This window comes from Micromonospora sp. WMMA1949 (genome assembly GCF_027460145.1).
In the GTDB taxonomy this organism is placed as follows: domain Bacteria; phylum Actinomycetota; class Actinomycetes; order Mycobacteriales; family Micromonosporaceae; genus Micromonospora.
In genome coordinates, this window is the sequence record NZ_JAPZBG010000001.1 from 1 (window position 1) to 57,671 (window position 57,671).

Annotated in this window: 44 protein-coding genes and 3 pseudogenes (1 of these 47 running past the window's edge); 30 read left to right on the plus strand and 17 right to left on the minus strand. The window is 67.9% G+C overall.

Features of this window, described 5'->3' with window-relative positions:
• A partial coding sequence (locus tag O7607_RS00005) for a DNRLRE domain-containing protein (RefSeq protein WP_269700130.1) occupies window positions 1–1,521 on the minus strand: 1,521 nt, incomplete at its 3' end.
• Between the two features lie 1,070 nt (window positions 1,522–2,591).
• Window positions 2,592–2,825, minus strand: a complete 234-nt coding sequence (locus O7607_RS30500; protein ID WP_442929433.1) for a transposase — start codon at window positions 2,823–2,825, stop codon at window positions 2,592–2,594.
• A 413-nt stretch (window positions 2,826–3,238) separates the two neighbouring features.
• Between O7607_RS30500 and O7607_RS00010 the strand changes: the two genes are divergently transcribed.
• Genes O7607_RS00010 through O7607_RS00025 form a run of 4 tightly spaced genes read left to right on the plus strand, consistent with a single transcriptional unit; the run spans window position 3,239 to window position 6,626 of the window.
• Window positions 3,239–4,336, plus strand: coding sequence for an N-6 DNA methylase (locus O7607_RS00010; RefSeq protein WP_269700131.1), 1,098 nt, complete (start codon window positions 3,239–3,241; stop codon window positions 4,334–4,336).
• 44 nt (window positions 4,337–4,380) lie between these two features.
• The gene (locus tag O7607_RS00015; RefSeq protein WP_269700133.1) at window positions 4,381–4,512 is read left to right on the plus strand and encodes a hypothetical protein; all 132 of its coding nucleotides are present in this window, start codon (window positions 4,381–4,383) and stop codon (window positions 4,510–4,512) included.
• 6 nt (window positions 4,513–4,518) lie between these two features.
• The gene (locus tag O7607_RS00020) at window positions 4,519–5,682 is read left to right on the plus strand and encodes a hypothetical protein (protein WP_269700134.1); all 1,164 of its coding nucleotides are present in this window, start codon (window positions 4,519–4,521) and stop codon (window positions 5,680–5,682) included.
• Complete coding sequence (locus tag O7607_RS00025) at window positions 5,670–6,626, plus strand: hypothetical protein (protein WP_269700136.1); 957 nt, start codon at window positions 5,670–5,672, stop codon at window positions 6,624–6,626. Before O7607_RS00020 ends, O7607_RS00025 begins: the two co-directional genes overlap by 13 nt.
• A gap of 226 nt (window positions 6,627–6,852) precedes the next feature.
• On the opposite strand, the gene O7607_RS00030 is transcribed toward O7607_RS00025, so the two are convergent.
• The 3 genes from O7607_RS00030 to O7607_RS00035 are packed head-to-tail and all read right to left on the minus strand — an operon-like array spanning window position 6,853 to window position 8,286.
• Window positions 6,853–7,647, minus strand: coding sequence for a pentapeptide repeat-containing protein (locus O7607_RS00030; RefSeq protein WP_269700137.1), 795 nt, complete (start codon window positions 7,645–7,647; stop codon window positions 6,853–6,855).
• A complete protein-coding gene (locus tag O7607_RS30505; protein ID WP_442929434.1) occupies window positions 7,644–7,964 on the minus strand; it encodes a DUF6313 family protein in 321 nt (106 codons plus the stop codon). The genes O7607_RS00030 and O7607_RS30505 overlap by 4 nt, the downstream gene beginning before the upstream one ends.
• Window positions 7,957–8,286, minus strand: a complete 330-nt coding sequence (locus O7607_RS00035) for a DUF6313 family protein (protein WP_332367291.1) — start codon at window positions 8,284–8,286, stop codon at window positions 7,957–7,959. The genes O7607_RS30505 and O7607_RS00035 overlap by 8 nt, the downstream gene beginning before the upstream one ends.
• A 129-nt stretch (window positions 8,287–8,415) precedes the next feature.
• Here O7607_RS00035 and O7607_RS00040 point away from each other — a divergent pair, with 129 nt between their 5' ends.
• Complete coding sequence (locus tag O7607_RS00040) at window positions 8,416–9,927, plus strand: hypothetical protein (RefSeq protein WP_269700140.1); 1,512 nt, start codon at window positions 8,416–8,418, stop codon at window positions 9,925–9,927.
• 230 nt (window positions 9,928–10,157) lie between these two features.
• The gene (locus O7607_RS00045) at window positions 10,158–10,802 is read left to right on the plus strand and encodes a hypothetical protein (RefSeq protein ID WP_269700141.1); all 645 of its coding nucleotides are present in this window, start codon (window positions 10,158–10,160) and stop codon (window positions 10,800–10,802) included.
• A gap of 326 nt (window positions 10,803–11,128) precedes the next feature.
• Here O7607_RS00045 and O7607_RS00050 read toward each other — a convergent pair whose 3' ends face one another.
• On the minus strand, window positions 11,129–12,007 hold the full coding sequence (locus O7607_RS00050) for an IS5 family transposase (protein WP_442929509.1): 879 nt from the start codon (window positions 12,005–12,007) through the stop codon (window positions 11,129–11,131).
• Window positions 12,008–12,256: 249 nt separating this feature from the next.
• Here O7607_RS00050 and O7607_RS00055 point away from each other — a divergent pair, with 249 nt between their 5' ends.
• Together O7607_RS00055 and O7607_RS00060 are read left to right on the plus strand one after the other, a co-directional pair.
• Window positions 12,257–13,720: an NF041680 family putative transposase gene (locus O7607_RS00055; RefSeq protein ID WP_269700144.1), complete on the plus strand. Its 1,464-nt coding sequence runs from the start codon at window positions 12,257–12,259 to the stop codon at window positions 13,718–13,720.
• 1,261 nt (window positions 13,721–14,981) lie between these two features.
• Window positions 14,982–17,249, plus strand: coding sequence for a hypothetical protein (locus O7607_RS00060; RefSeq protein WP_269700146.1), 2,268 nt, complete (start codon window positions 14,982–14,984; stop codon window positions 17,247–17,249).
• 872 nt (window positions 17,250–18,121) lie between these two features.
• Here the strand turns inward: O7607_RS00060 and O7607_RS00065 are convergent.
• On the minus strand, window positions 18,122–19,159 hold the full coding sequence (locus O7607_RS00065; protein ID WP_269700148.1) for a macro domain-containing protein: 1,038 nt from the start codon (window positions 19,157–19,159) through the stop codon (window positions 18,122–18,124).
• Between the two features lie 917 nt (window positions 19,160–20,076).
• On the minus strand, window positions 20,077–20,607 hold the full coding sequence (locus O7607_RS00070) for a hypothetical protein (protein ID WP_269700149.1): 531 nt from the start codon (window positions 20,605–20,607) through the stop codon (window positions 20,077–20,079).
• Between the two features lie 33 nt (window positions 20,608–20,640).
• On the opposite strand from O7607_RS00070, the gene O7607_RS00075 reads away from it, so the two are divergent.
• Together O7607_RS00075 and O7607_RS00080 are read left to right on the plus strand one after the other, a co-directional pair.
• Complete coding sequence (locus tag O7607_RS00075) at window positions 20,641–22,146, plus strand: 5'-methylthioadenosine/S-adenosylhomocysteine nucleosidase (RefSeq protein WP_269700150.1); 1,506 nt, start codon at window positions 20,641–20,643, stop codon at window positions 22,144–22,146.
• 11 nt (window positions 22,147–22,157) lie between these two features.
• Complete coding sequence (locus O7607_RS00080) at window positions 22,158–24,908, plus strand: tetratricopeptide repeat protein (RefSeq protein ID WP_269700151.1); 2,751 nt, start codon at window positions 22,158–22,160, stop codon at window positions 24,906–24,908.
• Between the two features lie 1,313 nt (window positions 24,909–26,221).
• Here O7607_RS00080 and O7607_RS00085 read toward each other — a convergent pair.
• Both O7607_RS00085 and O7607_RS00090 read right to left on the minus strand, forming a co-directional pair.
• A complete protein-coding gene (locus tag O7607_RS00085; protein WP_269700153.1) occupies window positions 26,222–27,115 on the minus strand; it encodes an IS5 family transposase in 894 nt (297 codons plus the stop codon).
• A gap of 516 nt (window positions 27,116–27,631) precedes the next feature.
• Window positions 27,632–27,802: pseudogene (locus O7607_RS00090) on the minus strand (IS5/IS1182 family transposase); the annotation flags it as partial.
• A 283-nt stretch (window positions 27,803–28,085) separates the two neighbouring features.
• Here O7607_RS00090 and O7607_RS00095 point away from each other — a divergent pair.
• From O7607_RS00095 to O7607_RS00105, 3 genes are all read left to right on the plus strand, one after another.
• Window positions 28,086–29,414: a toll/interleukin-1 receptor domain-containing protein gene (locus tag O7607_RS00095; protein WP_269700154.1), complete on the plus strand. Its 1,329-nt coding sequence runs from the start codon at window positions 28,086–28,088 to the stop codon at window positions 29,412–29,414.
• Window positions 29,411–30,472, plus strand: a complete 1,062-nt coding sequence (locus O7607_RS00100) for a hypothetical protein (protein WP_269700155.1) — start codon at window positions 29,411–29,413, stop codon at window positions 30,470–30,472. The genes O7607_RS00095 and O7607_RS00100 overlap by 4 nt, the downstream gene beginning before the upstream one ends.
• 193 nt (window positions 30,473–30,665) lie before the next feature.
• Window positions 30,666–31,001, plus strand: a complete 336-nt coding sequence (locus tag O7607_RS00105; protein WP_269706855.1) for a transposase family protein — start codon at window positions 30,666–30,668, stop codon at window positions 30,999–31,001.
• Between the two features lie 754 nt (window positions 31,002–31,755).
• On the opposite strand, the gene O7607_RS00110 is transcribed toward O7607_RS00105, so the two are convergent.
• Window positions 31,756–32,592, minus strand: coding sequence for a TROVE domain-containing protein (locus O7607_RS00110; RefSeq protein WP_269700157.1), 837 nt, complete (start codon window positions 32,590–32,592; stop codon window positions 31,756–31,758).
• Window positions 32,593–33,437: 845 nt separating this feature from the next.
• Here O7607_RS00110 and O7607_RS00115 point away from each other — a divergent pair.
• From O7607_RS00115 to O7607_RS00135, 5 genes and pseudogenes are all read left to right on the plus strand, one after another.
• A pseudogene (locus O7607_RS00115) lies at window positions 33,438–33,683 on the plus strand (helix-turn-helix domain-containing protein); the annotation flags it as partial.
• A 123-nt stretch (window positions 33,684–33,806) separates the two neighbouring features.
• Window positions 33,807–34,589: a transposase family protein gene (locus O7607_RS00120; RefSeq protein ID WP_269700159.1), complete on the plus strand. Its 783-nt coding sequence runs from the start codon at window positions 33,807–33,809 to the stop codon at window positions 34,587–34,589.
• 36 nt (window positions 34,590–34,625) lie between these two features.
• A complete protein-coding gene (locus tag O7607_RS00125) occupies window positions 34,626–35,543 on the plus strand; it encodes a hypothetical protein (RefSeq protein ID WP_269700161.1) in 918 nt (305 codons plus the stop codon).
• Window positions 35,540–36,214, plus strand: a complete 675-nt coding sequence (locus O7607_RS00130) for a 2'-5' RNA ligase family protein (protein ID WP_269700162.1) — start codon at window positions 35,540–35,542, stop codon at window positions 36,212–36,214. Before O7607_RS00125 ends, O7607_RS00130 begins: the two co-directional genes overlap by 4 nt.
• 54 nt (window positions 36,215–36,268) lie before the next feature.
• Complete coding sequence (locus O7607_RS00135) at window positions 36,269–37,555, plus strand: IS256 family transposase (protein ID WP_269700163.1); 1,287 nt, start codon at window positions 36,269–36,271, stop codon at window positions 37,553–37,555.
• Here the strand turns inward: O7607_RS00135 and O7607_RS00140 are convergent.
• Window positions 37,521–38,012 carry a hypothetical protein gene (locus O7607_RS00140; protein WP_269700165.1) on the minus strand — a complete coding sequence of 164 codons (492 nt, stop codon included), beginning with the start codon at window positions 38,010–38,012 and terminating at the stop codon, window positions 37,521–37,523. The two genes, O7607_RS00135 and O7607_RS00140, sit on opposite strands and share 35 nt — an antisense overlap.
• A 17-nt stretch (window positions 38,013–38,029) precedes the next feature.
• Window positions 38,030–38,617, minus strand: coding sequence for an HD domain-containing protein (locus O7607_RS00145; RefSeq protein ID WP_269700167.1), 588 nt, complete (start codon window positions 38,615–38,617; stop codon window positions 38,030–38,032).
• Between the two features lie 36 nt (window positions 38,618–38,653).
• On the opposite strand from O7607_RS00145, the gene O7607_RS00150 reads away from it, so the two are divergent.
• Window positions 38,654–39,100 carry a hypothetical protein gene (locus O7607_RS00150; protein WP_036347152.1) on the plus strand — a complete coding sequence of 149 codons (447 nt, stop codon included), beginning with the start codon at window positions 38,654–38,656 and terminating at the stop codon, window positions 39,098–39,100.
• Here O7607_RS00150 and O7607_RS00155 read toward each other — a convergent pair.
• The 3 genes and pseudogenes from O7607_RS00155 to O7607_RS30510 all read right to left on the minus strand — a co-directional run.
• Entirely contained in the window at window positions 39,090–39,701 is a 612-nt protein-coding gene (locus O7607_RS00155) for a hypothetical protein (protein WP_269700169.1), read from the minus strand. The genes O7607_RS00150 and O7607_RS00155 overlap by 11 nt on opposite strands.
• Window positions 39,702–39,898: 197 nt before the next feature.
• Window positions 39,899–40,492: an IS5 family transposase gene (locus O7607_RS00160; protein WP_442929436.1), complete on the minus strand. Its 594-nt coding sequence runs from the start codon at window positions 40,490–40,492 to the stop codon at window positions 39,899–39,901.
• Window positions 40,471–40,773: pseudogene (locus O7607_RS30510) on the minus strand (IS5 family transposase); the annotation flags it as partial. The pseudogene O7607_RS30510 and the gene O7607_RS00160, both read right to left, overlap by 22 nt.
• A gap of 327 nt (window positions 40,774–41,100) precedes the next feature.
• Between O7607_RS30510 and O7607_RS00165 the strand changes: the two are divergent.
• From O7607_RS00165 to O7607_RS00205, 9 genes are all read left to right on the plus strand, one after another.
• Window positions 41,101–42,507: an APC family permease gene (locus O7607_RS00165; RefSeq protein WP_269700171.1), complete on the plus strand. Its 1,407-nt coding sequence runs from the start codon at window positions 41,101–41,103 to the stop codon at window positions 42,505–42,507.
• Window positions 42,508–42,512: 5 nt separating this feature from the next.
• Window positions 42,513–43,529, plus strand: coding sequence for an acetamidase/formamidase family protein (locus O7607_RS00170; protein ID WP_269700173.1), 1,017 nt, complete (start codon window positions 42,513–42,515; stop codon window positions 43,527–43,529).
• Window positions 43,526–44,203 carry a GOLPH3/VPS74 family protein gene (locus O7607_RS00175; protein WP_269700174.1) on the plus strand — a complete coding sequence of 226 codons (678 nt, stop codon included), beginning with the start codon at window positions 43,526–43,528 and terminating at the stop codon, window positions 44,201–44,203. Before O7607_RS00170 ends, O7607_RS00175 begins: the two co-directional genes overlap by 4 nt.
• Before the next feature lie 948 nt (window positions 44,204–45,151).
• On the plus strand, window positions 45,152–45,484 hold the full coding sequence (locus tag O7607_RS00180) for a hypothetical protein (protein ID WP_262013847.1): 333 nt from the start codon (window positions 45,152–45,154) through the stop codon (window positions 45,482–45,484).
• A gap of 150 nt (window positions 45,485–45,634) precedes the next feature.
• The gene (locus tag O7607_RS00185; protein ID WP_269700176.1) at window positions 45,635–46,123 is read left to right on the plus strand and encodes a hypothetical protein; all 489 of its coding nucleotides are present in this window, start codon (window positions 45,635–45,637) and stop codon (window positions 46,121–46,123) included.
• A gap of 12 nt (window positions 46,124–46,135) precedes the next feature.
• Entirely contained in the window at window positions 46,136–46,960 is an 825-nt protein-coding gene (locus O7607_RS00190; protein ID WP_269700178.1) for a phosphotransferase, read from the plus strand.
• A gap of 103 nt (window positions 46,961–47,063) precedes the next feature.
• A complete protein-coding gene (gene fxlM, locus O7607_RS00195) occupies window positions 47,064–48,296 on the plus strand; it encodes a methyltransferase, FxLD system (RefSeq protein ID WP_269700179.1) in 1,233 nt (410 codons plus the stop codon).
• 660 nt (window positions 48,297–48,956) lie between these two features.
• Window positions 48,957–49,385: a hypothetical protein gene (locus O7607_RS00200; protein WP_269700181.1), complete on the plus strand. Its 429-nt coding sequence runs from the start codon at window positions 48,957–48,959 to the stop codon at window positions 49,383–49,385.
• A 19-nt stretch (window positions 49,386–49,404) separates the two neighbouring features.
• A complete protein-coding gene (locus O7607_RS00205; protein WP_269700182.1) occupies window positions 49,405–49,548 on the plus strand; it encodes a hypothetical protein in 144 nt (47 codons plus the stop codon).
• A 361-nt stretch (window positions 49,549–49,909) separates the two neighbouring features.
• Here the strand turns inward: O7607_RS00205 and O7607_RS00210 are convergent, their stop codons facing one another.
• The gene (locus O7607_RS00210; protein WP_269700183.1) at window positions 49,910–52,708 is read right to left on the minus strand and encodes an AfsR/SARP family transcriptional regulator; all 2,799 of its coding nucleotides are present in this window, start codon (window positions 52,706–52,708) and stop codon (window positions 49,910–49,912) included.
• A gap of 477 nt (window positions 52,709–53,185) precedes the next feature.
• On the opposite strand from O7607_RS00210, the gene O7607_RS00215 reads away from it, so the two are divergent.
• On the plus strand, window positions 53,186–55,954 hold the full coding sequence (locus O7607_RS00215; RefSeq protein WP_269700184.1) for a toll/interleukin-1 receptor domain-containing protein: 2,769 nt from the start codon (window positions 53,186–53,188) through the stop codon (window positions 55,952–55,954).
• Window positions 55,951–57,671: the 5' portion of a TIR domain-containing protein gene (locus O7607_RS00220; RefSeq protein ID WP_269700185.1), read on the plus strand. Its footprint extends 1,027 nt past the window's final position; 1,721 of the gene's 2,748 nt are visible here — the first part of the coding sequence; its start codon is at window positions 55,951–55,953; its stop codon lies beyond the right edge, outside the window. The genes O7607_RS00215 and O7607_RS00220 overlap by 4 nt, the downstream gene beginning before the upstream one ends.

The following is a 57,671-nucleotide window of genomic DNA, read 5'->3' on the forward strand; positions in this document are numbered from 1 at the left end:
CGGCATCGCGTAGAGCGGCCCGCTACGCAGAAGCGTCCCGCCGGCGCTGAGAATCTTGTACGTCAGCCGATAACCGTTCGTCGGGGTCCAGGTCGTCGAACCCCAGTTCGTCACCCGTGCCGTAATCTTCCCGGCCGACGCGGCAGTGACCGGCGGGTTGAAGCTCGGCGAGGGAAGCGAGTACTTGGCGCCCTGGTCGGAGTAGTTCAGGTCGATGTATGGGCGAGCCGTGGAGTTCGAGAAGTTCGCCGACGCGAACCGCTTCCAGGCATAGCTGTCGGTCTCCGACGCCCGCACCGTCAGCCCGTAGAACGCCTCGGTGCCGTGCAGCCACTTCATCACCCGGTCCGGCGGCAGCGAGAAGCCGGCCCAGTTGCCGCTCGGGCAGTCGTAGTAGCCGTGAGCGAACGACCCGGTAGCGAGCCGGTTCGCCGAGTCGTACGACGGCCCGGCCCACGTCTTGGTCGTCGATCCCGACCATGACTTGGTCACCGCGTACACGTTGACGCTGCGGGCTCTGCAGGAGTAGGACCAGAAGTTCCACAGCTGCAACGTCGCGCCAAGGACATAGCGGTTCGGCCTCGACGCCTTCAGATCGTTGAAGTGCAGGTACGACGCGGCCCGCTCGGTGCCACCGTTGTAGGTGCCCACCAGCAGGTCACCCTCGGCGGAGTTGTTGCGGTTGGCGTGGTCACGCTTCGACACGTACGTGTCGTCGGTCTCCGCGTTGTCGGTGAACGAGGGGTCGACAATGACCGGGAACACCCGCGAAGGATCCCGCAGCCACTGGGCGTCCAGGTCGACCTGCAACAGCCACCCGGTAGCCTGACGCTGCAGCGAGTATCGGACGTTGTCCGTCCGCTCCCCCGTACCACGACGGGGGTGGACGTTCGAATCAACCATGAACCCCGGCGGGATGACACCCCGCACCGCACCACTTGCGTCGGTGAACTCGACTTCACCGGTGGCGTCGTTGAGCGCCGGAGTGACGCCCTTGACGGTCAGCGGGAAGGTCCATGTCGTCGGGGCGTCAGCGGAGTGCAGGACGATCTCTTCCTTGAGGCCCCACTCCATCGGCGTCAGCTTCACGTCGGACGCCGCACGCACACCGGTGAACGTGGCCGTCGACTCCTCAACCGACGACGTGACCGCAGCAGCACCGTCAACCGCGAAGGACACCGCAGCGTCCTCGCCCAACGACAATGTCGCCATCTGCGGATCGTTGCTGCGAGAGGCGATACTCACATCCGCGGCGGATGCCGGCGCGTACCGGCCATCGGCCCGTCGGGACAACCGGTTATCGATCGGCTTCCACGCTCCAGCGCCGTCACGGATGAAGGCCGGACCGTCGTAGACCCGCAGCGTCTTCGTGCCATCAGGATTGACGAACTCGGTCGTGCGCTCCGTACGGGCATCCGACCGCTCGACGGAACGGCCGGCGACGACTCCACCGCTGGCGCCTCCCACCTCCGAGAGCGAAGACGCCTCCTGCCCGGCCTCACCCTGCCCAGGCACCTTCACCGCAGGGAACGTCTGCTCGGCACCGACCGCGCCTGGCACAGGCGGACGCGCTGCGCTGCCTCCGGCTGACCCGGCAAACGACGTCCGCGCGGTTGTCGCCTCATGCGACGGTAATCCCGCTACCCCTGCACGTTGAGAAGGCTTGACCGCGGTGGCGCCCGCCGGCGCCGCAGGCGATGCCGTCACCGGCTGCGGAGGCACCGCCGACAGCAACGACGCCACCATGCTGAACGTCAACAAACCTGCGAGGGAGTACCTGCGCCGAGCCCAGCGGCCCACAGCCGCAACACTCATGGCGGATCCACGAAACGCACCGGCCACCGCAGTCTCCTCAAGGTCAGCAGGGTGCGCTGACAGTAAAGATCACTAACGGACCAGAGCAAGAGGCAGCACAAACTGCAAGGACGACTCAGCCAAGATCGATCAAATCCGACACGACGATCTACACAGCGTCACTCGCGAGCGGACGTTCAACCAGCTCAGCCGATGCATTTCGCAGCGAAAGACATCAATCAGGCGGTTCGCGACAGGACGCACCTGGATGACCGGATACCGGCGATCAGTAGGTGTTGCGAGCGGCAAAGCAGATCCGACTCGGACAGCAGGTACCGCGCGAACGGGTAGCCTTGAGGCCGAGCGGAAGGCGGGCTCGGTCGGCGGGCGAACGTGATCACGGGTGGTACATGACTCGCCCTCAGCCCAACGATGCACGCCATCGCGAGCAGGCGCGGCCACTCGCCGTGCCTCGCTCTGGGCAGCACGAGCCCGGGCCGCCCGGCCCAACACCCGGCGCTCAAAGGAGCGAGGGTCTTGAACCCAAGACAACCTCTTGTCGAGTCCTCTCAGGACTTGTCATTGGTTGCCAAAACCCCTTGTTACCGTCCGTAGCCATCCCACCCTTGTCATTGACTGTCAGAAGTAGGCGCTGAGCTGCGCAGACATGATTAAGCAATGATCGCTACTTGTCACTGGTTGTCAACCACGCGCGGCGGTTTTCGGGGGGTAAACGAGGGGACCGACAGGGCGTCGCCAGTCCAGCGCGTCCCGCTCCCCCATCAGCAGAACACCCGTCACCAAGGGAACGGCGCGCCCCTACCCATCGCTACACGCTGGCCGCAGGCTTGGGGGTTCGTGTCGGTTGATCGACACGAACCGATCCCCAACCCGGGCTGGACCCAGTTGCGCAGCGTCTCGTGGTTGACACCCCGCTCCCGGCCCACGTCACGGATTGTGCGACCGGAGTCGAGCACCAACGCCGCGGTCTGGCGCCGGAACTCCTCGGGGTACTTGCTCCGTCCAGCCACAGCGTTTCCTCCTCCTCGGCAGGATGCCAAGTCAGGAGGTGTCCGGTCTCAGGGCGTCACTTCAAGGCTGGGCTCACCTTCTCCGGCCCCGTCCGCCGCCACCGCGAGCGCCACGCATATGCGTCCCTCCCCCGCCATCGTCGGGCCACAGGAGCCGGCCCGGTGCGCAGATCAGCCACAACGAATGAATGGGGCGCGGTACCGGTCGGGTCTGGCTGCTGCTACCCGCCGGCGGTTCATACCTGCGCCTCGACCCATCGACAGCCTCGCCGACGCCATCGGTTCGATCACCGCATCCACCGACATCCGACGCCGCTCCACCGCCCGCGTCCGCGGTCAGCGCGCTGGGTTGCCGCAGCAGATGTGCCGTGATACGTTCCCCGGCTTGCTTCACCTGGGACGAGGGAAATCAGATGGCTAAGGAACGGGAAGGCCACGCCGATATTCGCGCCAAGCTGAGGGCTGCCGGCTATCGGCTGGTCCAGCTTGATCCCAAGATCGACAGCCACTCCAACCGCCGCGTTGACGCGCTCGCGTACGCCGCGAACGTTGACGGCGACCTCGTCCCGTGGCTCGCTGTCGAGGCCAAGAACGGCGCAAACATTAAGCCGGAAGTGGCGCTCTCGCAGCTGCGCAGGTGGCGTGAGCTGCTCGGCACGGTGGAGCACTATGCCGTTATCAACGGCCAGTGGTTCCGTGCCGACCGCAGCATGCGTTCGATGGAGCCGGCCGATGGTCCGGTGGGTCCCGCCTACGGTGACTCTGGATTCTTGACGGATCCTGCACTGGCCACCTCACTTCTGATGGATCGTCTGTGGTTCGAGACGGAGAAGGCCGGCGGCAAGGGTCATCGCCTCGACTTCTTCGTCCCTCCGGCCGACTTGCTGGCGGAGACGGCGATTCCCGGGATCAAGACCGCTGGCGGTGAGTTCATTCCGGTCCGTCACGACGTGCTTTGGCAGGCCCGACGTCGAGCGCTCGCGTCCTTCGTGCTGAGGGGGCCACACGCTGGGGAGCACACCACCGCTCCGGTGATCGCCGACGCTGTCGGCCGCCTCACCGGCAAGAAGCTCGTCGGCACAGTCCTTGATCCCTTCTGCGGCACAGGAAACTTCCTCTGGGCCGCGATGGATCGCGCACGGGAGCTGGACGGTCGAGTCAAGTTCGTCGGGCAGGAGATCAACACCCAGCTGGCCGAGCTTGCCGAGCAGATTGCTCGGACTGCACCGGCGCCGGCCACGATCACCACTGGCGACTCCTTCACCACGGAGCTCCCCGAGGCGGACATCATCGTGACGGCCCCGCCATTCGGACCCCCTGTGCGGCGGCCGTGGACCCTGCTCATTGGGGTACCCGCACGAGAGTTGGAGGTTGCTGCGATCGACCTATGCCTGCGCAAGCTGCGCCCCGGTGGTCGCGCGGTGTTCCTGCTGCCGAACAACATCACCTTCAAAAGACGCTGGAGGCGTACCGCCGATACCTTGCGAACGAGTACCGCGTCGGCGCCCTGATCGGCCTCCCGGCGGGTGCACTCGAGGGCGCCACAATCCGCGCTGTGCTCCTGGTGATCGACCGCGCCGAGCCAGGGGAGACCTTTGTCGCCCAGCTTGGCGACGACTGGGCGGCTCAGCTCTCAGAGACCGGCGCGGCCATGAACGCGGCGCTTGAGCACCTGGACGGCGAGTAGATCGTCATGTTCACTAGTGCGATTCTCGATTTGCGGCTAGAGCGGAACTGGGAGCCCGGCCGCCTCACCGCCGAGGCGTTCCGATGGCCCGGCTCGGATCGCGAGTTTCCGCTCCGCGAGCTCGCAACCCGTCTCGCCCCGCGCTCATTCGCGGACGCCGGCTCACCGGTGGTGACTCCGGCGAGCGTTGACCCCGCGAGCGGCGGCGTCCGGCGACGGAGCAAGAAGTACCAGGGCTCAGTCTTCCAGGTTGGTACCGAGCTACGTCCCGGCGACGTGTTGGTGCCCCGCGTCGGCCTCGGCCCGGCCGTGCTGGTCTCTGAACACCTCCGCGGCGCGCTAGTTGCCGCGCGCTTCTCAGCATTGCGCCCGCTCGAGTCGGAGCTCGGCTTGTGGCTTTGGGGCTTACTAAGCAGCGAGAGCGGGCGCCGCCTGCGGGCCAATCTTTCGCAGGGTGCGGCCCTCGCTGCTGTCGAGACGTCGTCGCTTCTTGATGCCACCGTTCCAGTCCCGCCAGTCGAACGACTGCGCCGGGTCACCGGCCCCCTCCGTGCCATCGAGGACTCGACACACGTCGACGAGGAAGAGGCGGTCGAGACTTGGTGGCAGACGACGGATCTGCGGACGACCGAATGGCGCACCGCGCTCGCGACGCCAGACCCGTCGATCCTGACTGCAGGCGAGCCGCTGGCGAACTTCTGCCGCGAGGTCGTGCGCGGCAGGAACACGCGCAGGCTCGCCATTGAGGAGGAAGCACCGGGCTACCTGCCCGTCGCCGACGTCTCGATGCTTGGGGGAAAGGCTCCCCGTCGCTGGGTGCCCGAACAAGAGGGGAATCCGACGGTTGCGCAGCCGGGCGACCTCTTGATGGCGGCCCTCGGGAATCTGCCGCACGCTCGCATTGCCGATGCTCGTGTGGTCGCCGACAGCCACGTCCTGGTACTCCGGCTGCGGAATCCCTCGCTCGGCCCCGCGCTGGCGCACTACCTCAACGGGCAAGATGCGTATCGGGTGCGACAGGTGTTCACCGTCGGAGCGCAGATCCCGTCGATCTCCGCGACCGACCTTGGGCGCATCCCGGTGCCCGCGGCGGCTCTGGAGCCGGTCGAAACGACGGCAGTCGTCCTTCCGCTGGCCCAGCGTCTGGAGCTGGTCCTGTGGGAGAGCTGACCTGCCAGCTCTCGCCGCTGGTCTTCGCCGAGCTCTATTACCTGCTGTTAGCGAACGGTGACCTCGGCGGCGAGCTCGGCGACCGACTCGGGGAGATCGGCTGCGACCTGGAGTGGCTCGAGGCCCGGGCGCAGGACTATGACGCCAAGTGGTGCTTCGATGCGCCCTCGCTCGAGACCGCGAATGCCGACGACTGGGCGTTGTCCGTGGAGCACTCCAAACTCGCCACCTGGCTGCTCGCCGGCCTCCGAAACACCGGAGTCTCCGATGAACTCTCCTCGAATCTCGTAGACGCGGTCCAGCGGCGCATGAACAACGATGCACCCCAGCTGGACGTTCGTCCCCAGTCACTCTCACCAATCATTCGCGGTTGGACGCTCGGCATGGCGGCCGGCACGCTCGATCCAGCACTGCCGATGCTGCTGGCCTGGTACCCGACGGACCAGCACATCAGCGCGGCGTACAAGGGGCTCGTCGAGCAGGTCCTACACCTTCACGGCATCGCCGAGCCCTGGCCAGAGTTGGCAGGCACCGCGCTCTACGTGCGAACCGGTGGCCTCGCCGAGGCCCTTCGGCCCGCCCCCGAACCGGCCCCGGGTGAACGGAAGCGTGGCCTCCAGTACTCCATCGACCTGCTCATGAGGGAGGCGAAGCCGCAGGCGCCTCTACACGTGTGGGACCGCCTCCGCGGCAACTGGATGGACTGGGTCGACAGGCGGAACATCCTCACGCACGTCAAACCCGGCGAGGACTCCACCTCGACGTTTGAGGACAACGCTGCTCAGGTGCGCACCTGGTACGAGATCCATTTGACCGTCCTCGGGATCACGCAGTTCATCTGTCAAGAGGTCTCGCTTGAGCTCCAGGAGAGCGTCCCGCCCGGCCTGCGCAACAACGACCCGTGGGAGTACCTGCAGCACGACGTGAAGACCAGTTGGGACTGACAGTGTTCATGGCCCGCGCAGTCTCGCCGCTGCAGGACGCTGTCGTTGATGCCCTCACCTGCCTTTCACACTCGGGCGGATGGTTTGGCCGATAGCCAGCCACCGCACTACAACTCGCGCCGGAGCTCGACATCAGGGATCCCACCTTGAAGACGGGCTATACGGCCCAAATCCACCATCGGAACTGGGGGGCGCCGTCTCACCTTTTAACGAACACTTTCGCGGATCAGTGGAGTGCCCCTGCGAACCGCAGGTCACCCCGTACTCGAAAGATTCCGGGTGCGACTTGCTCTGACTGGTCGCGAATATTCTCGCGCAGCGTCATTGGCCACCGCGTATCCTCCGACCATAGAGCCGACATGAGGCTGGCCTCGTTCAGATCACTTGTTGATAGGTCCGCACTGATTAAGTGGGCAGCTTCGCAGCTGGCGTGCCGGAGGCTTGCCCTGGCAAGATCAGTTCCCGTCAGGTTCGCACCGCGTAGGTTCGCCCAACTTAGATCCGCTCCGACTAACCGCGCTCCGGCAAGATCGGCATCATCGAAGCCAGCTCGACCAAGTTCAGCATTCTCGAAAGTGGCGGCCGAGAGATCTGCCTGATCGAGTCGCGCGTTCCGCAGATCCGCGTCGCGGAATGTGGCGCCGGGCGCTGCCGCTCTTACCAGACTCGCAGCCCGCAGGTTGGCGCCGACCAAGTCACTTTCCCGCATTGTGGCTTCGTCGAGCTTCGCTCCTCGTAGGTCAGCGTTGCGCACTGTCGCTCCATCGAGGGCGGCTGCAGTCAGATCCGCGCCCGCCAAATCGAGGCCGGAAAGCTGAGCGCCTGTCAGGTCAGCGCCGGCCAAGTCCGCTCCCCGCAGGCCACGGCCAGGGGGAACGGTTGGCTCGAGCCCCGAGCGCTGTGCTGCGACCACTGACAGCATCGCGTGGCGTGTCGTCCATGCCTCATCCGCCTCCGGGTACGCAACGGCGAGCAGTTCAGCTGCCAGGTCGAAAAACTCCCGGCGCGTGTCGTTGCTCATACTCGACTCCGTTCCCGCCAACGCAGTCTCGACTCCGGCCGAGCGGACACGCAGATCGGGCATCGATTGCGCAAAGGGGGTTGGTCTAAGACCGCGACGGCGCCGAGCACTGCCTGACGAATCGCCCTAGACCCTGAAGCTTCTTTTTCCACCGCAGTGCTGTCAAGCACTTGGGCGACTATACGCTCCCAATGGTCTTGGGCTTGTCGCCAGTTCTCGGCGTGCAACTTGACGAAAGAGGCGGCAAATCCCTCTCGCACGGCGAAATCCCCCTTGGCGAAAACCAAGTCTTGCAATCTTGGGATCAGATCAGGCATCTTCCTCGCCACCGAGCACGCGCAGGGGTGGCGTCGTACGCCGGGACGAGATGAAGTCGTTCACGACCCAGCCGGCGACCGCGCCGGCAACGGCCGGTCCGACTAGCCACCCGGCTAGTGACAAGGGCCAGGCCAAGTAGGAAAAGGCGACGTCACCGGGTGAGGTGATGCCGATGGTCACGTTGTACGCCCTCTGCCAACCGATGCAGAATCCGTTCACGATGTAGAGGGCCGCCATCAGAGACACAATGCCGACGCCCCAAGAAGAGATCCAGAAGCGAAACCCACCATGTCGGGGCATCGAGCGACGCGACCGGCGCATCCGCTCCCGCAGTCGTTCCTTGGGTGGGGGCGGCAGGTCTACGCTACCCACTGATCGGGTTGGCACTGAGTCAAGTTTCCGAACAGGCGACCCAGGAGCCACGCTAGACCGTGCCGGAGGCCGAACTGCATGTCGAACGAGGACGAGAACACGCTGACGCTCGCCGAGATCGCGTCACTGCTCGGCTGGTCGGAGCGGCGGACGCAAGCGTTGATCGTGTCGGATCCGCGGTTCCCGACTTCAGACTCCTCCGGCTTCTGGAACAACGTGGAGGTCCAGCGCTGGGCGGCCGAGCAGAACGACATTGGAACGGCCCGTATCGCCGCACCACGATATCACCGGTCCCCTGATCGCCCGGCGCAGTACGTGGGAGCCTCGCTACATGGCGATGGTCGGCACGTCGTAATGACCTGGGCCACCGCAGTTGGCGATCTTCACCTTGTCTACCCGCCGGTGACCGCAGCCCACACAGATCCCGCGGCGGCCGCCAGATGGTTGCCGCCCGACTCGTACGCGATCTGCGTCGTCTGGCCTGACTGGGCTTTCCATGGGCCGGCGCTGGAGTCGGTGCTGGGCGCCAATCCCGAGCGTCAGGTTCAGATCACCTGGACAGACCTGCGTTGGTTCCTTGGCATGCCGGCGCCGTACTGGCTCACGAGCTTGCGCGATCCTAAACGGATGCTGGAGTGGAAGCCCGGTGACCCCACCGTAACCGTAGCTACCCCCGCCGACGTTGACCTAACGCCATGGTTGTTGCTGGCTGCGTTGGAGGACGGCGAGACGCCCGTCCGCCGCACGCTCGTCGGTCTCGCTCGTGAGGCGCAGCGGAGGGCTACCGAGTCGGCCGAGATGCATATGAGCTTGTTCGGTGAATGCGATGACCGGGACGACATAGCTCTCGCCGCCCGTCCCCTAGCCACGCCGGCGGTCCAAGCCTCCGATGTTCCGCGGGATGTTCGGCGGATGGCCTGGAAGGAGATCCTACAACGCGACGACGAACTGGCTTGCGCTTGTGTTAGGGCCGAAGGTGCGTACACCGGCGGACGGGACTCCCCTTTCCCGCAAGCTGCCCGACTCTCGCCGGAACTTGCCGCTACGGTCCTCGAGTGGGCCGCCCTGCTGGTGCCAGCTAACCGGACCGCTGCGCACGCGGCGTTGTTCTACCGTGAAGGGCCAGCCCTGGTCTGCCTAGAAGATCCGGTGACCGGCGCACCGGTAATTCGCACCTGGGAGGGCGAGTACCTTACGTCGGTGCCGTTCGTGCTTCCGACTGACTCGCCTCTGAGCGAGCTCATCCTTGATGACGAGGTGTGGATCCGGACGGCAGACCATCGCTTGTTCCTCGCCCCGATCGGCGACTACGGCGGCGTGTCCTGGGGGTATAGCGGGACCGGGCCCAGCATGCTGGCCGCCCTGGTCGATCGACTCCTCGATGACATCACTTCGCCCGCCACGTCCGAGGTCGACGCGCCGGCAGGCCTGGAGGCGCTCTTTGAGGTCAAGCATCCGGACGGGACTGTGTTCACTCGGGAGCAGCTGGTGCAGGCTCGGTCCGTCCGGCCCACCACTGCCCGGACCAGCGGGGACGTCGAAGAGCAGCCACCAGGCGACGGCGGTCGGCGCGGCGATCCCCACGGATAGGCACCAGCGGCAGAACAGCAGGTACGCCAGCGGGCTGCCCTCGGGCAGCCGGCGGACGATCCTTCCGAGGTCGGCGGGTGATCTCGTCGGCGACGAGATCACCCGGGTCACCCGCGCGACGAAGAGCACCACCACGATCTCGATCAGCCCCGTCACGACTACGATCACATGCAATTGCCACTGCGGCCGGACAGGCGTCGTCGCGTGCCCGGCTGCTCTACCGTGTGCCCATGGCAGAACCAGGCTGGGTCGCCCTGATCGCCGGCTTAGGGGGCACCGCCTTCGGCGCGGCGCTGCAATACGCGCAGGCTGCGGGCCAGGCGCGCCGGGAACGGCGACGTGAACGCGAGAGCTGGTCGCGGGAGGACCGGCGACACTGGATCGAGCAACGCCAGCGGCTCTACCTCGACACGGCCGCGAGCGCCCGCCGTCAGCTCAACTCGTACGTCCACACAATCGCCCCGATCCTCGACCCGCGGGCACGTGAAAATCCGCCGGCGGTCGACTTCGACCCGTCACGCCAGTGGAGGCGCAGCCACGAGGTGCTGAGCGAGTGGGGCCGCCTGCTGACCGAGGTCGAGTTCTACGGCTCTGACGACGTCCGCGACGCCCTGAACAACCTTGACGTGCTTCTCCGCATCCTCGAACTCGCACCGTTCGATGACCAGTCCGCCCCCCTTGGGAAGGCTGAGGATGGCTATGTGGAGGCGGTGGCCCAAATGCGGCGCGACCTCGGCCTGTCGGAGGGTCGCAAGGCACGAATGCGGTCCAGCTTCGGATTCCTCAGCGTCGACCTCGACCAACCGCCGACAGGCGGCGAGGACGGCGACGCTCCGCCCCGGGATGGCGCAGCCTCGCAGGAGCCAGCGCCGTAACCCGATCGCTCGACGATCGAACCCCTGTACGAGTACCGTCCGGGTCGTGCAGTGGCGCAATAGATGACACATCACGATCCGCTGGGACCGGGCCGACAATAGCCCGGCCGGCGTGGTGTCCGTCGAGCGCGTGGTCGATTACCCGGCCGACCTGCGAACGCTGATCGCCAAGGCCCGCGCCGACCCGCACGTGGTCACCTTCCCGTACCGAGGATCCAGTGGGGCCGGTCGAGCAGCGCCCCGATGATCTCCTCCTTGCCGCTCGTCGAGCAGGTCGCAGCTCGGCGCCAGCCAGTCGAAGAACTAAGGCGTGTTTCATAAGCCGGTCAGAGCCACTCGGTGATGATGGTGATGGTCAGGACGGCTTGGAAGCGGACTGCGAGCTTTTCGTAGCGGGTGGCGACGCCGCGGTGGCGTTTGAGTCGGTTGATGCCGTTCTCGACGGCGTGGCGTAGCCGGTAGAGGTCCTTGTCGAAGGTGGGTGGGCGTCCGCCCTTGGAGCCTTTGGCTTTGCGGTGGGCGTCCTGGTCGCTCTTGCTGGGGATGCAGGCCTTGATTCCGCGTGAGCGCAGGTATCGGCGGTTGCCGCGGCTGGTGTAGGCCTTGTCGGCCAGGACCAGGTCGGGGCAGGTGCGGGGCCGGCCGACGCCGAGGCGGGTCACGCGGATGCGGCGCAGGACCGGAATGAACTGCGGGCTGTCCCCGCGATGCCCGGCGGTGACGATCAAGGACAAGACTTTCTGGCCCTGCTCACAGGCCAGATGTGTCTTGGTCGTCAGCCCTCCACGGGAGCGGCCCAGCCCGTGGTCGGCCGGCTCATCATGAACCCCACCGGGTGGTTCCTTCTGCAGATGGCCGTCGGTGCGCGCACCTGCGGCGTGCTGGTGAGCGCGACTGGTCATCGAGTCCACGCTGACCGTCCAGCCGATCCGCCCCCGGGCGTCACCCTGGGCCTGCAACGCTGACAAGATCCGTTCCCAGGTTCCATCGCGCTGCCAACGACGGAACAGTCCGTAGATCGTCGGCCAGGGCGCGTACTCCGCCGGCACGTCGCGCCACGGTGCACCGATCCGAATCCGCCACCGAATCCCGTCGATGAGCTGCCGTTTCTCCCACTTCGGCGGCCGGCCGGTAGACGACGCAGCAGGCAGCAACGGGGCCAGGACAGCCCACTGCGCGTCAGTCAGGTCATGCCGCCTCGTCACCGCTAAGGTGGCCACGAGGTCTCCGGTGCATGGTGCTTCTTGGTCGTTGTACCAAGTACCGGAGACCTCTTCAGTTATCGATCACCGCCACGCCGTGACTTCAACCGGCCAACCCGAGTTCCGAAACACGCCTTAGCTTGATCTTTAACCTCCGAGGGCCCTGTAGGGACCCTGACCGATCACGGAAACAGCCCTTGGCCGATGATCTTCTTGTCTAGGGAAGAGCATCAATAACCAAGGGCTGTTCTGGTGACCAGTGTGCATGAGCGTGCTGCGGCTGACGCCGTCGGGGACCTGGACAGGTTCCGGCGAGAGTTCTACGACTGCCTGACCGCTCGGGCTGAGGCATTGTTCGACCTGACGGACGCGGTGTTGTGCGCCGACGGGCCGGTCCGGTCGTTGGTGGAGTTGTCGCTGGTGGGCGAGCACCGCCGCGGTCACGGGGCGCTGTATGACGCCCTCGCCTGCGGCCAGCTGGACATCGATCGGCTGCGCACGGCCCTCGCCGGGGTGTCGTTGCCGCGGGCAGCTGATGGTCGTCTCGTCCTGGCGGTCGACATCACTTGCTGGCTGCGGCCGGACGCGCACACCTCGCCGCAGCGGATCTTGTGTCACACCTACGGCCGCGGCAAGGATCAGACCATCATGATCCCGGGCTGGCCGTACTCGATGGTCGTGGCCCTGGAATCTGGTCGCAGTTCGTGGACCGCGCCGTTGGACGCGGTGCGGCTGGCGCCTGGTGACGACGCGGCCACGGTCACCGCTGGTCAGCTGCGAGACATCGTGGGCCGGCTGATCGGGGCCGGACAGTGGCAGGCCGGGGACCCGGACATCCTGGTCGTGGCCGATGCTGGTTACGACGCGCCCCGGCTGGCGTTTCTCCTGCGTGACCTGCCCGTGCAGGTCCTCGCCCGGATGCGCTCAGACCGGGTACTACGCCGGGCAGTGCCGCCCCGGCAGCCGGGAACGGTCGGCCGTCCGCCCCGCCACGGCGGCGAGTTCGTCTTCGGCGATCCCAGCACCTGGGGCGAACCCGACGCGGCCACGATCACCGACACCCGTCTCTACGGCAGCGCGTGGGCTCGCGCCTGGGACCGGCTGCACCCCCGGTTGACGCACCGATCCGCCTGGATCGACTCGGCGAAGGTACTGCCGGTCATCGAGGGAACCGTCATCCGGCTGCAAGTCGACCATCTACCCAGCGGCGCGACCCCGAAGCCGGTCTGGCTGTGGTGGTCCGGCGTCGACGCCACCGCCGCCGATGTCGACCGGCTCTGGCAGACGTTCCTGCGCCGCTTCGACATCGAACACACGTTCCGCCTGTTCAAACAGACCCTCGGCTGGACCTGCCCCAAGATCCGCACCCCGCAGGCCGCCGACCGTTGGACCTGGATGATCCTCGCCGCCTACACCCAGCTCCGCCTGGCCCGCGCCCTCGCCGCCGACCTGCGCCGGCCCTGGGAGAAACCCGCACCACCGCAGCGTCTGTCACCCGCCCGCGTCCGCCGAGGGTTTCGGCACCTCCGCCCGAGAGTCACCTGTCCGGCCGGTGCACCCAAACCCTCCCGGGCAGGACCAGGGCGGCCACCCGGCCGCCGCAACACTCACCCCACCCCGCGCTACGACGTCCACACCGCGACCACCACGAACGCCAAGACAGCGGCTGCAAAGAAAACGAAGTCTGTCAATCCACGTCCACGCCGCACAGGTTAAAGATCAAGTTAGTCGATGCCGGCGAACTGCTGCTCGTAGCCGCTGGCGTAGGACGGCCGTCAACGCGCCGAAGTGCGGAAAGGTGCTGAAGACCGCCCAGTCCCGGTCCGGGCCTCGAGCCCGCGCCGTCGGAGGACGAGGCGGCGCATCTGCTCGGTCAGCTCAAGATTCTCCCGTGACGGCGGGTGCGCCAGCTTCGAAGTTGGCCGAATCGGCGGCGGCGTTCCGTTGGAGGGCTCGTCTTTTCGAGCCAATTTTCGTTCGTTGGACAAGAGCCGACGTAGGATCGTCAGCCAACCCGCTACTCCGCAGATAACGATCACCCCGACACCCCATAGTTGGCTGACAGGCTGGTCGACAAGCCAAAAGCCCCCCGCGAGAACGGCTGCTCGCACGACTATAACCAGGGCAAACCGCCAACCCTTGGCCCGTCTCCCGATGATGGGGAGGCCACAAAGCCACCACAAGCAGCCCAGTAGCAGGACAAGCACGAGGGGGATGATCCATTCAACCCAGCTCTCTTGCTTGGTTCGCTTCAACACACACGAATCCTCGCCGGCTTGCGTGCGGTTGCGGGAGACCCAAACGTCCATACTCGCCGCCCGAAGGAAGCAGGCAGTTGCGATGACTCTCCTCAGCACGTCGCTAGAAAAACAGTCACGTACGTCGGGCCCCAATGGACGCCCGATACGAAGGCGGTAGCGGGTGATGCTCGTGCAACCTCGACTTTGGTAAGCCGGCAGGTGTAGGGCTTGCGACACTGAGGTGGCCGCTCTGGCCGCCTGCACAGCGGATGTCACCGGTTACTGGGCGGGTACCGACGCTGACCTGACCGACCGACACCGGGCACGAAAGCGAGTCGACGCCGGGCCCCGTCAGGGACAGCGCCGGTCGCGTCGTTCGCCGCCACAGTCCACGCCGGCCCCTCAACGGGCGGGCCTGGCTCGCCTGAGTCGCCAGCCAGCCAACGGTCTTCGCCAGATCGCAGCTGTGCACCTCACTGCCAGCTCTTCATTTCGGCTACCACCTCGGCCGCGCCGCCGGCGCGGCCGCCTGGCATGTCGTACCGCCGGCGCGAGACACGGTGACAACGAACTATTGCCCCGGAATGCCACAAGGGGTCAGCCCTACGAGCCGTACCCGGTGTCTCGGTGTGTCGAGGAAGCTACTCCGGTCGGCTTTCGAAAGGTGCCGGCCCTCCGCAGGCACCGTTCGACCCACCCGGAGAGCTGCTGCTCAGGGCCTCTGGCATGATCCGCTGATGCCCGCCGAGCAAGATCACATCGCCTTCGAGTCTGCTGCCGGGATGGTCCTCATCCCGCCGGGGAACACGCGTCATTCGACGGGCATAGCGGTCTTCGACGACTCCGTCGCAGCGCTGCGCCGGTTCGTCCTCGACAATCTGACTCATGCTGACCGGATCGTCGAGGCGCGCGACCGGCACGACGAGGTCGAGCTGCGCCTGCCGGTGGTGCTGGGCCTCACGCCCCGTCCGGACAACGCCTACAACCCGCAGGCGATCGCGGTGGTCGCACCGTCCGGTAGCGGCGGCTCGGTCATCGATCGGCACATGGGCTACCTGTACGACAGCACCCTGCACTGGGTGGGCGAGAGTCTGCATCGGCTCGCGGCCGCCGCCGCACCGCATGCCATCGGCTGTCACGGCTGGATCGAACTCGAGCCACTTGAAGATCACCATTGGGACGATGACGATGACGATGACGAGGACTGGGAGCCCAGCCGCCACAACCCCTTGACGCGGGCGGAGGCGCGTCGCTTCGGCTACCGGGCCGGCCGTATCCGGCTACATCTGCCAGACGCCGGTCCACTGCACCTGCTCGTCGACGGGTTCGAGGCGGCGAGACCGCCAGCGGCACATGCCCCCGTCGAGGACGCCGTCCGCTCGGGGTTGATTGGACAGTTCGGTCGACTGCTTCGTAGCGCTCTCACCACCCGGGTGGCCACGGGACGCTGGGGTGTCCCGACGCAGCGGAGCCGAATCCAGCAGCGGTGGGACGCCGACGCTTCGGTGGATCTGAAGACCTGGGCGGACTACCGGCAAGTCCCGCACCCGTATGAAGGGGTTCGCGCGGTCAGCCGATCCACCTGGGGATTCGAACGGGTCATCGTCACCGACCGGTCCGGCCTCGAGGTCGGTCGCTACGAGTTGCCCGACGGCCCTCTCACACTGATCGACGAGCGGGTCCGCCCGGACGCCGTCGCGGCCCTACGCGACCACGGTGTCGACGTGTCGCTCCCCGACGACTTCACCGAGCTCAACGAGTTCCCCGACGCGATCATCAGGACCGATCGGTTCCGCGACAATCCGACGGACCGGGAGCAGATCTGGTCCGTGCGGGTGGTGCGCGACGGCGTCGACCTCGACGAGCTACCGGAAGCCGGCATGTACGACCCGGACTCCAACGTTCTGACCGTCTACGCCCGCCCCCATCTCGCTGCGCTGACCACGCTGCTCAAGCGCCACGACGTCCATCCCGCCGAAGTGCACTGGGCGTCGCCTTCGACCACCACCGTCGACCACAACCGGCGGGCCGCCGCGTTCCTGGCCGCGGAGATCGGGCCATTCCGTCCCGTCGTCCGCGACAAGTCGATCTACCGGCTAGGAGGCGGACCGATCGTCGACGACCTCACGGTCGTCCCGGCCTCGTGCAGCCTGACCGCGCGGGCCCTCCACCTGGTACCGGAGCCACACCGTCCCTGGCTGAACGTACGCGCGGCGCGCGAGCCCGTACCAAACGTCGCCGCCTTCACCCTCGAGCTGCAACGCACGCTCCTCGGCAAGATGTTCCACACCCACGACATCGACGACGGCACCCACCCGTGCCGTCTCTGCGGCACGGCGGCGCACAGCACCGGATCCGGGCTCGCGTACTGCTTCGACTGCTGCGTCCTCGCCGACCAGGGCGTCTTGCGGGACAACGGCAGCGACGGGCCGTGGACCGACGCGACGATCTGGGCCCTGCGCCGACTCGCGCAGATCGAGTTCTCCGGTCCACCCTCGAAGGGACAGCTTGCCCACATCACCGTGACCGATCCCGCCCTCGCGGACGAGGCGATGCTGTGCCGGTTCCTCATCCCCCGCACCCATTCCCTCACTGCCCGCCCAGGCCGCCGGCAGCGCACCTGGACCGACTGGCTGAATGTCGCAGGGCTACTCGCCGACACCTCCCGCCCCGCGCGGGGCATTCTCTCCGTCGCGGCCGACGGACACCTGTGCCGGTCGATGTTCGAACGGCACATCGACGACTTCCTGCACCACCATGGGATCGCACACGAAGTGGAGCCGCACTACCCGCGGCACCACCTGCTCAACACCAGCGGCCTGCGCGCCGACTGGCTCCTCCCCGACGGCACATACGTCGAGGCGCTGGGCATGCTGGAGCAGGACGACTACGCCGCCAAGGTCCGCCGCAAGATCGAGCTTGCTGGCCTCTCCGGGATCCGGCTCGTCACAGTCCGACCACCGGACCTCAACCACCTTCCCGAAGTCTTCGCCGACTGGATGTGACCGGCCCGCAGGCTCCGCCCGTCCTGACCCGGATCCGCGGTTGACTCCCCCTGCATCGGCGGGACGAGCAGACCACAGCTGCACATCCGGGTTGAGGCTGGCGCGGCCCAGTATGAAACGGTGTGCGGGGCTCAGGAGCTGCAGGTATTCAGCATGGTCTGCAAAGCCGTCTTCGGGCCTCACCGGCTCTTGTCACTCTTCGCCAACATTTGGCCCGGGTTTTCGGGGGGTAAACGGGGGCCGAAGATTGAACGTCCGCCACGTACGCCACGTCCGCCACGTCTGCCCGTCTATCCACCGGTCTTGCCAGCTTTATAGGCCGTGTACCGACCGGACTTGCGGCAGCCCGTCCTCGGCCAGCACGACCGTCTCCGGGACCTCACGCGGCGGCGGTCTCTCGGTGGTGTCCCGCAACCCGCGGTGCGCGGAACATTCGCAGGAGGGCTGCAGCGGGTCAGTGCACCCGACGAGCGCAGACATCAGCCGCTGGACCCCGCCAGCGTCGACCGGCCACGACCAGTCCATTTCCCACGGCTCCTCCCACGGCGGGTGGAAGCAATCGTGATCAAAGCGCACCAGAAGTCCAGCACCACACTCCGGGCAGGCCACCACGCTGCTCCAGCGATAGTTGACCTCGTGCCCCGAAGCACCGTACGGGACACCCCAGCGGCCGATGAGCACAACCGTGCGCTGATCCGCCCGACAAACGACGCAGATGCCCATGGCTGCCCCTCCCCTGCCGTACACCCGCAACCACACCGTTGAAATCGACGACAACCCACGGGACGGGCAGCCGGGGGCCGGGCGACCGGCGTCACCCGGTCAAGTGTCGTAGGCGAGCGCGCCACAGTGCCGGAAGGTCGACTGCGCGATCAGGCCGGGGCGGGCTTTTTGCTGGTCACGTCGGGACAGGCGTCGAGGACGCGCCGGCAAGCGGTCAGTTCGGCCTCGGTATAGGCGAGGAACAGCACTCGCTCGGGGGCGGCGGCCGAGTGGGTCAGGTGGTCGACGGCGGCCAGCAGGAGGGTGCGGGCAGTCTCGTCCAGGTCGCCGCCTGCGGTGCCCGCGCCGACCAGCGGAAACAGGACTACCTGGGCCGGGGCGAGAGCGGTGCCGTCGGCGAGGACGGGGTGCTCGGCTGCTTCCAGGGCGTGCTGCACGGCCTGATCGAGGTCACGGATCGGGCGGTAGCCGCTGCCGGGCTGACCCTCGACCGCGGCCGAATGCACGATCATGCGTACGCCATTGGTGCGGGCCAGCTCGCCGGCCGAGGTCACGATGGCAATGCCGGGGGTCACCGGGCGGTGGTCGCGGACCGCGTCGGCCAGTTCGTCGGCGATCACGTCGTCGAGGACCCGGCCGGTCAGGTCGCGGCGGGAACCTCCGTAGCGAATGATGCCGGACATCGAGAAATCGTGGATGCGGGACATCATCAGGTCAGTGTTCTCAGAGTTGACCCAGGCGTCGGCGCTGGTTACCCGGCGTACGTCACCGGTGATGACCCCGATCCAGCGCATACTCAGGACAGCCGTGCGGCGCAGGCGATACCAGTGGGTCTCCTGACGGCCGATCACGGCAGCTCCGGCCGGTTCGGGCGGTGCGGCGGGGACGGCCCTGCGGGCGGCTGCGGCCTCATGTTTGTCCCGGTCGGCGGCCCGGTTGCCGGCCCGCAGCGCGGCGGTCCAAACGAGAAGCACGAAGGCGCCGGCTCCGCCAAGGGTCACCCCGAAGACTGTGCCGTCGGCCGTAGACGTCGGGAACAGTGAGAAGGTGACGAGCGTGGCCGTGAGGGCGGCGCATAACCAGACGAAGACGAAGAGTGTGTGGCGTACTCCGACCGAGGCTGGCCGGGTCGCCCACCAGAGGGTCGTCAGACACAGAATCAGGAAGACAGCGGCGGCAACGGTCACGACCAAGACGGGGACCTCGATTCCAGCCGGGGGTTCCCAAGGTAGCCGGTGCGTCTCAATCCGTGCGTGACGCGGCGAAGGGAAGGGACGGCCCACGCGCACGAGCCTGCAGACGGTCGAGGTCAACACCGGTTTTGCGTACGCGGTGATCGGGGCCGATGCCCAAGTGCTCGTCGGTGGTGCTGGGACGTCGGACCGAGGCGCTGGAGGCAGCGGCGGAAGCAACCGAAATCGACCGGCGTCTGGCCGACGCGGACGACCGCCTAACAAGCCGCGCTCGCGGGTTCGCTGACGAACGAAAGCAACCGGCTGCTCGAGCTGGGTCGCACCGCTGAGGCCGCAGCCGTCGCCCAGGGTTCGTCGACCTTCTTCGGAGGATGCAGGGCCACCGGGTCGACCTGGCCCGCTCAGTGCACAGGGCTCTCTGTCGCCGAGGAGGCGAGGCACAGGAAGCTGGCAGTGGCGGACGCCGCCCATCGACCGGACCTGGCCGCGTCGCTGACCCTGCTCGGCGGGCTGCTCGAGACGGGCGGAGAGACACCTGCTGCGGGAGGCCTGCGACCTCTACGACTGGTGCGTGCGGGATGGGCGACGGAAACTGCTCGGTGACCTGGGCGCGGCCCGGCAGAACTTGGCCGTCGCACTTTCGGAGGCAGGGCGCGGAGGCCGTGACGGTCGCCGAGCAGGCCGTGGAGATCACCCGGGGAGTGGCCGGCTCGGGGCTGGACAGCGACCGGGCCGCCCTTGCCAACGCGCTCAACAACCTGGGCTTCCTTCAAGACGACAGGGGCAGGTCTCGATTGCCGAGGCTGCGGTCGAGGAAGCGGGTGAGATCTATCGCGAGCTGGTCCGGCGGCATCCCGAACTCTATGAGGACGGTCTGCCGAGGTGGAGGACACGGCAGGCGAGATGCGGACCTAGCCGACCTTGAGCGGACGGATGTCGGCCTGAAGACGGGTGAGGGCGGCGCGCAGCGCGGGCAGGCCGTCCATGGTACTCGCGGTCAGGAGCAGGCGGACGGGGGCGTCGGGGCGGTGCACCAGGTTGTTGCTCAGCAACCAGGTCAACTCAGTTGTCGACCAGTCGTCGGCGCCGTTCACCATGATCACGATGCCGGGCAATGCGGCCGACGACTCGGTGGGCACCAGGTCGAGGGCCCGGGGCGTGGCCGGCTGCTGAATGCGGGCGTCGAGCACAATCCACCCGGCCTGCTCCAGCTCGGCGGCGATCGATTCGGCCACTTCACTCGTACGCGGGAAGTCAGGCCCGTACAGCCAGAGCGCGGCCAGCCGGCGGCCGGGCCACTCGTGGGTCAGGGTCTCCCTGATGATCAGGCCGTCGACCCGGGTCAAGCGGTACGACGCCCTTTCACGTCCGCGGATATGTAGGTCAGCATGCATGACCGCGTAGGCTGAGGCGCCGCGCGCGAGAAGCCACTGCTCGTCCACGCTGTCCATGATGCCCGCCGCTACGCTTGGCCTGTGAGCACACAGGACAGCGCGGACGTGGTGGTGCTGGCCGCGCTGCCGCTCGAGTACGATGCGGTCAGAAAGCACCTGCAAAACCTGACACGCTCTTCCCATCCGGCCACGGGCACGCAGTTCGAGGTCGGGTCCTTGCCCGGCGGCCCCAGTCGGGTGGCGATCGCGGTGCTGGGGCCGGGCACCACCGACGCCGCCCTGCTGGCCGGTCAGGCCATCGAGTCGTTCGATCCACGCGCGATTCTCTTTGTCGGAATTGCTGGCGCCCTGCACGATGATCTCCAGCTGAGTGATGTCGTCGCCGCCACCAAGGTCTACTCGTATCACGGCGGCTCAGTGACGGACGACGGATTCCGCGCGCGTCCTCGGTCCTACGACGCCGACCACGAACTCCTCCAGCGCGCCTACGCCGTTGCCCGCGAGCAGTTCTCCGGGCCGAGCAACCCCAAGATTCATTTTCGGCCCGTCGCCGCGGGCGAGGTCGTGCTGAATTCGCGCACGCAACCGCTGGCCGACCAGTTACGGACCCACTACAACGACGCCGCGGCGATCGAGATGGAGAGCGCCGGGATGGCCCGGGCGGGCCACATGCATCGGAAGCCCACATTGACCGTTCGCGGCATCAGTGACCGGGCCGACGGCGCTAAGGCCATCGTCGACGCCGCCGGTTGGCAGCCGCGGGCGGCCCGGCATGCGGCCGACTTCGCGATGGCCGTCATCGCGGACTTTCTTTCCGCACCGCCCAGTTCGATCGGGCGCCGGCCGGAGCGCGCGGGTTCCCCGTCCTCGATCCAGAACATTAACGCATTCGGCGCACCGGCCTACGGCGCTCTGCATGGCGACGTCTACGTGCACGAGGGCGAGCGCCCGTCCACGCCCGAGTGGCGCACGGTGAGCCGACCACTCGAGGTGGCCTGGCGGTCGAGGATCACCCGGTCGACGCTGAGTTTCGAGCCGTCCACGCTGGAAGTGCATCTCGTCCCGGCCACCCAGGCCCCGTACATCGAGGTCCGCCGCTTGGCCAGCTTGGCCGACGAACTCGCCACACACCTTCCCGCGAGAGTCGCCGTCGAGACCGACGTCGATGATCGGGGCGCCCGGGCTGTCTCGACCGATCACAGGGCCGGACCGGAAGGGCTGTTTCTCGGCCGCAACGGTCAACGTTCCGCCTGGAAACCGCTCCCCCGCGACACCATGGGCGCCCTCCTCGACGAGTCATGGCTGACCGACCACCTCGCGGCGTTGATCACCACTTTGATCAGGTTCAGTCTTCCGCATGCGGCCCGATATGCGCCGGCGCTCGCGGTAAGCCCGGCCAACATGGTGACCATTGGGCGGGCGGATCAGTTGTCACGGACACAAGCGAGCGGGTTCCTGATAAGGGACAAGCTCGAGGTGCCGCCCGAAGAATCTGTGCCGGCCGACGACCTCGACAGCCTCGCCTCCGAGGTGGCGGCCGAGCTGACCGCCCGGCTGCTGCTGGCCTTCCGCCAGAGCAACCGCTAGGGGCACAGGCCGTGGGACAGCACGTCAGCGCGGTCGAGGGATTCGCGCACGGAGTCGTCGGGGCCGACCTGCACGTCGGGGCCGACGGGGTACCGCTTTACCTGCTCGCCCGGTGGGAGCGGGTGGATACACCTCCGAAAGACTGGCTGGCCGAGCTGCCGAGTCGTCTACTCGACGCCCGGCACCGGGTAGTTCCGTTCACCGGGCGTGACGACGAGCTGGCTGCCTACCGGCGCTGGCGGGACGGCCCGGCCCCGTACGGGATCCGCTGGTTGCACGGCCCGGGCGGGCAGGGCAAGACCCGGCTGGCTGACGAGGTGGCCGCTCAGGCCCACGACGACGGGTGGTCGGTCGTCACCGCGAGTGCCGGTGCCGGGCAGATCCATGCTCCGTCGGCCGGTCCTGACCTCAGAGTGGCCAACGCCCCCGGCGTCATGGTAATTGTCGACTACGCCGACCGCTGGCCCGTCTCGCACCTGATGCTGCTGCTGGAGAATCGCCTGCTGGCGCGGGCATCGGTGCCGGTGCGGGCGCTGTTCCTCGGCCGAAGTGATGCCACCTGGCGGGGACTGTCCAGCGCACTGAACGCCGGTCACCTTGAGCTGGCTTCCGAGCGTCTGTCTCCGCTGACCGGCGCCGGTGACACCCGCCGCCACATGTTCGAGGTGGCCCACCGAGCCTTCCAGGACGGCGACGAGGGAGTTCCGACCGGCATCGGTGAGTTGCTCGCCCGGCCCGAGTTCGGCCTGACCCTGGCCGTGCACATGGCGGCCCTGGTCGCGGTCGACGCCCGTCCGCTGCCCACCGACCTGGCCGGCCTCACCCTCTCGTTGCTCGATCGTGAACAGCTGCACTGGGCCAATCGCTACGGCCGAGGCGGTCGCCTGCGGCCCGACCTGATGCGCCGGGTCGTCTTCGTCGCGTCTATGTGCGGGGTCAGGCCGTCGGCCGAGGCCGCCGGTCTGCTGAGCGACGCGTTGCCCGGCCACATCGATCCGGTGATGGCCGCCGACGACCACGCCGTCTGCTATCCCGCCGACAACACCCAACGGCTGCAGCCGCTCTATCCCGACCGGCTCGCCGAGGATTTCGTGGCGTTGACCCTGGACGGCCACGATGCCGCGCACCCGTCGGCGGCGTGGGCCGGGCCGTTGCTCGCGCGTCTGCTGGAACGCGATCCGGCCGGCTCGTCGCGACCGTGGCTTTCTGCCGCTATGTCCACCCTGGCCGCCGCCTCGCTGCGCTGGCCCCACGTCGGCGCCCGGCATCTCTATCCGGTGCTGCGCTCGGATCCCCGTCTGGCTGTTGAGGCCGGGGGCAGCCCTCTGGCCACCCTGGCCAAGGCCGAAGGGGTCGACCTGGACCTGCTCGTCGAGATCGAGCCGCACCTGCCCAAGGGCCGCCATCTCGACCTCGACCTGGCCGCGCTCACCCTGCAACGCCGCCTTGCCGACCAGCGCCTGGCCGCCGCCGACGGGCCGCGGGCGCGGGGCAACGTCCATGTCGACCTCGGCTATCGCCTTAGCGTGGCCGGGCATCGCGAGCAGGCCCGCACCGAGATGGCGGCAGCCGTCGAGGCGTACCGGATTGCGGCCGCCGGCATTCCGGCCGACCCCGACCTGGCGCACGCGGTCATGAATCTCGCGCATACCCAACTCGACGTAGGCGACCGCTCCTCCGCGCTGGCCAGTGCCGAGGAGGCGCGGGATCTCTATCGCACGCTCGCGGCCCAGGATCCGCCGGAGCACGAGCCCGACCTGGCCTATGCCTGGATGACCCTCGGAACCGTCCTCGCCGCCCTCGGCCGGCACCGGGCGGGCGCCGATGCCTGCGGCGAGGCCGTCCAGCTCTACGCGAGGCTCGTGGAGTCTGATCTCGACCAGTACGAGGGTGATCTGGCCGGGGCGCTGGGCAACCGTGGCATCTGGCTGCACGGGCTGGGCGCCTACGACGAGGCGCTGGCCGACGCGCGCCGGGCGTCCGCGATCTATCGGCGGCGGGCGGCCATCGACCCGAACGCCCACCTGCACGAGGTGGCGGCCTCGCTGGTGAACGAGGGGATGCAGTTGGACGGCCTGCGCCGTTATCCGGAGGCTGTCGAGGTGATGACGGAGTCGGTAGCCGCCTATCGCAAGCTGGCCAAGCTGCGTCCGGACTCGTTCGAGCACTTCCTCGCGACCGCCCTGAGCAACCTGAGCGAGCCGCTCTCGCACGTCAACCGCACCGCGGAGGCACTGGCCGCCTCGGCCGAGGCGGTGGAGATCCGACGGCGGCTGGCCGCGGCCCGGCCCGCCGTGTTCGAGGCCGACCTCGCCGTCGGCCTCAACAACTACGCCGTCGACCTGCTGGCCGCGGAGCGCACCGGCGAGGCGATGGACGCGGTAGCCGAGGCCGTGGCAATCCGGCGCCGGCTGGCCGCGGAAGACCGGGCGACCTACACCGAATTCCTCGCCTCCTCCTTGAACAACCAAGGCCAGGTGCAGCGGGCGCTCGGCCAGCCCGAGGGAGCCGCTGAGTCGTACGCCGAAGCGAGCCTCCTCTATCGGGAGCTCACGGCCGAGCGGCCGGCCGCGCACCGGGTCAACCTCGTCACCGTGCTGAACGGCAGCGCTCGCGCCCTGCATGCCCTCGGTCGCCACGTCGAGTCGCAGGCGGCCGCCGAGGAGTCCGTGCGTGTCTACAGCGAGTTGCCGGCCGAAGTGCGGGAACGGCCCGGCGTACGACAACTTCTCGAGGATGCCGAGGAAATGCTGTATGGCTGAGCTAGAGGAGGCGCTCGAGTGGCTGGCTGACGAAGGGCTCGGGCGCGAACCTACGCTGCTGCGACTGCCGGTTGGCATCCATCAGAAGTGGCGGATCGGGCCGAGCCGTCCGACCGAACAACTCGGCGCCCAAGGAGGACTGAACCCACGAGAACCTCTTGTCGAATCCCCTCAGGACTTGTCATTGGCTGTCAAGACGCCTTGTAACGGAAAGTAGCCGAATCCAACTTGTCGTCGATTGCCGAAATCAGGCGCTGAGCTGCACAGACACAAGCAGTCACTGGGCGCTTCCTGTCACTGATTGTCAACTTTCAGCGAGGATTGTCGGGGGTAAACGGGGGGGCCGACACGGGCGTCGCCCGTCCACCGCGTCCCGCTCCCCCATTAGCAGAACACCCGTCACCAAGGGAAATGTGCGCCTCTACCTGTTCGCTACACGCTGGCCGCAGGCATGGGGGTTCGTGTCGGTTGATCGACACGAACCGATGTCCATCTCGGGTTGCGTGTTGTTGGTGCCATCTCGATCGGTTGACGATCGCCCTACCCGGACTGCACGGGTCCCCGGGCCGCCACCGGGGACCCATCCGGTACACCGTCGAGGGCCTGAGGTGGTCGTTGAGCTGCAAGGACGTCACTAAAGACCTCACCGACCCTTGTCACTATTCGCCAACATCTGGCTTGGGTTTCGGGGGTAAACGGGGGCCACGTTGAACGTCCGCCACGTCTGACCGTCTACCCATCGTTCCTGCCAGCCTTACGTGTACCGACTGGACTTGCGGCAGCCCGTCCTCGGTCAGCACGATCGTCACCGAGACGTCACGCGGTAGCGGTCTCTCGGCGGTCTCGCGCAACGTATGGTGCGCGGGACACTCGCAGGATGGCTGCAGCGGGTCCGGGCACCCGACGGGTGGCAGCCTTCATCCGTTGGACCCCGTCGGCGTCGATTGGCCACGACCAGTCCATGTCCCACGGCTCCTCCCAGGGCGGGTGGAAGCAATCGTGATGAAAGCGCAGCAGAAGTCCAGCCCCACACTCCGGGCGGGCCATCACGTTGGTCCAGCGGTAGTTGACCTGGTGCCCCGAGGCGCCGTGCGGGACGCCCCAGCGGCGGACCGCCTTCGGCACCGCAGTGTTCGCCCTGGCGGTTGCCGGGCCGCTGCTGCTGTGGCAGGCCATCGTCGAGGCGCCGTTCACGACGGTGGAAGCGACGGCCGGAATCGTGGCCGGGGCTCGGCTCGCCATTTAGGGCAGGCTCGCGATCTTCTCAAGGGCCACCGCTACCGGGACGACCTAAGGCGTGTTTCATAAGCTGGTCAGAGCCACTCGCAGATGATGGTGATGGTCAGGACGGCCTGGAAGCGGACGGCTAACTTGTTGTAGCGGGTGGCCACGCCGCGGTGGCGTTTGAGTCGGGGCGATGCCGTTCTCGACGGCATGCCGCATCCGGTAGAGGTCTGGGTCGAACGTCGGCGGGCGTCCGCCGCGGCTGCCCTTGGCCTTGCGGTGGGCGTCCTGGTCCTTCTTTCGCGGGATGCACGCCTTGATCCCTCGCTTGCGTAGGTAGTGCGGTTGCCGCGGCTGGTGTAGGCCTTGTCGGCCAGGACCAGGTCGGGGCAGGCGCGGGGCTGGCCCACGCCGAGGCGGGTCGCGCGAATACGGCGCAGGACCGGGATGAACTGCGGGCTGTCCCCGTGGTGCCCGGCGGTCACAGTCATCGACAGGACCTTCTGTCCCTGCTCGCAGGCCAGGTGAGTCTTGGTGGTCAGCCCACCGCGTGATCGGCCCAGCGCGTGATCGGCCGGCTCGTCGTGCACGCCGCCGGGTGGTTCCTTCTGCAGGTGCCCGTCGGTGCGGGCGCCGGCGGCGTGCTGGTGGGCGCGGCTGGTCATCGAGTCCACGCTCACCGTCCAACCGATCCGGCCGTCGGCGTCGCCGGCGGCTTGCAACGCCGACGGGATCTTGTCCCAGGTCCCGTCGCGCTGCCACCGGCGGAACAGGCCGTAGACGGTGGGCCAGGGCGCGTACGCGGCCGGGACATCCCGCCACGGGGCACCGATGCGGATCCGCCACCGGATCCCGTCGATGAGCTGCCGTTTCTCCCACTTCGGCGGACGACCCGTAGCCGAAGGTGCAGGCAACAGCGGAGCCAAAACAGCCAACTGCCCTTCGGTCAGGTCATGCCGCCTCGTCACCGCTACGCTGGCCACGAGGTCTCCGGTATGACGTTCTTGCTTGGTCGCAAAACCAGATACCGGAGACCTCTTCAGTTATCGATCACCGCCACACCGTGACCTCGACACCGCCAGCCCGACTTACGAAACATGCCCTAGATCGAGGGGTTGCCAGGCCCTGAGGTTCCCCCGGCAGCTAGGAGGCCTTTCGAGGGCGCCGCTGGAAGCCTGCCGAGGTATTCAAGGGACACGCTCGCTGCATTCACTCCTCCTGATGTGACCCTGAGTCCCAACTTGGCATCCTGCCGAGTAGGCAAAAACTCGCTGTGGCTCGGGAAAGCAAGTGCCCCGAGGAGTTCCGCCGCCGGGCCGGTCGCTGGCGCCCGGCTTCGGTCGCACGACCCGCTACCTGGACCGGAGTTGGGCGTCAACCACGAGACGCTGCGCAACTGGGTCGCCCGAATGCGGCAGGAGCCGGTGACCGTGACGGCTCCTATCAAGACGTCACCCTCGGCGTACCAGGGGCACTGGCCGGATCTCCGGACACCGCCGCGTGTCGCCGTTGCGCAGGTGCGCAAGCACCAGCAGCGCTTGCCTGCCGGGGTCCAGACGCCGGTAGCGGGTGCCCCGTCGTACGCGGTGAGCGCGGAGCAGCTCGGCGAGGTGGTTCAGGCCCCGCGTGGACAGCGGGATCGTGGCAGGATAGGTCTCGCCGGCCTGCAGCAAGTCCTTCGCGCCGGCTGGCTGGCGCTAGGGGAAGCGAGCCGGCAGCCGGTCGACCGCATCCCTAACACTATCCTGGCCCTGATACCCGGCAACGTACCCTCGTTCCACGACGACGTGTTGCCGGCGCTGGTCGACGAGATGCTCTCAGGCCAACCTTTGGGCAACAACCCTGAGGACTACCTACCGGCGGCCCGGACAGGACGAAGACAAGCGGCTGGGGTATCCGGATCAGTACCTGTGGTTCTTGACGGCCACACAGGGTGCTTGCAATTGTCACCAGGTGACCGCTCCCAGTGGCCGGCTTAACGTCAAGGCATTCCTCAGCCATCGCTACCGGTCGCCTGCGGTGAACCTGCAGTTCTTCGACCTGATTGACCAGGTCGCCGATGTTCAGTTCGAGGTCGACCGAGGCCTGAAGGCGACGAGCACGACCCGCCTGGAACGCAGGATCCGCGACGTCGAGATCTTCGCTGGCATCTACTCTTTGAGCGACGATCCGTTTGAGGATCTGCCGGCCGCAGATCTGTTGCGGGCCACCCGGTACTTCAAGCTCGAGCTCGACATGGCGATGCGCTACCGCAAGCCGTCGATCCTGTTCATCGACCGCCGGTTCGGGAACAGGCTGCATGGGCCGCCGGGTTTCGTCAGCCTCCGCTACTCGGCGCAGGAGATCCTCAGCCAAGGCATGAAGACGGCACGGCGCCATCTTCGCGACGAGTTCGCCATGTTCTGCCGATCGATCGGCAACCACGCTCAGAAGCTCCCAGCGCGCGACACCGCCGCGGTCGGATTGCTTGTACCGCCAACGGGCGAGGCGCGAGGTGCTGCCGCGGCCGCCGTCGAGGGATTCAACTATGCGGTGGAAGTCCTGCCCTGGCCCATCGCCATCGACGGTGGCTTGATGGCGCAGCTCCAAAGGTGCGACTGGGTGCTAGCCGACATGAGCCAACCGTCGGCCGTGGCCGCGGTGGCGTTCCTGCGGGGCCACGGTATACCTGTCCTGCGGATTGGTCCGGTGGATGGACCACCAGACGTCGCATCCGAAGAACTGGTCTACGGCGAACTCGCCCCACACTACACAAAGGACATTATCCGATGGAGCGAGCCGGAGCGACTACAGGTTGCCCTGGAGGAGCGGATCGGGCAGATCGTAAGTGAGCCGAGTCTTATCGACAACCGGGTCGACGCCCAACGCTATTTCCGGTCGGCCGCCAAGCTAAACCACCTCGTCTTCCTCAGCTATGCGAAAGAGGATCACGAGTACGCCGATCGAATCGGCGCCGAGCTTAGTAGTGCTTTCCAAGAGGTCTTCGACTATAGGAGGCCGGCCGCGATACCGCACGGCGCACGGTGGCTTGACCACATGTTGGCCAGCTTGGCGACAGCCGCGATTGGAGTGCCTCTGCTGTCGCCGAACTATGTCGCGAGCTCGTACTGCATGGAAGAAGGGCGACGGATGATGGATGCCGCTCTCAGCGGTCGAATGCGGGTGTTTCCGGTGCTGCTTGCGGACTCGGGCGTGGACCTGTTCAGCCAACTGGAATACCGTCGTGCCACGCGGATGTCTCCGACCGAGATCGTTGCCGGCATCGTCCGGGAGGTGGCATGAGCACGCCAACGGTGGCTGTAGTGGGCAGCGTGGCGACAGAGCGGCCCTACGATCCACCGCTGCGTGACGTGGCGGTAGCCGCCCGCGCCGCCGAGGAGATCGGGCGGAAACTGGCACAGCACGGGTGCAGGCTGGTGGTCTTCAGCAGCGACGAAGACTTCGTCGAGTCCGCCGTAGTGCGCGGCTACGCCCAGTCCGGCCAGGCGAGGCCGGGGGCCATCGAGGTGCGCGGTCCGTATCGGGCTGATCCCACAGACTTCCCCGAGGCGCAAACCCACCCCGAACTCTTCGACACGCGACCCGAGCCCACACCCGATTGGGAGGTTTCGTTCTACCGGGCACTGCTGCACGTCGATGCAATCCTGCTCATTGGCGGCGGCCGGTCGACGTTCATCGCCGGGCTCATTGCGCTGTCCCGGCGAGTCGCAGTAGCGCCGATCGGCACGTTCGGAGGAGCTGCCGAGAAGGCGTGGCAACGCATGCATGGCGAGCCGGACGTCGCGTCTGAGGAAGACCTGTCGGCGATGGTGTCCAGGTGGCGTCCTGGCTCAGCAGAGGCCGTCGTTGCGTCATTGCTACGGCAGCACGAACGGCGCTTGAGCGAGCAGGAACAGATGCAGCGTCAGACAACCGCCGAGACGCGCCGTCGAGCATGGAGCCTGCTGTCCGCGTTAGTGTTCCTGGCGGCGGGTCTCGCCACGCTGCCTGCAGCCACGGCGTGGCGGCCCGGCACCTGGGCGGCGGTGACCCTGCTCGTCTTCGGGCCGCTGTGTGCGGCGGTGTCCGGGGCGCTGATTCGCAACGTCTTCGACGAGGTTGGCGAGTGGCTGCGCGCGGCGGTGTTCGGCGCTGCCGCCGGTGGACTGTCCGCAGTCCTCTTTCTCGCGGCGCAGCTCACAACCAACCCGAATCTGCTTCAGGGAGACAGCGCCGCTCGTCTCGGATACTTCGTCGTGCCAGTCGGGTTCGCTGCCGGGCTGGCCTTCGACGCCGTACTCACGAAGCTGCGCGGCACCGACGTGGTGAAGACTCACCCGGTCGATGCCGCAACGCCATGAAAACATGGTGTTTCACCCGAGTGTGTCGAGGCCAGTTCATCGCCGCTGGGCCGTCGTCCTGGTCCGCCAATCGGCCAGGGCGATTGCGTAGTCGGCCAGCGGGCCGTTGACCAGGAGTTTCAGGACGGGTTCGGCCCCATAAAGGGTAAGAAACGGGTGAGACGCATCGGTGATCAGGGGGCTGCGGCGCTTCATGACTCCGACGAAGACCTCACCCGCCGATGGCCTCATCTCTCATCCCGCACTGGCCGTAGCAGCCCCCACCTACACCGCCGAGGCCACGCCGGTCACCGACCGTGAACATAGCGAGCTGCTGCGAGCGCTCGCCGCTGTCCCTGATCCACGCGATCCACGGGGCGTGCGTTACCCGCTGACCCCTCTGCTGGCGGTGGCGGTCTGTGCTGTGATGGGCGGGCGTCGTCGTTTGCCGCGATCACCGATTAGCTGCACGACCTCGACGACCAAGCCCAGCAACGGCTCGGGTTCACCGCAGGAGTGCCGGTCGAGAGCACTGTCTGGCGGATCCTGACGCGCCTGGACGACACGCTGCTCGGCACCGTCCTCGCCAGCTGGCTGCGCACCCGCACTCCCGTCAAGGTGACCCCTCCTGGGCGGTACCCCACGGGTTCATCGCCCTCGACCGCAGAACGCTGCGAGGCGCCCGAGGAGGTGGCGGCCGCAAGATGCATCTGCTCTCCGCGTTGGACACCACACCACCACCGGGATCGTGCTTCGGACCCGACCGCCACCTACAAGGGACTGCAAAACAGCTCTGTCTCATATTCGATGATGCGGATGTCCCCTCATCGATGAGACCGGGTGGGTGCTGCTTCAGCACCGCGCAAGCCGGTGGCGACGTACGCGCTCGTGGCGACGGAGCCGGGCTACGCCTCGGCGGCGGACATCGCCGCCGCGGTGACGAGGCAGGGGCTGCCGACTACCTGCGCGCGGCGGCCAATCCAGACGCCAACCGCGAGGGGCAGCGGGTCTCCTGAAACGCCGAGGCCGGAGCGGCATCCCGCTCCGGCCTCGGTGAGACATTCCGCCGCTCTACCATTGAGCTACGCCCCCGCGAGTGGAGGCGACGGGGCTCGAACCCGCAACCGATCGGATTGATTAGGGGCACCCTCAGTGCCGCGACAAGCATAGCAGAACTTGATCAAATCGGCCAATCAGCGCAGGGAGTACCTGCGCGAGCCCAGCGGCCCACAAGACCCTGCGGCACACGACGGCCCCGGCACCACCTCGGTGCGGGGGCCGTCTGATCCGGCGGACCGACCCGCCTACCAGACCTGGGTGACCTGCCACGGCCAGGCCGCGTTGCGGCCGGCCTCCAAGAGCGAGACGAGCCGGAACGCGTGGTCGGTCAGCCCGCCCACCGTGTGCCGGGTGCCGGCGCCGGACGCGTTCGCGCCGACCCGGTAACCGCCGATGTTCCAGGTGTAGACCGGGACGTCCCTCGGCACGATCTGGTCGATCGAGTGGTACCGGCCGCCGTTGTACTGCTCGTCGGTCACGATGAGGACCCGGTCGTGGGCCTTGAAGTGCGCCGCGACCGCCCCGAAGGTGTCGGTCCCGTCGACCGAGTGGAACCTCTCCATGACCCGCAGCAGCGCATCGCCGCGGCGGAAGTCGACCGGGTACGACGTGTTGCCATACCCGACCGTCGTCGCCTCCGCCGCGCGCAGCGCCACCGCGGCCCCGAACAGCTTCGCCAGGTCCGCGTTGGTGATGTGCGTGTGCTGCTGCTTCGACGAGAACGGGTAGCCGGGGAACATCGACGGCGACTGGTCGACCACCACCAGGGTCCGCCCCGGCAGCGCCGGCACGTTACCCAGCGAAGCCTGCAACGCCTTCTCCAGCGCGGCACCCCAGCGCAACGACCCGACGGCCTTGTGGGCGCCGTAGAACTTGAACGGGAACAGCCGCGACTTCGCCACCCGCGCCGGGTCGGCCAGCCGCGCGGCGACCCGCTCGGCCACCTCGTCCGGCACGCCAACGTCGTCGAAGTTCCGCAGGTTCTTCAGCAGCGCCCCGTACCCCATGATCGGGATGACGGCCGACCAGGCGTCGGCGTCCATCGGCCCGTGCAGCCAGCAGGCGACCGCCTCCCACGTCATACCCGCCGCGCGCAGCCGGTCTAGTTCTTAGTCGGCAGTGGCGCCAGCAGCCCGGCCATGAAGTCACGTACCCGGCGCCGGGACTCAGGCCGGCCGAAGCGCGACGCGACCACGTCCATCAGCTCGTCGAACAGCCCAAACCATCGCCGGGCGTCTACTCCGCAGGCGGCAGCCACCGCCGTATCTTGGGTCCACACAACCACAAGAACTCAGCGGTGGCTGCTCCATGCCCACGGACAAACCACACCGCCCCAGCAGGCCAGAACGGATCTCCTGCTGGAGTACTAGGTGATTATGCTCGCTTCCTTGCCGTCCGGATCTGTCGTCGATCGTGCGTTGCTCAGCGACACGACAACTGGCTGTGGCCGGCGGTCGATGGCACACCCTCTAGAGCTTCCTAAGCGATGTCTCGTAACCCGGTGACGGGTCCGTCGCGGACGAGGTGTCATCACGCGGCTTTGGACGTCCGTGTTCGGTCACCGGTCACCGATGCCGGCCCTTCCCCGCAATAGCATCAGGACGATCAATGACACGAGCAGCGCACCGGACCCACACAGCACGGCGAAGTGCAACACCGGACCACCGAACCCCTGGTTCGGGTCCCTCATCAGCGTCGAAGCAAAGGTGCAACTGGTCGATACCAGCAGCACCCAAAGCAACCACCGAGGCTGCCGTCGCAGCTCCTGCCACGCCCGTCTTCGGATCACGCCATCCCCGCTCATCGAAAGCCGCGTCCGCGCATCGGCCACCAATATCTAGCGGCGCCACCACCAGCCTAAAGGACGCCTCGTAACCCTGGCGTCTGTCTGTTGAGGATGATCGGGCAGGATGCCTGGGTGCAGGTGATGACGGCAGCCCAGCCTGAGTGGATTTTTGCCTTCACGGGGCTGCAGCCCGTCCAGTTCCGGAAGCTGGTCCGGCTGGTCGCCGAGCGTGGCGGTGACGGCATCGCGGACGGGCGACCTGGCCGGCAGTGGGCGCTCGACCTGGCCGACCGGGTGTTGCTGGTGGCGACTTACTGGCGCACGAACTTGACGATGCGACAGATCGGCCCGTTGTTCGGGGTGTCGCACTCGGCTGCGCATCGAGTGAGCCTTTTCCAAGCTGATCTTGCAGCTCAGGGCGGGTGTGGCAGGCCCGGTGATCGATGGGTGCGAGGCTCCAGGTAGGACAGCTGTCGACCAAGACTCGAAGCCCCGACCGGGAGCCTCGCCATGCTGTCCTACCCCGCCACGATTCCGTTGTCCAGCCGCACCCTGAACCACCTCGCCGAACGCATCCGCGGCCACCGCAAGCAGCGCCGCTCCCGGTGGCGACGCCTCGATCCCGGCCGGCAGGCGCTGCTGGCTCTGGCCCATCTGCGCAACGGCGACACCTACGCCCGACTCGCGGCCGGCTTCGAGATCGGTATCACCACCGCCTGGCGCTACGTGCAGGAGGCGATAGCCCTGCTCAGCTCGGTAGCTGAAGGTCTGGCCACCGCCATGGAACGAATCCGCCGGCTGGCGTACGCGATCCTGGACGGCACCCTGATTCCGATCGACCGGGTCGCCGACCAGCGTCCTTACTACTCCGGGAAACACAAGCACCACGGCGTGAACGTGCAGGTCATTGCCGATGCCGCTGGCCGGCTCGTCTGGGCTTCCCCGGCGCTGCCCGGTTCGGTCCACGACCTGACCGCAGCCCGAACCCACGGCATCATCGACGCGCTGACCAGCGCAGACGTGATGACCTTCGCCGATAAGGGCTACCAAGGAGCCCACGGCAGCGTGCGCACCCCGTTCAAGCGGCGCCGCTTCCGCCCGAAGCTGTCACGCCGGCAGAAGGCCGTCAACCGGACCCACGCGAAGATCCGCGCCCGCGGCGAACGCGCGATCGCCACCCTCAAGACCTGGAAGATCCTGACCACTCTGCGCTGCTGCCCACGGCGAGCGACCCCGATCGTGCAGGCCATCCTCGTCCTGCACCACGTCGAAGCCAACCGCTACGCAGGATGAAAAGGGCTCATTGATGACAACGTCCGCCTGACGTATTTGGAGAATGAGCTTCGGGAGGCGATCGCTGACAACGAGCGCCTCACCCCTGGGATTCTCGTAGGGCGTCTGCGACCGCTGCGCCCCTATGTCGACCAGCTCATGGCCGGTCGGCAGCACCCGCCACAACGGGCCCGTCTCTACGCCGTCGCCGCTCACCTGTCTGGGCTTCTTGGCGCGCTCGCCCTTGACCTCGGCGCGTTCGGTGTGGCGCACGCCTACGCCGCCGAAGCGTTCGACTTGGCCGAAGCTGCCGAGCAGCCCGACGTCCAAGCCTGGGCGCGTGCCACGCAGAGCCTGGTTGCCTTCTACGCCGGTGAGTACCATGACGCGCTGGCTTACGCCCAAGATGGCCTGCGTCGTGGCAGCGCCAGCGGGCACCGTATCCGCCTCGCGATCAACGGTCTGGCGCGAGCCCTCGCTCATCTCGGCGACCGGTATGGGGTAGACCGTGCTGTCGACGATGCCTTCACCATGCTGTCCAACTACCCGGCTGACTCGCCGGTCAGCGCGAGCCTCACCCTCGGCCCGTACTGTCCGGCAAGAACTGCGGCCAACGCGGCGACTGCTTACCTGGCGCTCGGCCTTACCGCAGGCGTCACCGATCATCTGACCGTCGCTATCACCGCGTTCGACGCCGCAGGCATGGCCGGTCCGCGGGCACTCAGTCGCCTCGATCTGGCCACCGCTCACCTGCACGCCAGCCGTCCCGACCCTGACCAGGCCGCCACGCTGGCGGTGGAAGCGCTGACCCTTACCTCGGAGCAGCGTTTCGAATCGGTCCATCAACGCGCCCGGCAGTTCCTCGCCGCCGCTCGTCCCTTCGCTCGCCATCCGCGGCTAAGGCAGGTCGCCGACCTGCTGGCCGACCGCCCGCGGGCCGGTGTCATCCGAGCCGCCTTACCATCGCTGTCATGAGCAGCCGGGAACTGGCCAACCTGCAACAGCGCTGGACCGCCTACCAGGATCTACCCGAACTCACCGTTCACTGGTACTGGCGCCCAGGCTGGCGAGCCGACCGCCAGTTCTACACCTGGCACCTCACCTTCGAGCACCAACCTGAGCTTCATCGTCTCGTCACCGGCCTGCAACGCCAACTCACTCTGCCCGGGCTGGACTTGGTGCCGCTTGATGGGCTGCACCTGACCATGCAAGGTCTCGGCTTCACGGACGAGGTCACCACTAACGACATCGAGGCGATCGTCGCGGAGACCCAGCAACGCTGCGCCGGCCTGCAGCCGCTGGAGCTGTCGCTTGGCCCTGTCGACCCCGATGCCGAAGGGATTGGCTTGCTCGTCCGCCCCTGGGACCGCGTCGAACACCTGCGCGCCACCATTCGTGATGCCATCAGCGCGGTATGGCCGGCAGTTCCGGAGGCTGCAGAAGGCTTTCGGCCCCACGTAACTGTCGCTTACAGCGGTTCGCAAGCGCCGACCGGACCAATCTGCGCCCGCCTCGCCGAACTACGTGACCAGCCACCCGCCCGGGTGACTATTCGACAGGCAACGCTGATCGCGCTGCGACGAGAAGACCAGACCTACAACTGGACAACTGTGGCCGTGGCACCCCTCGGGGGTCTGTGGATCTAAAGGTGTTTCCGGCCTGACCTGCCGGGCGTTGTGCCTGGTGAGGAGGGTGCCGTGATGACCGCGACACTGAACGACCAGACCGGAGGCAGGAAGCGGCCCGAGCCGTCAGCGGAGGCGAAGGCCGCCGCCGAGCTGGTCCGGGCCGCGAAGGAACAGGGCCTGTCGTTGACCGGCCCGGACGGGCTGCTCAAGCAGTTGACCAAGACAGTCCTGGAGACCGCGCTCAACGAGGAGATGACCGAGCACCTCGGCTACGAAAAACACGACCAGGCCGGCGCCGGCTCGGGCAACATCCGCAACGGCACCCGGCCGAAGACGGTGCTGACCGACACGACCGGTCCGGTGCAGATTGACGTGCCGCGGGATCGGGCTGGCACGTTCGAGCCGCAGATCGTCCGCAAGCGGCAACGGCGCCTGTCCGGGGTCGACGAGGTGGTGTTGTCGCTGTATGCCAAAGGCCTGACGACCGGCGAGATCTGCGCGCACTTCGCGGAGATCTACGCGGCTTCGGTGTCGAAGGAGACGATCTCGCGGATCACCGACAAGGTCATCGACGAGATGACCGACTGGTCCCACCGCCCGTTGGACGAGATCTACGCGGCGGTGTTCATCGACGCGATCGTGGTCAAGGTCAGGGATGGGCAGGTCGCCAATCGGCCGTTCTACGCCGCGATCGGGGTCACCCTCGACGGGGAGAAGGACATCCTCGGGTTGTGGGCCGGCGCCGGTGGTGAGGGCGCGAAGTTCTGGATGAGCGTGCTGACCGACCTGCGCAACCGGGGCGTCAAGGACGTGTTCTTCCTCGTCTGCGACGGTCTGAAAGGGCTGCCGGAGGTCGTCACGAACGTGTGGCCCCGCACCGTGGTCCAGACGTGCATCATCCATCTGATCCGCAACACGTTCCGGCTCACCTCCCGCAAGTACTGGGACGAGTTGAAGCGCGAAATCAAGCCGATCTACACCGCCGTCAACGCTCAAGCGGCCAGGGCGGCGTTCGACGACCTCGCGGAGAAGTGGGGCGACCGGTATCCGGCGGTGATCCGGCTGTGGGACAACGCCTGGGCGGAGTTCATCCCGTTCCTCGACTACGACCTGGAGATCCGCAAAGTCATCTGTTCCACGAACGCGATCGAGTCGCTCAACGCCCGCTACCGGCGGGCGGTCAAGGCCCGCGGCCACTTCCCCAACGAACTGGCCGCGTTGAAGTGTCTATACCTGGTGACCCGATCGTTGGACCCCACCGGGGACGGCAGGACCCGATGGACGATGCGCTGGAAACCCGCGTTGAACGCCTTCGCCATCACCTTCAGCGACCGCTTCCCCGCCGCTGAAACCTACTAACCAAGATCGCCGGAAACACCGTTAGCGAGACAGGCCCGCGGTGTAGCGCGTCGAGTGCAGCGAGCGCCTGCTCAGGAAGGCGCGCCAGGGTTTGCTGGTCGAACGCGGGCAGCGTGGGCATCGGGGCGATGGCGTGGACCGCGCGGGCGGCGGCTGATGCCTCGGCCGTGGTGGGTGGGCGGATGGGGTCGCCGAGGTCGTCCATCAGCATGCCCAGCGCCTGCGGACGTAGCGCGTAGCCGTGCAGGTGAGGCACGGCGGCACCGTGCTCGTTGAGGGCTCGCAGCACGGCGGCTTCGCCGGTGAACGGTGATGTGGCGATCTTGCAGATCATGCTGCTGCCGTCGCTCAGGTACAGCCGGTGCACCGTCGACAGCTCCCACTCCTGGATGACCTGCCCGCCGACCTTTTCTCGCCCGGCGGCGGTGAGCAGGTCACGGTGAAGCTGGTCGGCCAACGCGGCACCTATAGCGATCATGGTCTGCTCGCGGTCTGGACGCCGGTGTCGGCTCGCTCGAGCAGCGTCAGGGCGGTGTCGAGGCGGGCCGACATCCGGAGCGGCACTCGATGGTGGGCTGCCTGCTGAAAGGCCCGGAAGTGCGGCAGTAGCGCGAGCAGCGCCGGGCGTGTGCGGAGGAAGCGGGTGACATCACCACTGGCTTGTGCCCGTTGTAGCAGCGACGTCAGCGCGACTATCTTGTCGGCGGTCGAGGCGAGCAGCACCGGTAGGTCGTCCACGCGGATGGGCGGTTCCGGCATGTCGAGATCCTGGTGCTCGGCCTGCAGAGCGGCGATGATCCGCGGTACCTGCGGGCCGTAGGCGGTGGCGAGGATCTGGTAGATGTCCGGCGTACGGGGCGCGAAGTCGGGGATGTCGTGCAGCAGCGCTGCGGCTATCAGATCAGGGTCCGGGTTTGGTACATGCTCGCCGATGGTTACCGCGACCCGGACGGCGTGGGTCAGTGCGGGGCGGTCGTCGATGGTGTGTCCGGCGCACCATCGTTGGGCGTCGCTTAAGGCGCGGTCGATGGTGGCGGCCCGGGGAGGGGATAAGACGGTCATGGCCTGATACCTCCTGGTTGCCGTAGCATCGGCGTCATGTCGGGGCCGCTACAGCAGTGGTGTGAGCAGACGTGCGTGGTGTGTCCCGCTCAACAGCTCGGGCCGGGCCAGTTCGACGTGGTCGACCGGCCCGGACCCGAGTTTGCCTACGACGCGGACATTGGATGGCGAGTCACCGTCGAGGGTGTCGCGGTGTGTGTACACCCGTATCGGGTCGGGCTTCCGCCGGGCCGCTACGCCTCGCGCGGGGAGCCTGTCCCCGTCCGGGCGTCACGACCGGCGCCGACGCCTGCTTCCCTGGTACTGCCTGCCGACCTGGTGGATCTGGAAGGCTGGCTCGTCGCCGTCCTGCGCGACGCTCCGTCGGAGCAGATCTTCGGTGCCGTCGCCCGCGCCGAGCGCCTCGCCGGCGAAAGGTTCGACCCGAAGCAGGTGGTGGCAGCCATGCGGCGAGTGCTGTCGGTGGAGCTGGCTAACCGGTGACCCCGACGGGCGCGGTCGCGGGGCCGGGCTTCTCGAAGTCGAAGTCGTGGCTGCGTCCGTCGCGTCCCAGGCCTGCGGCCTGGTAGTGAGCGTTGAGTTGGTCCAGCCGGCGGGTTACCTCGGCGGAGTCCAGCCAGTACCGCAGTGGCTGCGGCCCCCAGCCTGCGGCGGCGTAGTACGCGTCGGTCAGGCAGCCGCGGACGTAGGTGAACTCTTCCAACTCCGTGGCGTGCGGGAACGTGACCCCGAGGTCGCGCTGCATCCGGGACATGAGGGTGAACTGGGCCAGCACGGCGTGGATCATCTCGTCGACCGGCGCCGGCACCAGCAGCTCAGCGACTTCCTCGTCGCCGCCGGAGAGCTCGAACACCGCGGCCTTGAGCGCCAAGACCCGCATCGCCTCGGTCAGCAGCGGGCCCGCGTCACGGTCCATGGACCACTGGCTGATCGCCGGGTACCCGGTGAATGTCGCCCAGCAGCTGGAGTACTTCATCGACGAGCTGCGTAGCCGCTCGGACGACGGGTGCTGCGTGATCAGGCCGAGGATCTCGGCGGCACGGCGACCGACCTCAGCGGGTTCGGGCATGGATTGTGGGGTCATGGCACGTCCTTCCTTGGAGAGCCTTGGGCATAGGCAGGCGTAACCAGCGACGCCGGGACGCATGTCACCGCTGTCCTCGCGCCAATGGCGCTCACGGTGATGCCTCCATTAATGCAGCGTGCGTGGATGTCGATAACCCACTGCGTCGACCTCTGACAAAGATTCGACATTGCCCGGCCTAGGGCGTGTCCTGTCGATCATGGGAGCCAGATGACGGCAGCGATCAGGACGAGGCCGGCTCGGTAGAGGGATGCGCGTTTGGCGTATCGAGTTGCTAGGTCACGCCACTGCTTGAGCCGGTTGAAGCAGCGTTCCACGACGTTGCGCTTCTTGTAGATCGCCTTGTCGAAGGCCGGTGGTCGCCCGCCGTGGCTGCCCTTGGCGGCCCGGCGAGCGACCTGGTCGCTGCGTTCCGGGATGACGTGCCGGATCCCGCGTTGTCGCAGGGCTCGCCGGGTCGAGTCATGTGCATAGCCCTTGTCCGCGATCAGCACCTCCGGTCGCTTGCGGGGCCGACCCGGCCCGGGCTCGTTGACGCGGATCGCGTCCAGCAGCGCCAACAGCTGCGGGTTGTCGCCGGCTTGGCCGGGGGTGAGCAGGATCGACAGCGGCCGTCCGCGTCCGTCGACCGCGAGGTGAATCTTCGTGCTCAACCCGCCGCGGGACCGGCCGATGGCCTCGCCATCCTGCGCACCAGGCGTCGCCGCACTTGCCGGGGAGCCCCCTTTTTGCGGGCGCCAGCGGCATGCTGGTGCGCCCGCACGATCGACGAGTCGATGCTGATCGTCCACTGCACCGGCGTGCCGTCGTCATGCACCTGCGCCGCGGCCAGGACCCGATCCCATGTCCCATCAGCGGTCCAGCGGCGCAGCCGTTCGTGGCAGGTCTTCCACGGCCCGAAGCGTTCCGGCAGGTCACGCCACGGCGCACCCGTACGCAGCTTCCACAAGATCCCGTTGATGACCTGACGGTGATCCCGCCACCGCCCCCGCGCCCCACCAGGTTCCGGTAGCAGCGGCGCGATCACCGCCCACGCCTCATCGGTCAACTCACCACGACGCACCACCGGCACATCGTCAACGATCAACCACTACATGATCGACAGGACACGCCCTAGACCACTGTGCGGACGGATGCGGCTTTACGACGCGTCTTCGAGAGGCGCCGGTCGGGCGCTGCTCGCTGTTGTAGTCGGCATTCGAATAGGCGCTTGTCGGTGGGTTGTCAGACGTGGATGAGGAGGCTTACCGACATTGAGCTCCTTCGCCTTTAGTCACTCTCGTCGCCGGGAACCTCAGCCGTGTCCCGGCCAGGATGCGTCGCGGTCGAGCCGTGACGGCGGGCGCTTTCGTGGGGCGCCGAGGACGGTTCGTCGAGCAGTTTCAGGGAGGAATGCTGGATGTTCGATCAGGGAGAGCTGGAGCGTTACGGCTATCGGCAGGAGTTGAGCCGCCACCTGCGGTTCCGGGATCTCGTGGCCTACGGTTTGGTGTACATGGTGCCGATCGCGCCGATGGCGATCTTCGGCAGCGTGTACGCCGGATCCGGCGGAATGGTGGCCCTGGCCTACGCGGTCGGTGTGGTGGCGTTGGTGTTCACGGCGTTTTCATATGCTCAGATGGTCAAGGCGTTCCCGATGTCGGGCAGCGTCTACAACTACGTCGGCCGGGGCATCAGCGCACCGGTCGGTTTCCTCGCCGGCTGGGTGATCCTGCTCGACTACGTTCTCGTACCGGGCCTGCTGTATCTGGTGGCGTCGGTGGCGATGCACGCCACCGTGCCGGCGGTGCCGGTGTGGTTGTGGCTGCTGGGGTTCGTCTCGGTCAACACGATCATCAACTCGGTCGGCATACGGATGACCGCGATGGTGACTCGGGTGATGCTCGTCGGCGAGCTGATCGTCCTGGCGGTCTTTCTGGCCGTCGCCTGCTGGGCTCTCGCATCAGGTAGGGGCCGGTTCAGCTGGGACGCGTTCTACAACTCCGAAACGTTCACCTGGGCCGTGGTCGCGGGGGCGGTGTCGATCGCCGTGCTCAGCTTTCTGGGTTTCGACGGCATCAGCATGCTGGCCGAGGAGACCCGGGGCGGCTCTCGGCAGATCGGCCGGGCGATGGCCGCCGTCCTGATCCTGGCGGGGGTGTTGTTCATCGCCCAGACGTGGCTGGCCGCGATGCTCGTCCCCGACCCCGGCGTGCTCCTGGCGCAGGGTGACCCGAACGGCACTGCCTTCTACGACGCCGCCGCGGTGGCCGGCGGCGGGTGGCTGGCGACGCTGTGCGCGGTGGCGACGGCGATCGCGTGGGGGTTGCCGAACTCGATGGTCGCGCAGGTCGCCACGTCCCGGCTGCTGTACGCGATGGCCCGCGACCGGCAGCTCCCGGCCTTTCTGGCAAAGGTGTCGATCCGGCGCAACGTGCCGATCAACGCCACCCTGCTCACCGGCGTCGTGTCCCTCGCCCTGGGCCTGTACATGGCCACCCGCGCTGACGGGATCACGCTGCTGTCATCGCTGATCAACTTCGGGGCGATGGTCGCGTTCCTGGTCCTGCACGTCTCCGTTGTCGTGCACCACCTCATCCGGCGACGCAGCGGCAACTGGTGGGCGCACCTGGTCATGCCCGGTATCGGGTTCGCGATCTTGGCCTACGTGGTGGTGAACGCGAACATCGCCGCGCAGCGCCTCGGCCTGGCCTGGCTCGCTCTCGGCGTCGTCGTGCTCGCCGGTCTCTACGCCACCGGCCGCCGCCCGTCGCTGTCGGGCCTGGTGCCAGTGCAGCGGTCCGCTCGTGACCTGGAGCGGGTGTGACCACGATGTCTTCCGGAAGTCACTTCACGTATCGGCCGGCGCGTGACGAGTTGGCCTACACCTTCGGCGGGCGGATCCCGGTAGCGCATGTGCGCTCCGGTGACGTGTTCAGCGTGCACACCGAGGACTGCTTCGGCGGCCGGGTACGCGGTCCGGCGGATCTGCCGTCGCAGGTGTGCGCGATGCCGTATCTGAATCCGGTGTCGGGGCCGTTCTTCGTCGAGGACGCCGAACCCGGCGACACCCTCGCCGTCCACATCGCCTCGATCGTCCCGGCCCGGGACTGGGGTGTGTCCGCGACGTTCCCGTACTTCGGGGCGCTGACCTCCACCCCGCACACCGCCACCCTGCAAGCACCCCTCGACGAGCGCGTCTGGGTCTACCACATCGACCCCACCGCCGGAACCGTGCGGTACTGCGCCACCACCAGCGACCACAGCGTTGAGCTGCCGCTGGATCCGATGATCGGCACGATCGGCGTCGCCCCCGCCGCGATGGAAACCCGCGCCACGATCGTTCCGGACTACTACGGCGGGAACCTCGACACACCCGAACTGCGCGCCGGCACCACGCTCTACCTCGGGGTCAACGTCCACGGTGCGCTCCTCGCCCTCGGTGACGGACACGCCCGCCAAGGCGAGGGCGAGGCGTGCGGGGTCGCGGTGGAGATCGCCACCGTCACCACCCTCGCCGTCGAGGTCATTAAGGGCGGCCGTTCCACCGCGTGGCCGCGGCTGGAAACCGACGCCGCGATCATGTCCGTCGGCTGCGCCCGACCACTCGAGGACGGCTACCGCATCGCCCACCAGGACCTCACCACCTGGACCGCCGACCTGTGCGGGCTGGACACCCTTGACGCCTACCAGCTCATTTCCCAAGCCGGCCGGGCGCCGATCGGCAACGTCTGCGACCCCAACTACACAATCCTCGCCGCGATCGACAAGGCACTTCTCCCCCGGCCGCAGCCCGCCTACGCAGACGCCCACGCCCGGCTCCGCAGCCTCACCCTGGGGCAGCGATGACCGCTTCGGTGCCCGGGCTGCCGCTGCGCGATGAGCTGTACCTGCTCGCCCACAACGACGACACCGGCCAACCCCACATCCACCGCCAAGCCCTGGCCCTCGGTCTCGCCGGCGCCGTCCTCATCGACCTCGTCCTCACCGGCCGCACCACCCTCGACGGCAGCGGCCATCCGGTCGGGGAGCAGCGGATCCGGCTGCACCTCGACCGGCCCATCGGCGACCTCATCACCGACGCCGCCCTCACCAGCCTGCACCACACCCGGCCCGCCCCACCGCTGCGCCACTGGCTGCGCGGATTCGCCGACGACCTCTACGAACGCACCCGCGCCGGCCTGCACGCCGCAGGAATCCTCCGCCACACCAGCCACCGCCGACTCGGCGGACTGATCCGCGCCGACACCTACCTACCCACCCACCAGCGGTGGCCCGTCATCGCGCGCGCCCGCCTGCGCTACCTCGCCGACGGCCGCGAGCAACCCGACAACCACACCGCCGCCCTCGCCGGACTCGTCGTCACCCTTAACCTCACCGACCACCTCTATCTCCACGACGACACCACCACCGTCGCCGCCCAACTGCGCGCCATCGCCGACCAACACCACCGGCCGGTGCGCGACATCACTACCGCCGTCGACGCCGCCGTCGGCGACCTCGCCACCGCCACCTACCGCTAACCACGAGGAAGGAACCCCCGACACCGTGATGCTCCCCTCGACGGTCCCCACCCGCCTGGCGGTGAACCTGGTCGGCAGCATCCTGCTCGCCGACTGCTGCGCCAGCTCCCCCGGCCATCCGACGCCCGCGTCGACCACGTCAGCGGCCACCGGCAGCCGATCCGCCACCACGCACCCAGCGCCACCGGGCCAGGATTGGCCCCGTGGCAGCGGCTCACCGCCCTCGCCGACCCCATCGACACCACACCCGGCGAGGCGCCGAGGAAAACGAACGAGCACCTGCCCGGCGGCCTGCACCCATACCTGCTCAACGCACTCCTGAAAGACGCGGACGTGCTGGCCAGCGCGGTAGCGCCCCGAGAACTGGCCACCGACCTCGCCTATCCCCGACTGCTCATCAGCGGCGTCGTCGCGCTCGTGAGCAGCCAATACCTCAACCACGCCCAGCGGGCGACGAGCCTACGCGTCCTCGCCGACATCCCCGGCATCACCTACCGCGGCCAGAGCACCGACCTCGTCGGCCGCACCGGCCTGACGTTCACCGTCACCGCCGACGGATCCACCTCGCAGCTCCTGGTCGACCCGCAAATCGGCGAGGTCCTCGCCGCGCACGAACGGCTGACCGGCCGCCGGGCGGGCCTGTTCTCGTACGTCCTCATCCTCGAACGCGGCCACACCACCTACGCCGGCGCCCCGTCGGACCGTGACCGGCCGGCCACCAACCTCCACCGTCGCAGGCGCGATCAGCAGCAGGGGTCACCCGAGCTGCGACGCGTAGCCACTGCAGCACCAGGCCACCGAATCATCGCCACCGCCTACCGACAGCGGCGAAGGAAAGAGGTACGTCCTCATGGATCTACGAACGTGGGCCGGCTCTGGCCGTCGAACGGGCCCGAGCGAGCAACCCTGCCAGGAGTGGCAGGTGCGAGCAGCCAGGAGCCGTCGGTGATGTCGTCGCAGTTGCAGACGCCGGGCGCCGGCCCGACGCCCGATCGGCCGCGCTACCGCACGGAGACGACGCCTCCTCACACCCCGCTGCGGCCGACGTGGGCATGCCGGGCCTGCGGTCAGCCGTGGCCATGCCCGCAGGCCCGGCTGCTGTTGAAAGTGGAGTACGAATCGGCGCTCCCCGCGCTCTCGATCTACCTCAGCGGGCTGATGTTCGAGGCGATGCGCGACCTGTTCCACCTCAACCCACACGACGGACCGAGCCCGCAGGAGATGTTCGACCGCTTCGTGGCCTGGGGCCCCTTCCGCAGATCGATCCTCAAGCAGCAGTGAGCAAGCACCACAGCCTGCCCAGGGTGAGGGGACCTCCACGACGGCCTGGCCGAGACGTCCCCTTCACATCACCGCACGACAAACGCTCGCATCACCGCCCCGACGGCGACGTGATACGCGCTCATCCCCGTTCGCGATCAAGGAGGAACCGTGAGCATCACCGCAGACAGACCCGTCACGACCGTCGCACAGGACCCGCGCACACTCGTGTCGACCGAGGTGTTCGACAAGCTGACCCGCTACTTCGCCGCCCGGCAGGAGGTGAGCCACACCTACGCCGAGCGCGCCGTCGGGCAATTCCTGGTCTTCCTGAAGGCCCACGCCGACCAGGCCGGCAAGCCCGACTTCGGAATGCTCCTGCCGACCGGCGAGTCCTACCGGGTCGTGCCCACCCGACCGGTCGACGCCGTCTGGCACGCCCTACTGCAGATCAGCGAGCCCTACACCGCCGCCTGCCACCAGATCGCCGGCCACTACGTGCACCACCGGCCGATCCTGACCGAAGCCATGCGAGACGGCACCGCCATCACCTACACCCTCACGGCGTTGCACGACACCGGCTACCAGATCGACATGGAATTCTGGGGCGGTGAGGCCGAGTCCTGCTGTCCGCCGAACCCGCCGCAGCCCGGCCGGTAACAGGAGAACCTGATGCGCAGCGACTGGACGACCCTACCCCGCAGCGTGACCACCAAAATCACCGACCAGGTCGGTGGAGCGTTCGAGGCAACCCCGGCACCCGACGGCAACCACGCACAGATCGCCTCGACCGTCACCGGCCCATCCGGACCGGTCTTCGTCAAAGCGGCCTACGGCGAAAGGGCCGTCCAGTCGCTGCGCTACGAGCTGGCCGTCACCCAGGCCATCGACCGGTACCCGCCAGCGCTGCGGTGGCACTTCGAGGCCAATGGCTGGCTGGTGGTGGGAACCGAGCATCTCCCCGGTCCCCACCCCGACCTATCCCCCGGCAGCCCCGATCTCGACCTGCTCACCGCCGCCCTGAAAGACCTCCAGCAGACGCCAGCGCCGGACGATCGGTGGCTCACCCCGGCCGACCGGCTCGGGTTCACGCACCCGGCGATGCACGGCGGGACACTCGTGCACTCCGACCTCAACCCGACCAACCTGATCATCACCCCGGACGGCCTGCGCATCGTCGACTGGGCCTGGGCGACCAAGGCAGCGGCGTGGGTCGAACTCGCGTTGCTCGTTCAATGGCTGATCGGCAGCGGCCACACCCCCGATCAAGCCGAGGACTGGCTCGGACAGTTCCCGGCCTGGACTACCACAGACCCTGAGGTGCTAGACCACTTCGCCTCGGCCAACGCCGCGAAATGGGCGACCAAGGCCCGACACAACACCGAGCGCTGGGTACACGACCTCGCCCAATGGACCGGCGACTGGGCGATCCACCGGGCCCACGGGCGCATAGCTCAAGGCCGTGAGCAGCCACGGCCGAGGGCCCGGCAGTCTTGACAACCGGCAGGCTGTACAAGGTCACCCCACGCCACAGGATCTCGGCCCGACAAAGTCAGGAATGAACTCGCGCGCTGAGCGCCCGAACCGCAGGGAGCCAACGATGGCCGATCCGCTCGACACCGAGCTCACGAAGACGGCTCGCGCTCGACTGGTCGACACGTTGCTCGCCGACGGAGCGATCACCTCACCGGCCGTGGAAGCGGCATTCAGACAGGTCCCCCGCCACCTGTTCACGCCCTCGGGAATCAGTGTCGAGGCCGCGTACGCCGACGACGTCGTGGTCACCCGACGCGGCCCGGACGGCAAGGCGACCAGTTCGATCTCCGCGCCGTCGCTTCAAGCCGCCATGCTGCACGCCGCCCACCTTCAACCCGGCGCACGGGTGCTGGAGGTCGGATCCGGCGGCTACAACGCCGCGCTCATCGCCGAGGTAGTCGGCCCGCACGGCACGGTCACCAGCATCGACATCGACCCCGCCGTCATCGCCCACGCCCGCACCGCCCTCGACACCGCCGGCTACCCGCACGTTGCAGCGGTGCACGCCGACGCGGACAAAGGATGGGCGGCGGCCGCCCCGTACGACGCCATCATTGTCACCGTCGAGACCAGCGACATCCCACCCGCCTGGACCGACCAGCTCGCCCCCGACGGCGTCCTCGTCGCCCCGCTGCGGATGCGAGGCCACACCCGCTGCCTCACCCTCGTCCGCGACGGCGTACACCTCGTTGCCACCAATGCCGTCGTCTGCGGCTTCGTCCCGATGCAAGGCGCCGGCGCCGCCCCTGTCAGGCAACACCAACTGCGCGGCGACGACGTCACCGTATTCGTCGATGACCCTGTCACCGAGGCCCTGGATCTCCGCGCGCTGCCCGCCGCCCTCGACGGACCGCGGCACGACGCCTGGTCAGCGGTCACCACCCCACCGGCGGCCCCGTTCGACACCCTGCACCTGTGGCTGGCTAGCCAACCCCACCCTCACGGTCTGCTCGCCGTCGACCGGCAGCGCGCAGCCGACCTGGCACCGCAGAACTGGGTGGCCTGCCCGGCCCGGCTCACCGCCGACAGCATCGCCTACCTCGCCACCCGCCAACTCGACGACACCACCTGGCAGTTCGGCGCCCACGGCTACGGGCCCCACGCCACCACACTCACCGGCCACATCCTCGACCTCATCGCCGACTGGGACCGCCACCACCGACACCAACCCGGCCCACACATCGCCGTCTACCCCACCGGCACCGCACCCAGCCCCACCAACCACCTGCGGCTACTGATCCCCCGCCCGCACACCACCATTGCGATCACCTGGACCAGCAACGGCCAGCCTGCATAACCAGCAACGGCCCCTCCACGCCCGGGCGAACCAGGTCGCAAACAGAAGCGGCAAACCAGCCCGTGACGGCGTCCTCGCCCAAGTTCCATCCCCGTCTCACGCCGCAGCCCACCCTTGTGTAAGCGGTCAAAGGGATCCGCGGACCGCGGCGACTCCGCATGCCAGCACGAACGCGAGCGCGATCATCGCGATCCGCAGCCAGGGCACATCCCGTGCCGGCCGGACACCGATCGATGCCGCCAGTCCCCACTGAGCCAGCAACAGCACACACACTGCGACGCTCAGCGCCCGATACGTTTCCCGAACTCCAACCAGAACACCCAGGTTCCGGCGATGGCGGGGACGACCATCAGCAGGGCTCAGACCGATCAGCGGGACGGCCAGCCTCCACCGCATACGGGCATCCACCGCCGCTACCTCCGTCTACCGCCGTCGCCGCCGGCACACACACTGCCACCCTGCGGTCAGCAGGAGCTCCACGCGCGGCGGATCCTCGGCCTCCGCGGCAGACTGCCGCAGGAAGCCGAGCACCCTCCCCCATGGGCTCTCGCGTTTCCCGTACGGTGTCCCTGCGCCGTAACGAGCAAATCACTGTATGCGTTGGCCATCTCGCGAGGGCTGGGACTGATGTTCGGAGATAGAGCCAACGTTCGGCTGTCCATGGCAAACCTCGACTTCCTCGGCGACGACGACACGCTGCGCACGAACGCCGCACACGCTGCCGACGAGTTCGCTTCCCTGTCCGCGCCGAGGCTTCACTCCGGCCAGGACCGCACCGCGTCCGTGAGCCTGCTCCTCACCAGCGCCGGACAGGTGGAGGACGTGACGATCAGCCGCGATTGGCGACGCCAGGCTGGCGTGACCCGTATCGGGGAGGCGGTCTACGAGGCGTACACCGGCGCGTTGGGGAGCCTCCTCGAAGCCATCGCAGTCGAGGAGTTGCCGCGAGACCAGCCCGCCCCGGCTCGACCAGCACAGCGGGCGGCTACCAGCACGGAGCCCGAACTCGACGAGGACCTCTGGCTGCAGCGCACGTGGGGCGCCCTGCGGGCCGGCCGACGGGCGCCTCGCGCCGGTCGAGGTCGGTGAGGCGGGAGAGCTGCCCCAGGTGGTGCTGCTCCTGCAGACCGGCTTTTACGTCGGCGCGGAGGACCATCCCCGTCCGCCGGTCGAGCATCGGTACGTCCGCGACCGCGTGCACGACAGCCCGCCGATGTACCGCTACGCCGGGCCCGCCGACGAGGGACAGTAGTGCCCGGGCCGAGCGGTTTATGGCCGGCAACACGGGGCCTGCGCCCGAGGTCGCCGTCGCCCGGCCCCGAAGCACCTGCCGCGACGATGGCGCCTTTCGCACGTACGGCAACGGGCGCGCCTTCCAGTTGGCTGCTGCTGCTCACACGTGGACCGCGAACGCTGTCGCCGGGGGCGGCTTGACGGTCTCGCCCCGCTGCGGGTTAGTAGCGGGCCGAACCGTCGGCGCAAAGCCTTGACCGACATACCGAGTAGCCATCCGAACATAGTGGTCAGGAACTGCTGGACTGCCTGGTCGACAAGGGCGCTTTCGATCTCCATGAATCGATCGTCGGCAGACGATATGGGAAAACACCTGAGCTTTAGCGACCCCGAGTCAGAGTAGCTAGGTCGTTCCGTACTTGGTCGGCCTGCGACGCCCGCAGGGCGTGGTAGCCCTCTAGCGCGAGGTTCATCTGTCTGCGAGCTTCGCCGGCGTTGCCGGCCGCAGCAGCGAGCTGGCCGAGTCGGTGGTGCGCACGGGCCGTCTCGAAGGTGCTTCCCGAGCGTTGCGCCGCGGTGATGGCTCGGTCAAGGGCCTGGACCGCTCGACGTGTGTCACCAGTGCGCTGATAAAGCTCGCCCAGCGCGTTGAAGGTCATCGCCGCGTCCATACGCAAGCCGATCCGTTCGAACACCTCTAGCGCCGCCAGTAGGTCGGTGATGGCCTCGCTCGTACGGCCTAGCTCGGCCTCAGCCAGCCCGATCCCGCGCAGCGTGATGGCAGCGTTGCGTTCCGAGTGTTCGCGACGGTAGAAGTCGTATACCGGCCGCATTTCGTCAAGAAAGCGCTGAAAGTCGCGCTGCTCGTAGTGCAGCCAAGCCAGGTTGGCGCAGGCGGTGTGCTCGCCGTGCTCGTCGCCAATTGCGTTGAACAGCTCGCGGGCCTGCTGGTAGTAGCCGGCCGCCAGCTGCGGGGCGTGCTGCTCCAGATGCGCCAGGCCCAGGTTGTTGGCGATCATGGCCTCGGCCCGGTGGTCACCGCAGCGGCGGCTTGCAACCAGCGCCGCTTCGTGTGTGGCCGTCCATGGTTGCCAGCGCTTGGTAAGGAAGTAGTAGCCGCGCAAGGTGTACGCCATCTGCCAGCACACCTCGTCCAACCCCGCTGCAGCGGAGTCGAGGCATACCCGCAGGAGGTTGTCTTCCTCTGTGGTGAGCCACCGCAACGCGGTGTCGTAGTCTGGCAATGGTGCAACGGCGACGGTCCGGTTGAGTAGGTTCAATTGCACCCGATACCGGTGGGGCGTGATCCGGTGGTCGGCGATTTCCGCAGTGCGTAGGAAGTAGTCCGCGAGTCGGTGCAGCGCCTCCGTCCGCTCGGCCGGTGGCAGCACGATCGAAGCGTGCTGCCGGGCGAAGACCGCGACCAGGTCGTGGAACTGGAAGCGGCCCGGGCTGTGGCCGGCGGTGAGGTGCCAATCGGCCAGATGCCGTAGGTGACGTGCCGCTTCGCGTTCGGGAATGTCGGCGACTGCCGCTGCCGCGTAGGCATCGAAGGATCCGTCGAGGTGCAGGCCGAGAAGCAGGAAGGTGCGGGCAACAGGGTGGGGTAAGTCGTTGAGCGACACCTGGAGCGACGCTACGACGCTACGGTCGTCATCCTCGAGTTCGTCGAGCCGACCGGATTCGGCCGATAGATTCGCCTCTAGTTCCGGCAGTGAGTAGTCTGCGCTGCTACGTAGGCGAGCGGCCGCAATCCGGATCGCGAGCGGCAAGCGGCCACACAGGTTGATAATCCTGCGGAGGGTGTGGCCGACGGCAGACTCGTCACGCAATTTTTCGACACCCGCCACAGCCTGGAAGAGCTTCGTTGCGTCGTGCGGCGTCAACACATCGAGCGGCAGCATGAGCGCATCATCGAGGGCGCTGAGTCGCCGGCGGCTGGTGACGAAGGCGGCACATCCTCCCGATCTCGGCAGCGCCGGACGAACCTGCGTGGCGTCGTGGGCGTTGTCGAGCACCAGCAGCAGCCGCCGACCGTCGAGCAAGTCGTGGTAGAACGCCACCAGGTCGTCGAAATCCGTGGGGATGGCGGCCACGTCGACCCGCATGCGACGCACCAGCCGGTCCAGCGTCTCGGCGGGGGTCAGAGCGCTGCCCTGCTCGGCGTAGCCTTGCAGGTCGAGGAAGATCACTCCGTCCGGAAAGTTGTTCTGCAGTGCGCGTGCTGCGCGTACGGCCAGCGCTGTCTTGCCCGCGCCGCCCATGCCGTAGATCGCGCAGATGGGTGCCGTGGACGCTGTCTGCACCGCGTCGAGGATCCGATTCAGCTCGTGCTCCCGGTTGGTGAAGTGGCGATCGGGCCGGGGCAAGCCGGAGATCGGCCGGTCGCCGATCGGCATCATCCGGGGCGGTGGGTGCACCGGGATCGTGGTGCCGGCGCTCTGCACCGCGCGCTGGTGTGCAGCCTGCAGCTGTTCGCCGGGTTCGAGCCCGTACTCGTCGGCCAGCCGCCGATGTACGCGGCGGTAGATCTCGCCGGCGTCGTCCCGGCGGCCGAGCGCGGTCAGCGCGTCGATGAGCAGCGCGGCCGCGCCCTCCCGCAACGGTCCGGACATGACGTCGTGGCGCAGCAGGCGGGCCACCTCGTCGGGTTGGCCTTGCTGGGCCTTGATGGCCGCGAGAATCTCCACCGCGACGAGGCGCTGCTCGGTCATGTCGCGGCGCAGTTGCCCGAGCCGGTCACCGACATCGGACAGCGGGTCGCCCCGCCACAGGTTTAGCGCCTCGCGTAGCAGCACCGCCGCCTGCTGCGGCTCGTGCCGGTCGCGTTCGGTACGAGCCTGCGCCAGGAGCCTGCGGAACCGGTGCCAGTCGACGGTGTTGGGGTTCACGAGCAGGCGGTAGCGGGGACGGCGGCTCTCCAGCACCGCATCGACTCGTGCCCGGTTCAGGACTTTCCGCAGCCCGGAGACGTAGTGGTAGGCGCTGTCGCGGGTAGCTCCGCCGGGCGAGCCCCACACCGACGAAATGATCTCCACGACGCCGGCGCCGGCTTCCCCGCGCAGCAGGAGCACGGCCAGGACGGCCCGCGCCGTTGCGCCACCGACGTCGAGCGGCCCCTCGTCGGCGAGCACTCGCACCGGCCCTAGAACGGTGAAGCGCACCGATGCGTCGGTCATTCACCATCTGTACCGCATAGATCACCAGCTGTGAACTGTCGGATCCACTTCATGATTGGGCAAGGCCGATTTACCGGCGCCAGACCGAGAGCCGAGTGCTACATGCCATCGCGACAGGCGGCCGTCATGGGCGCCGAGCCGAAGCCGGGCAAGTCCGCCGTCCACCCAGTGGTGGTCGAACTGTGCCACACAGTCGTAGATCGTCGTCGTCGGGCGGCGAGCCGGCCACCGGGGCGGCCCTCATCGAGCAACTCCGGCCACGCCACGCTCGACGTGGGATCGGATCCCCTCCTCAGCGAGCTCACCCTGCAGAAGACGGCGGTCGCCGCTCTGGCGGTTGAGCGCTCATCAACGAGAGATCGCCAACCGGCTGGACGCTTGTGGCAACTGGTCAACACCTGCGACAGGTGCTTCGTAACCTGGCGATACGCTTCATGGTGCACCTCGCCAAGCCCGCGCGCGACTACGAAGGGCACGATGGTGACCGCTGAGAGTGACGTCTTCTTGTGCTACTCATGGGCCGATAAGCGCCGGGCCGACGAGTTGTACGACGCGTTAGTCGCCGCCGGACTCACGGTTTTTCAGGACGAGTCCGGCATGCGCGACTACGACCACATCTCCGAACGCATCGACGCCGCGCTGCGGGCCACCCGCGTCCTGGTCGTGCTCTACACGCCGTCGCTCCCGAGCAGCGAGTACTGCCGCCAGGAGATACATTTCGCGCTGCTCCGCTCGTATCGTCTCCACCGCAGCCGTGCCCGGGTGCTGGCGGTCGTGCAGGGCATGGACGTCGCGGACGTGCGACCCGGCCGACTGAAGCACTGGCGGCTTCCCCGGACCGATTCGGACCCACGCATGATCGCCAAGCAGATCGCCGAGTTCGTCGCCGGCCTGCGAGCAGAGGACCCCCGCCGGCTCGGCGACGCACCCGAACCACCGCCCGCGCCGTGGCGCACCGGCCAGCGGCGCGACCCGCACGAGCTCTACGGCCGGGAGTTCGAGCTCTGGAGCATCCACGATGCGCTGTTTCCCGAGGACGACCCCGCTGCCGGCGGACAGGTCGCCGCGGTGACCGGCCCCGGCGGCGAGGGCAAGACGATGCTGGCCGAGCAGTACGCCCGGCTGTTCGCCGATGACTTCCCCGGTGGCGTGTTCGCAGCCGGCGGCGCCGCTCCGGCGCCGAGCCTGCCGTATCTCTGGCTCGTGGACAACGTTCCCGAGGGCATCAACCTGCCGGCGTTCGAGGCATTGCTCGCGCCGACGCGGGAAGGCCGGACGCTGGTCACGGCCCAGCACGACCTCCAGGGCTGGGTGCACCCGAGCAAGCACATCAGGATCGGCGGGCTCGGCCGCGCGGCGGGGCTTGCCACGCTGACCTGCCGCTGGCCGCCGGGCTCCGGTGAGGGAGTCGCTCGGCGTCTCCAGCGGCTGAGCGAAGACCGCCGGGAGTACGGCGCGGCCCGTCACGTGGTCGACGCGCTCGGTGGACATGCCCTTGCCCTGCGTCTGGCCGCCGGCCTGGCCGGTGCGTCGGGCTTCGCTGGCTTCCGCGAGTTGGCGGCGGCGGTAGACGACCCCGGTCGGGACGCGCTCGCCTTGGCCGAGCAGTTGCGGCCGAGGCTGTCCACCAACCACATCGCGAGCGTCGCCGCCACGATGGCACTTGCCGTCCGCGGGTTGCCCGAGGCAGGTCGTGACGTGTTGCTGCTGACGAGCGTGCTCGCGCCCGAACCCGTCCCGGCGGCGCTCGTCGCCGACATCCTGGCCGACGCCGACGGGCTCTCCCCGGCCGAGGCCCGGCAACGGGCGGCCGCCGGCCTGGCCCAGGCCGCCGCGCGTTATCTCGCCGAGATGCTGCCGGGCGGCGCGGCGCTGGTTCACCCGCTCGTGTTCCGCACCGTGCGGACCCTGCACCGCGACGACCCGCGCCGCCAGAGGCTACGGCTGGCTGCGGTGGCTAGGCTCGGCGCGTGGCTGGATGCCGGACGCGAGCGGCACAGCCCCAGCGACGAACTAGCCGTGCTGCTGCCGCACGTCTCCGCCGTCGCCGCTCACATGCACGACGTCGATGAGTGGCACCTGCTCAACGAGGCGGGGCGGGTGCACGCGGAGCTGGGCCACAGTCGTGCCGCGCTCTGTGTCTACCAGCGTCTGTATGAGGTCTGCCGCACGGGGTTGGGCGAGGACGACCGGGTGACGCTCGCTGTACGGTTGGGCTTGGGCACGGCGTATGGGATCCAGGGCGACCACCGGAGAGCACTGCGCCTGCTCGGGGACGTCCACGTGGTGCTAACCGAGCGGCTCGGCGCCGAAGATACCGATACGCTCACGGCCCTGAATAACATCGCCGTCGTCCATACCTCCGCTGGCGAGCACGAGCGGGCCCGCGACCTGTACCAGCGAGTCCATGCGACGCGTGAGAGGAGGTACGGGCCGGGGCATCCCGACACGCTGGACGCGCTCTACAACCTGGCGATTGCCACCGGGCGCTGCGGCGACACCCAGGAGGCCCTGCGGCTCAAGACCCAGGTGTATGAGGCAGTGCGGTCCATGCACGGCGACGCCCACGAACGCACGCTCGACGCGCTTGGCAGCCTGGCCGTGACAACGCTGGAGCTGCCCGACCGCGACGGAGCCCGGCGGATGTTCCGGCAGGTGTACGAGCAGCGCCGCACCGCACCGGCCGCCCGAGCCGCGACGGCGGACGCCGCGGCGAACCTGGCCGCAGTCGAGGATGATCCCGCCCGGGCCCTCCGGTTGCTGACCGAGGCTTACCAGATCCGGGTCGCGGCGCAGGGCCCAGCACACCCGCGCTCGCTGCGCTCGCTGCGTTCCCTGCTGATCGAGCACCTGCGCGGTCTCGGCGAGGCTCCGCCGGATGCCGAGCCGATCGGCACCGTCGAGCAGGCCCCGGCACTGCCCGATGGCGTCCGCCCGGAGCAGGTCCGCCTCGACGCCGATGACATGGACGAGCGGGTCGAGCTGTTCGATTTCGCAAGCACCTACTATGACCGGCAGGTAAAGCGGTCCGGGGAGGACTCGACGGACAGCGCGCTGGCGATCTGCTATCTGGCGCACGCCACGGCCGCGCTCGACCAAATGGATCTGCAGTTCGACCAGGCATGGCCCCTCATCGACAATGCCGCCGAAGGGCTGGAAGACGACCTCGGTCCCGGCCATCCGGCCAGCGTGGCGGCCGACGAGGTCCGGCAATGGATCGCAACCCTCGGCGGTGACGCGGCATGAGGGACCACGACGTCTTCCTCTCGTTCGCCGGGCCCGACCGGGATACTGCCCAACGCCTCCGGAAGGCCCTCCGGCGGCGACGCTTGCAGGTGTGGCTGGACGAGACACTGCCGGTAGCATGCGGCATCACCGCGGGCATCCAGAAGCACCTGAACGCGTCGAAGATCATGCTGATCGTCTACTCGGGCGCGTACCCTCTCCGGTCCGCCTGCCAGTTCGAGCTGACCGAGGCATATCTGGCGGGCGAGCGGGAGGGCGATCCGCTGCGGCGCATCATGATGATCAACCCGGAGGCGTACGAGCATCACCTACAGCCGGTGCAGTTCGCCGACGCCAAGTTCGTCCGGTATCCGATGCCGGCCGACGACCGAACCATGACGGCTCTGGCGGAGGCCGTGGCCAAGAAGGTCGCGTCGGTGGGCGGCACGTTCGGCGACATCAGCTTCACCACACGCCCGCGCTGGTACCCCGACGGATCGGCCGGCGTGCCGACCTTCGTCGGTCGCTATCGCGAACAATGGGACCTACACACCGCGCTGCACCGGGTCGACTTCCCAATGATCACCGCGGTCCCCAGCGGACCCGTCGTCGCTCTCGTCGGCATGGCCGGCAGCGGCAAGTCGACGCTCGCTGCGGCGTACGCGTGGCACTTTAGCTCCGCGTTCCCCGGCGGCGTGTTCCGCACAGGCCTGTCCGGCGCGACCGCCGACGACGCCCTGGCACGGTACGGCGACGAGGTGCGCAAGGTAGCCGTAGCGCTGAATCTGCCGTACGCCGGCAGCGCCGGCCACGCGGAGCTGATTGCCGCCGTGGCCGACAAGCTGCACATGGCGGGAAAGCCAGCCCTGTGGATCATCGATGACGTGCCGCACGAGCTCGACCGCGGCACCCTTGAACAGCTCCTGCTGCCCGCCGGCACCATCGTGCGCACGATCATGATCAGTCGGCGGCCCATGTTCGGCGGCGTCGCACCGGTGGTCGAACTCGGCGCGATGTCGCTCGAGGACTCAGTCGCTATGCTGCGCCTGTCCCGCGAACCCGACGACGACGGCGAGGACGACCTGGCGGCCGAACGCGTCGCGCGGCGCCTGGGCGGCCATCCCTTCAGCCTCGGGCTCGCCGCTGCCCAACTGGCGGACCGGCAGGGCCTGCGCTCGTACGCCGAGCACCTCGACCGGATCGACAGCGATCCCGCCGCTCTCGACCCGGCGATCGCTCTGGTCCGCGACGTCCTCGCCGGGCTGGACGACGGCCCGCGGCTCGTCCTGCAGGTCGCCGCGCTGCTCGCTCCCGCTCCCCTGCCAGCCGCGATCCTGTCCCGCATCGTGACCGGACCACGGCCCGAAAGCGACCCGGCCGATCACCTGGCCGAGCTGCGTAGGCTGCAGCTCGTCACCCGCACCGGGGACCGGTGGCAGGTCCACGCCATCGTGCTCGACGCGACCCGGCGACTGCTGCCTCCCGTCGTACCGGTCGAACACCTCGTCGGCACGGCAGCCGACCTGCTGCTCGTCAGCTGCCCAACGGCGCAGGTGGTGCCGCATCTGGCAGCGCTCGCCGACCACGACCTGCTCGACGCCGAGCGGTCCGCCCGGTTGCGGCGCAGGCTGATCGAGCACTACCGCCTGCACGGCGAGCCGGTGGCGGCGGCCGGGCAGTGGGACCGGCTGCTGGCTGCCGGCGATCCCGCGACGACCGACCTGCTCACCGCCGCCAC

What these genes read in the sequence shown, in the direction of transcription:
- O7607_RS00010 (WP_269700131.1), top strand. Translation starts at nt 3,239, where the DNA reads ATGGCTAAGGAACGGGAAGGCCACGCCGATATTCGCGCCAAGCTGAGG.
- O7607_RS00020 (WP_269700134.1), top strand. Translation starts at nt 4,519, where the DNA reads ATGTTCACTAGTGCGATTCTCGATTTGCGGCTAGAGCGGAACTGGGAG.
- O7607_RS00030 (WP_269700137.1), bottom strand. Translation starts at nt 7,647, where the DNA reads ATGAGCAACGACACGCGCCGGGAGTTTTTCGACCTGGCAGCTGAACTG.
- O7607_RS30505 (WP_442929434.1), bottom strand. Translation starts at nt 7,964, where the DNA reads ATGCCTGATCTGATCCCAAGATTGCAAGACTTGGTTTTCGCCAAGGGG.
- O7607_RS00035 (WP_332367291.1), bottom strand. Translation starts at nt 8,286, where the DNA reads ATGCGCCGGTCGCGTCGCTCGATGCCCCGACATGGTGGGTTTCGCTTC.
- O7607_RS00040 (WP_269700140.1), top strand. Translation starts at nt 8,416, where the DNA reads ATGTCGAACGAGGACGAGAACACGCTGACGCTCGCCGAGATCGCGTCA.
- O7607_RS00045 (WP_269700141.1), top strand. Translation starts at nt 10,158, where the DNA reads ATGGCAGAACCAGGCTGGGTCGCCCTGATCGCCGGCTTAGGGGGCACC.
- O7607_RS00060 (WP_269700146.1), top strand. Translation starts at nt 14,982, where the DNA reads ATGCCCGCCGAGCAAGATCACATCGCCTTCGAGTCTGCTGCCGGGATG.
- O7607_RS00100 (WP_269700155.1), top strand. Translation starts at nt 29,411, where the DNA reads ATGAGCACGCCAACGGTGGCTGTAGTGGGCAGCGTGGCGACAGAGCGG.
- O7607_RS00105 (WP_269706855.1), top strand. Translation starts at nt 30,666, where the DNA reads ATGACTCCGACGAAGACCTCACCCGCCGATGGCCTCATCTCTCATCCC.
- O7607_RS00110 (WP_269700157.1), bottom strand. Translation starts at nt 32,592, where the DNA reads ATGACGTGGGAGGCGGTCGCCTGCTGGCTGCACGGGCCGATGGACGCC.
- O7607_RS00120 (WP_269700159.1), top strand. Translation starts at nt 33,807, where the DNA reads ATGCTGTCCTACCCCGCCACGATTCCGTTGTCCAGCCGCACCCTGAAC.
- O7607_RS00130 (WP_269700162.1), top strand. Translation starts at nt 35,540, where the DNA reads ATGAGCAGCCGGGAACTGGCCAACCTGCAACAGCGCTGGACCGCCTAC.
- O7607_RS00135 (WP_269700163.1), top strand. Translation starts at nt 36,269, where the DNA reads ATGACCGCGACACTGAACGACCAGACCGGAGGCAGGAAGCGGCCCGAG.
- O7607_RS00145 (WP_269700167.1), bottom strand. Translation starts at nt 38,617, where the DNA reads ATGACCGTCTTATCCCCTCCCCGGGCCGCCACCATCGACCGCGCCTTA.
- O7607_RS00150 (WP_036347152.1), top strand. Translation starts at nt 38,654, where the DNA reads ATGTCGGGGCCGCTACAGCAGTGGTGTGAGCAGACGTGCGTGGTGTGT.
- O7607_RS00155 (WP_269700169.1), bottom strand. Translation starts at nt 39,701, where the DNA reads ATGACCCCACAATCCATGCCCGAACCCGCTGAGGTCGGTCGCCGTGCC.
- O7607_RS00165 (WP_269700171.1), top strand. Translation starts at nt 41,101, where the DNA reads ATGTTCGATCAGGGAGAGCTGGAGCGTTACGGCTATCGGCAGGAGTTG.
- O7607_RS00170 (WP_269700173.1), top strand. Translation starts at nt 42,513, where the DNA reads ATGTCTTCCGGAAGTCACTTCACGTATCGGCCGGCGCGTGACGAGTTG.
- O7607_RS00175 (WP_269700174.1), top strand. Translation starts at nt 43,526, where the DNA reads ATGACCGCTTCGGTGCCCGGGCTGCCGCTGCGCGATGAGCTGTACCTG.
- O7607_RS00180 (WP_262013847.1), top strand. Translation starts at nt 45,152, where the DNA reads ATGTCGTCGCAGTTGCAGACGCCGGGCGCCGGCCCGACGCCCGATCGG.
- O7607_RS00190 (WP_269700178.1), top strand. Translation starts at nt 46,136, where the DNA reads ATGCGCAGCGACTGGACGACCCTACCCCGCAGCGTGACCACCAAAATC.
- fxlM (WP_269700179.1), top strand. Translation starts at nt 47,064, where the DNA reads ATGGCCGATCCGCTCGACACCGAGCTCACGAAGACGGCTCGCGCTCGA.
- O7607_RS00200 (WP_269700181.1), top strand. Translation starts at nt 48,957, where the DNA reads ATGGCAAACCTCGACTTCCTCGGCGACGACGACACGCTGCGCACGAAC.
- O7607_RS00210 (WP_269700183.1), bottom strand. Translation starts at nt 52,708, where the DNA reads ATGACCGACGCATCGGTGCGCTTCACCGTTCTAGGGCCGGTGCGAGTG.
- O7607_RS00215 (WP_269700184.1), top strand. Translation starts at nt 53,186, where the DNA reads ATGGTGACCGCTGAGAGTGACGTCTTCTTGTGCTACTCATGGGCCGAT.